The following is a 57,671-nucleotide window of genomic DNA, read 5'->3' on the forward strand; positions in this document are numbered from 1 at the left end:
AACCGCCATGGGCGCGCACTGCATCGACCTTGACCTGGGGCGTGGTGATGGGCACACAGATCACGGCCTTCACGCCGAGCTTCGCTGCCGATAGCGCCACACCCTGCGCATGATTGCCGGCCGAAGCGGTGATCACGCCACGCTCGAGCTGCCCGGGCGTCAGGTGCGCCATCTTGTTGTAGGCGCCGCGCAGCTTGAAGGAGAACACGGGCTGGTTGTCCTCGCGCTTGAGCAGGACGGTGTTGCGCAGGCGTGCCGAGAGGTTCGGCGCGCGCTCCAGCTCGGTCTCGCGGGCCACGTCATAGACGCGGGCGGTGAGGATAAGGCGAAGGTAATCGGTCGGCTGCGTGTTGCCTGGCTGGCTTCTGACCGGAGCAGCATTGGCGGTGTTGGCTTCGACTACGGTATGGCTCGATTCGACCTGCATGACGGCTCCTGTGCTGTCTCTTTGCTCTTGTTTGCCAGGAGGCGGAAACAAAAAACCCGCCTCGTGGGGCGGGTTGTTGTCGCTTTTGCCAGACGTACGCTAACCCACCATTCGATGAATGGTGCGAATAATCAGCGTAATCGGGCAGTGGCGGTAATTCATTCGTACAAGGATGGCGTAGGTGGCTGCGATTGTCAATCCGTCTCGCGATCTGCCGAAATGTATCAATAACTACGAATTACATTTCATATGAGACGTTTTGAGTTGGAAAATGCTCACGGCGCTGCAATCGAAGTGACATTCACCCTATAACCCCCCACAAATTACGCCTAACCGTGAAACATTCTATGAATTATCGCACATCCCTTTGATTTGAAAGGTGATTTTTGCCATGACAATTCCTCTGGCGGTGTTTCACGGTTTCGACCCTAGCTGCGATTATGACCGACCAGGGTCACTTCCCGCACCCCAAAAGCAAAGGGCAGGCGCCCTTCTGGCCCTGCCCTTTCCGATTTTCAGATGTGCGATCTTAATTTGTCTCGGCAACCGTATCCATCTCGGCGGCCCATTCGTCGATCACGGCCTTCATTCGCTCGGCCAAACGCTGCTGATCTGCCGCCGCGATGCCCTTCAGGCTGAGCTCCGCGCGACCGTCGCCAAAAAGCTTCAGTTCGCCGAGCGCGATACCATCCGGACGGCTGAATTGCACGCGTGACTGATAGTGCGTGCGGCGCGGTCCGATACGGCGTGCACCCGCCTCCGCCGACGCAGCCGCCTCGAGCTTGCGCACGCTCGCCTTGCCTTCGATGACCTGCCCGAGCCAATGCTCGGCAACGCTCGCGCCAGCACGATCGAAAATCAGCTTGATGTTGTAGGCGTGACCAAGACCGATGTCCTTGCGATGCTGCGCCATGCGCTGCAGCAGATACGGCGGCAGAGACGTGAGCGAAATCACCTTGCTGATGTGCTTCGGATCCTCGCCGACCGCAACGCCCAATTCGACCTGATCGACATAAACGCCATCGTCGAGCAACTTCTTCCAGGCCAGCGCGTCGTCGAAGACCGTCTGCTCCTCTCGCTCCTTGTTGGCGTGGTAGGCACGCAAATAGAGATTCTGGTTATCGAGACCGTCGCGGACGTCGGCATCGATATGTTTGTCGCCACGCGAGCGTGCCGCCCTGATACGACGCTCACCGTCGACGATCACGTACTTGCCAGGAAACTCGGGCAAACGCGTGACGAGAATCGGCGTGATCTGGCCTTGCTTGGCAAAACTTTCCGCAAGTTCGTCGATTGTCTCCGCACTGTAAAACGCGCGCGGATTGTACGGATTCGAGACGACGTCCTCGACCGGGATCTTCGTCACCGCGTGGACGTCGAGCGCAACGGGTTCCACCGGTGCTACCGGTGCCACTTCTGCAAGCGTGACCACCGATGCGTCGCGCTGCGCAATGCCGACAACGTCGCCATCGGCAAGACGCTCGCCCGCGGACACGCGCTCAACCGCCATGCCCGCCCTGACCTTGCTGGTGAAATTGAGCTTAGTTGCCATCGACGACCTCCTCTTCTTCCTGAACGAGCGCAATGATTTCGCTGTAGACCGCGGAGATTTCGTCCTTCGCGACCTTCGCGCCACGCACGCCCTTAACGTCGAAGACCGTTCGGCCAAGCGCCGCCGCCTGGCGATACAGTTCGCGTTGCTTGACGGTGGACGCGAGCACGCGGACATTGCTCTCGGCAAGAATCGCGCTCATCTGTGTGTGGAGGAGCGTCTTGGAATTCGATTTATTCAGCAAAATTGCGAATTTTCCCGCAGGATTGGCCACTCGCGTGCGCTCGACCAACTCCATCATCCCTTCACTACTCCAGATGTCGATCGGCGATGCGTCGGTCGGGATGATAGTTGCGTCGGCAACGGCGAGGACGCGGGCGGTAGTCAAATCGTTGATATTCGGCGGGCAGTCGACGATGACGACGTCGTAGTCGTTCGCGAGCGCGGCAATCTCCGGCCCAATCATCTTCTCGAGCTTATTGATGCTACCGACGCGGAATGGAAGCGGTGTTTCCGGCCCGGCCGCCGCGCACCAGCTCATGCATGATTGCTGGCCGTCTGCGTCTGCGACGTAGACCTTATAGCCTTCGGACTGAAACGCACCCGCCAGATTCATGCTGGTCGTGGTTTTGCCCACCCCGCCCTTTTGGTTCGCTACCGCTATGACCAGTCCCATTCGGTTCTCCATGCAATGTTCAACGCCGGCGCCCGCTTCACGCGCGATCTCCACGTGGAGACTCTCCAGCGAGTCAGTTGGCAGTCTAGCGGCAAGTTAAAGTAAATTCTAGCTTCAGCGCCGAAATCGTTGTCGGCTCACAACCAAACTGGCCATTTGGATAAGAGATTCGATGCATAGCGCCGTCATACAGAGACAACTACAGGAAATCTGTGATCGGACGGTGGCAGTCACGGAGGTAGGATCTCCACGTGGAGACTTCATCGGCGCTGTGCAGGGTGATTCGAACCCGTCTCGTTTCAAATATTCTGTCGGCGGTTTTCGATTCCACACTGGACGTCGAGATAGATTCAATTCAGAAATCGGGTGTTAGGGGGATTCATCCGAAAGAAGGCGCGAGTGAACTGGAGAATCGTGTCTCGACGACCTCCGATATTCGATCTCCACGTGGAGATTGTGCCGTCGGCTCAGGTCAGAACGATCTCGACTGCCCCGATTTAGCCGCGTTCAAACGGCGAATCATTGCGGGCGAACGGTCTCATCTCCACGTGGAGAGCCAACCGTACAGGAGCGGATTGCATGGCCTTGTCTGTGATGTGCCCGGGCGCCACTCGCTACAAGTTCCCGCAAGACAGGCATGAGCCTGAATTTCTTCGCCTTTAGTAACTTCAGTCTACGTGGCGCCAAGTGCGTGGGCCCAATCTCCACGTGGAGATCCGACGGTCATAGAAGCAGGTATGCAGCGCACCGTAAGCGCTGGCACTCGAGGCTTCAGCACAATCGATTACTCATCGATTTTTGGCAAAATACCTGGCGGACAAGCATTACTCGCGGCGGCAGCGCCAGTTCCTCTATCGGCGCTACATCAAGTCCTGTTTGAGCGTGGCGAAACCAATGGTGTCCTTGAAAGAGACATCAGATCCAGCGCGAGTAGGTCCGACTCACTATGGCGATCGGCCATAACCAACTGACTTAACGACGTCGCGTCGCCGACGCACGCAGCTTTGCAGTTCTCCACGTGGAGACTGCATAGCAACAAAGAGGTAAATGAATCGAGCCAGTCCGGTACTCACTGGCAGTGAAAAAAACGACACACCTGAGCGCAGTGCCAAGCTTCAATAGTTCGGCACTGCATCGATGTATGAGGAAAACTGGGGAAGCGAAATTTATCTACTATAAAAAGATAGATAAATTTCGCAAAATTGTCAGACGGGCCGCGTAATCACTCAGCGCGCGTCTTCAACGCAAGCTCGACATCGCCCATGGCCTGGAGATCGCCAGCTGCCGGCGCCTGTTGTCCGCTCAGCAGGAATTCAAGCAGATCGGCGGCAGTCGGTTGGCCCCAAGTGTCGAGAACCACCCAGCGGAAGAAATTCGTCGACGCCATCTTGCTCGGCACCTTGGCCGTCGAGACCTTGAGCTTGTCCATGCCGACCGTTTCGTTGTACCGCTTGATCAGCGCCGTCTGATCGTCGTACTCGAGCTCGTTGAAGTAGGCCCGCGCCTCGGCAATCTTCGCCGCGATATACCGGTCCTTCACCTGATCCTGGCTCTCACGCGCCTTACCCGTATCGGCGCTCGGGCTGCCTGCCGCATTGGCACCCGGCAGTTGATAACCCTGCATCAGCGCCTTGCGGAAATAGGCCGCCACATTCGCAAGCGGCGCCGCATTTTTCTGGGCGACGCGCGCGGCCGTATAGGCCACGGCCGTGCGAATCTTTTCCTCGCCGTACTGCTTCAAAAGACGTCGCGCCTCCGAGACCGGCACGCTGAATTTCGACATCTCGCCGATGAGCACGGTCTCGTTCGCACGCAACTCCTGGGACGGATCCGTCTCCGGCTTGCGAGTCACACGAAACTGCAGGGCAACCACCGAGCGGCCCACCTTGTGCTCGATGAGCTCGAAGTTATGGTCCGAGATCTCGTTGACTTCCTTGATGCAGGGAATCAGCACGCGGCTCTTGAACTGCTTGTAGAGCTTGTACGACTGCGCCGAGGTGTCCTGGCCGAGAATCAGGTCGCGCAGCGTCGCGAGTGGAAAACGCGCCGTCACGCCAACCGCTTCGTAGCGCACGACGTTTTCCCACAGGGCGAGCGAATGTGCTTTCCTGAATTGACGCGTGATCCGCATGTCGATCATCGCGTAGATTTCGGGATTCAGGAGTTCGCCGCGAATCTGCTCGGAGAAGGTATACCGCAGCACCGAGCGTTCGAGTTCGGCGCCGGCGAGCAAGCCCGACGCCTTCCAGATGCTGCGTTTGTCCTGCGTGAGATAGTCCCAGTTGACGACCGTGCTGATCAGCGAATTGATCGTCTCCTTGACGTACTCTGTATTGTTGCTGTTCAGATCGACGTCCTGCGAGAGGGCGGAGATCGTGATCTCGAACGAAGAGCGGCCGGCTTCCAGAGAATCCTGGCGGATCGCGTTCTTGATCAGCGAACTGAACATCTTGCGCTGCTGGAGGCTGATCGATCCGGATTTCGGCGCGATGTGAATCGCGGGGACCGCCTTGCGGAAGAGATCAGGCGGCTGGCCTTGCTGGAATACAAGTGCACCTTGCTTGTCGGCATCGCCGGCATCGGCCTTTTTTCTTGCCATATGACCCACGTTAAAAGGGAACCTGGTCGGTTGGTAACTGTATACCAACCAATCAGGTGACTCAAGGCTGCACCGCGCGCGTATGCGGGAGCACGACACCGCACGCAGGAAAAGTTGACAGGCCGTGCTTTTAGCCGCCGTGCCGGGCATCCAGGCGGCCATCGAAGCACGTTCCAGCGGGCCAGGCACGATCCCATATCCGGTAACCATTGCGGTTCGACACCCGGAATTAGCTCCCATAACACGTTACCTGAAGCTCACAAGTGAGTACTCACTCTCGATCAGGTTACCCACAGGTAGCTGTTTATGGGGGATTTCAGTGAACCGCTGCTTCGTGGACTATGGCCGAGCTGCATGGGAAAAATGTCCCATTTCCGGTGACCTATTGGCTATCCCATATATGGGCACCTGAAATCGCCCGCAATAGGCACATTCTGGAGCCGTGGCCGCGAGAAAACTCCCATAACCGGGTACTCTCGATTGATCCCATAGCGCGTTACCTGAGCATCGTGATCAAAGTTCCGGGCAAGCATTCACGCGGGTCTCCTATCCAATCGCGAATGGTTACCTCCAGAACCCCTTGCAGCAACGCCCCATAACCGGTTACCTCCAAGATTTCCCATAAATGGCGACCTTTTGGCAGCGCAAATGGCCTTCCGATCAGGCAGATGCGGTCTTCGCATCCCATACCGCGCTACCTTTCCGTGATCCCATAGAGGGTGACCTCAGTGGGTTTCGGCAATTTCTCCCATACGGAGCGACCTTTTCCCCATATCCACAGACCCGAATCCCCATGCGAGGCTACCGAACCCCCATATCCACAACCCCGAGCTCCCATAGCCGGTTCCCCGGGTCCCATAAGTCGCCACCAAATCGCCCGCAAACCCTTGCCAGATAAGGCTTTGCGCCGCCTAAAGGTTTACTAAAGGTTCTAAAGCGTAAAAGGTAAACACTGAAACAGGCGTCCGATGAAAGAGACGTCTCCCAAAACCGGGACCCTATAGAGATGTGAGTGATCACCAACTTACGCTGTCCCAAACCCGGTGACCTATGGGACAAAGCGCATGAAAACGCCTCCCAAAACACGGGACCTATCCTTGAAATCTTGAGAATTGACATTGAGTGTGTACTTTAACTTTATGATTTTTATAATAAATACACTCAATGGTGTCTGACTATGGGACAAGCCAACGCTAAAAGGTAACCGTCTATGGGATCCGACTGCCGCCTGAGGAACTCATTGCTTTGCTAGACGCCTGGCGTCCGAAAAACTGCGATCCGTCTGCCCTGTTCCTTGCTGCTCCGTGACTGTCTAACCTCGAGGGCATCCACCGATAGGTCCCCACCTCCCATATCTGGTTACCTACAGCAGGTCACCAGATATGGGAAACAGCCGCGTAAGTCACCTTCACGTTCCAGGCCAGTGCTGCAAGGTGCATTGCAACATTGCACACAGGTGACCTTTACGCGCCCGTTTTGCCGCCCTCACTCTGCCTGCGCCTGTGTCTGCGTCACCTGCTGCGTCGGGGACGCCGTAGGTGACCCAAGGCAGTCGTGACGATAGAGGCTGCTGAGCCGTTCCTGAGCCGCCTGAAGGTCGGACGGGTAATCGTTGTCCACGGCATGCTCCTGGTAGCCAACCAGCGAGAGGTCCTTCAGTTCCTGCATGAGTTCGCCATGCGTCACCTCGTGCGCGGGCCGCACGAACGGATAGCTGTGACAGGCGTGCGGCGTGAGCTGGGGTGCCGCGAACGCGCTCGCGCTTGCGACGCCAAGGAAAGGGATCAATGCGAACTTGAGCCAACGCTTCATGGTGACCTCCGACTGTCTATGGACGAATGCGTCGGCACGGGTGCCGACGAACCAGCGACACGCCGGCGATGCAGAACGACATCGCACCCATGGCATGCCAACGAGCGTCGAGCATAAGCAGCGGGCAGATCTGGAAAGCGCTCAACAGGATGAAACAACTTTCATCGATGCAACGGGCCCGGTGAACGCGATGGGCCCAACCGTTCGCGCCGTCGTCAGACGCATGCGATGGCGGTGCCCTTCAAACCCACGCCTCGCAATTCCGCACCTCTTCGCGTTGGTCCGAATTGACAAACTGACAGCCAGCCGTCATCGGCCGGTAAGAACATGACCCGCTCTTCATCGTGCTGATGCCGTTGCAGCGCATCGCCCCCCCTATCATGGCAAGGCGCGCGTATTGGTCCATGGTGGGTCCTCAATGGGTCGTCGCCGCGCGCATCGTTCATCGTCGGCGGGGTTAGCCATCGGGAGAGTCATGTCAGTCAGCGAAATCACGGCGCACCTGCATCAAACTTCGCCGCGGCGCGGGTGCGGCATGGAGCCTTGCGCCCTACCGCAGCCGGTGCGAGGCGCACAATGAACCTGCCAGGCTGGGTGGCGGGCCGCACAGGCGCGTTCGTTCCCGAGGCACCGCCGGTGCGGGCGCAGGCGGGCGATATTGGACACGACCGCTGGCAGACCACGACCTTCCGCTGGTTCGCCGCCTACGCGGCGATCTTTTCGGTGTCGTTCATGGTGCTGCTGGGCTTCATCCAGTATTCGGTGACCCACGCGATGATCCGCGAGACCGACAGCGGCCTGCGCTGGCAACTGCGTTACTTCGACTCGCGCAGCGACGCGTCGCTCGGCGCCGCCATCGACGCGCGGCTGCGTCGCGAAAACCGACGCCAGAACTTCTACGGCCTGTTCTCCGCCGATGGCCACTGGATCGCCGGCGACATCCATGCCATGCCGGCCGAACTCGCGCTCGACCCCTGGGGCCGCTCGCACGAGCACGTGCGCGGGCAAACCATGATGCTCGACATCGGCGCTGCGCAGCCGCCGCTGCGCGCGATGGGCGAAGTGCGCGCGGACGGTTCGCGCCTCGTCGTGGCGCGCACGCTGTCCGATGTGCGCCACGTGCACGGCGAGCTGTTGAAGGCGCTATATGGAGGCGGCCTGTTGTGCCTGTGCGGCAGTCTCTGCGCCGGGCTGCTGCTGAGCATGAGGCAGATCCGTCGCGTGGCGGAGATTCGCCGCGCGACCGGCCGCATCGCCGGCGGCGATCTCGGCGAGCGGCTACCCGTTGCGGGCCGCGACGAGCTCGATATGCTGGCCCATCTCGTCAACCGCATGCTCGACGAAGTCGAGCGGCTGATGGGCGAGGTCAAGAGCGCGTGCGATGGCATCGCGCACGACCTGCGCACGCCGCTCACGCGGCTGCGTCTGCGCCTTTCACATGCGGCCGACGCACTAGAGCGGCGCGGCGAGCCCGCGATGGCCGCCGTGCTCGTGAGCGCGCGCGAGGAAGCCGACACCGTACTCGAGCGCTTCTCTGCACTCCTGCGCATCTCCGAGATTGGCGCAATCAAACGGCGCAGCGCGTTCGCGCCGGTGGCGCTTGCCGATCTCGTCACCGAGCTGTGCGAACTCTACGCCCCGCTCGCCGAAGAAAAGGCGATCGAGCTAAGCATCGCGCTGGCCGACGTTGCACCTGTTGACGCCGACCGTGCGTTGCTCTTCGAAGCCTTCAGCAATCTGCTCGATAACGCGATCAAGTTCGCTCCCCACGGCGGCACGGTGCGCGTCGCGCTGCACGCGACCTATGCGGGCGCGCAATTCAGCGTCACCGACAATGGCCCCGGCATCGCGCCCGAAGAGCGCGATGCGGTGCTCGGCCGCTACTACCGCAGCGACGCAGCCCGCCATGTGCCGGGTACGGGCCTCGGACTCGGGATCGTCGCCGCGGTCTTGAGGCTGCACGACTACCGGCTCGCCATCGGCGCGGCGGTGCCCGACTTTGCGCCCGCCTTCGCACCCGAGTCCGCTCATGGCGCCGCGCCAGGCGCAGCCGGGCACGCGAGCACGGGCACGACCGTGACCATCGACTGCTGGCCTGCTCATTCCTGGCACAACACGCGTTATCAATGAGAGTCCTGCTGTGCTCCTCCTCCGACGCGGAGCGGAGCTATCTATACAAGGCGCTGAGCGAGAGCCTCAATAGCGTCGAGGTTGCCGACAACCTTCAGTACGCCGCCTACCTCGCCTCCCAGGAGCCGTTCGACACGGTGATCCTGTGCACCAGCGGTGCGAACGCGCACGATGGTTTCACCGATGTGCTCGGCTCGTTCACGCGTCTGCCCGACGCGCCGGCGATCGTCGTCGCGCTCACGCGCGCGACACCCGCCGACTGCGCGCAACTGTTGCGCGCGGGCGCCGACGCCTGCTTCGTGCAGCCCTGGTCGATTCTCGAGATCCAGGAGCGCATGCTCGCGCTGCGGCGCACCGCGCTTGCCCAGGCGGGGCCGTGTGCGGCGCGGCTCGATCCGCTCACGCGTGACCTGGTCGTCGATGAGCGGCGCATCTCGCTTACCACGCGCGAATATCTGCTGGTGGAATGCTTGCTGCGCCACGCGAATGCGCCGGTCGCGCGCGAGCAGTTGATCCGCTATGCGTGGCCCGAGAAAGGCGACGTCGAGCCTTCGAGCGTCAATCTCGTGGTGTCGCGGCTGCGCCGCAAGCTCATTACGCACGGCGCGCGCGCGCAGATCGAGACCATCAACCGCTACGGCTACCAGCTCGATTTGCGCGCCGATCCCGCGCGTGGCGCCGAATGACGGTGCCAGGCGCCGCCGCGCCAGGCCGCGGCCCGCAAGATAACTGAAAGCATGCGGTGCATGGCCAAAGCGTTGGCAGGCGTTTGCAAACCTAAATTTAATTTCATGAAAGCAGGCGCGGCACGGCGGCCTTACGACGGTAAACTTGCACTTCGAAAGAGGCCGCGCATGTGACGCGCGGCGGAGTGCGAGGAAATGAGCCAGGTGCGCGTATTGACGGTGGAAGACGATGCCGTCACAGCCAATGAAATTGTCAGTGAACTGACGCAACGCGGCTTTGCCGTCGATTGGGTCGACAACGGCCGCGACGGCATGGCGCGCGCGATGAGCGACGAATACGACGCCATCACGCTCGACCGCATGCTGCCGGGCGTCGACGGCCTGTCGATCCTCACGGCCATGCGCACGGTCGGCATCCAGACGCCGGTGCTGATGCTGAGCGCGCTCGGCGACGTCGACGAGCGCGTGCGCGGCCTGCGCGCGGGCGGCGACGACTACCTCACAAAGCCTTTCGACCCCGAGGAGCTCACCGCGCGCCTCGAGGTGCTGCTGCGCCGCCGCCAGGGCGCGAGCGTCGCGCGCGAGACCGCGCTGCGCGTGGGGCCGCTCGAGCTCGACCTCATCTCCCGCAAGGTGCGCCGCGACGGCGAAGAAGTCGCGCTCCTGCCCACCGAATACCGCGTGCTCGAATTCATGATGCGCCACGCGGGCAAGACCATCACGCGCACCATGCTGTTCGAGGCGGTCTGGGGCTACCACTTCGATCCGGGCACCAACCTGATCGACGTGCACATGGGCCGCCTGCGCAAGAAAATCGATCCGCCGGGCGTGCCGCCGCTGATCCAGACGGTGCGTGGCTCCGGCTACATTCTCGGATAATCCCGCGTGACGAGCCGTCCCTCCTCCTCCGCGCCCGCGATCCCGCGCCGGCGCTGGCACACCACGACGTTTCGCTGGTTGTGCGCCTACACCGCGCTGTTCGGCGTGTTCCTCACGCTGCTGGTCGGCTCCATCGCGTGGGTCGCGACCACTTCGATCGAGCACGACGCCGACACCATCATGGGCTGGCAGCTCATCTACTTCGACTCGATTCCCGATGCGCAACTGCCCGCCGCGATCTATCAGCGGCTCGAGCACGAGCGCATGCACGTGAACTACTACGGCCTCTTCACGAACGACGGCCGCTACGTGGCCGGCGACATCCTCGAGGCGCCGCCGAACCTCGCCTATAACCGCGCGGGCTCGACGCTCAAGCATGTCCTGAAGCCCAACGATCAACAGCAGTCGCCGATCGTGCGCATCGTGGGCGAGGTGCGCCCCAATGGCATGCACCTGGTCGTCGCGCGCGACATGACGAGCGTGCTGCGCATCCGCGAGATCGTGGTGCGCGCGCTGTCGCTCGGGGCGGTGCTCGCGCTGTGCGCCGCGCTCGCGGGCGGTTTGGTGCTCGGCATGCGGCAGATCCGGCGCGTGCGCGAGATCCGCCGCGTCACGCAGTGCATCGCGCGCGGCGACCTCGACCGGCGCCTGCCCGTGGGCGGCGACGACGAACTCGACATGCTCGCGCATCTCGTGAACCACATGCTCGACGAGGTCGAGCGCTTGATGGGCGAGGTCAAGGGCGCGTGCGATGGCATTGCGCACGACCTGCGCACGCCGCTCGTGCATCTGCATACGCTGCTTGCGCGCGTGGCCGAACGCGAGAGCCTGCGTGGCGACGAAGCGGGCGCGGACCTCGTCGAGCGCGCGCGCGTCGAGACAGGCCAGTTGCTCGAGCGTTTTCGCGCGATGCTGCGCATCTCCGAGATCGGCACGCTGCATCGTCGCGGCGGCTTTGCGACCGTCGACCTGCAGGCGCTCGTGCAGGAGCTGGCCGAACTCTACGAACCCCTTGCCGAAAGCCGCGAGATCGAATGGCGCGTGAGCATCGCGCCTGTCAGCGAGATTCACGGCGACCGTGCGCTGCTCTTCGAAGCCTTCAGCAACCTCATCGACAACGCCATCAAGTTCGCGCCCGAGCATGACGGGATCGTCAGCGTGACCTTGCGCGGCACGGCGCTCGGGCCGCTGCTCGAAGTGGCCGACAACGGCCCGGGCATCGCGCCGGGCGAGCGCGCCGCCGTACTGCAGCGCTTCTATCGGGGCGACGCCGTGCGCCATATAGCAGGCTCGGGGCTGGGCTTGAGCGTCGTGGCGGCGGTCATGCGCGTGCACGACTTCACGCTGCGCATGGACGACGCGAGTGACCTCGCGAAGGCCGCGAACGAAGCGAATCAAGCGGGCGGCCCAGGCGCACGCATGAGCGTCGAATGCTGGCCGCGCGCGCTCACCTGAGCGGGACAAACTGGGGCAAACCGAGCCAACCCACACACGAGCCTATGCGCATACTCCTTATCTCGCCATGCCATGCCGAAGGCGCATGGCTGCAAAAGGCCCTGCAGGAAAGCGCCCACAGCCTGCAACGCGCGCACGAGCTGCGCGACGGCGTCTATCTCGCGGGCGAAGAGCCTTTCGATGCGGTAATCGCCGTCGCGCTCGACGGCGCCTTGCTGCCCGAGCTGCTGGCCTTGCTGCCCGGCCTCGCCAAGGCGACGAACGGTGCGACCATCATCGCGGTGCTCGGCATCGAAGCCGGCGCGCACGAGCGCTCGGAGCTGCTGCGCGCGGGCGCCGATGCGTGTTTTCGCTATCCGTTCTCGTTCATCGAAATGCACGAGCGCATGCTCGCGCTGCTGCGCACCGGCACGACTGTCGCGCCGCCATCCGGGGAAGGCGCCGCCGTGGCGCCGCTGCTCGACGCGAGCACGCGCGAGATCGTGGAAGGCGCGCGGCGCGCGGAACTCACGCGCCGCGAATACCTGCTCATCGAATGCCTGCTGCGCCAGGCCAACATGCCCGTGCCGCGCGACCAGATGATCCGCTACGCGTGGCCCGAGAAAGACGATATCGATCCGTCGACCGTGAACCTCGTCGTCTCGCGGTTGCGCCGCAAGCTCGAGCGCGAGGCCATTGAAGTGCGCATCGAGACCATCAGCCGTTACGGCTATCAAATCACGCTTCCCAAGCCGGCTTGAATGTCACGTGAGTGTCACCTGAGCGCGCGTCACGCGCAGCGCTCAGGTAACGCGTCATGCGCTGCACGCCGAAGGTAACCGTTTGTGGGATTTCAGGTCACATGCGCGGCAACGTGCGTGTACCTGTCGCGCAAAAAACAGCAACGGCACGCGCATGGCGTGCCGTTCTCCTGTGACCTGCTTGCGGGCTGCGCGCGAGGCGCAGCAAGGCTTCAGTGTGCGTAGAGGGTGGAATTCAGGTACGCGAGCTGACCGTCCTGCTCCGCCTGCACGAGTTCGTGATAGACCTGCGCGCGCGTCTTCGGGGCGACCTGCACACCATCGGGCGCTACCCAACCGCCTTGCTCGAAAGCCGTGGCCGTGTTGTTCATGGCGACCGTCGTGGTGTTGGCCGGGTAGGTGTTTTGCGCTGGGGCCGTGGTTTGAGCGAAAGCGGACGTGGTGACAACGGCGCCGGCGAGAGCTGCAACGATCATGAGCGACTTCATGGAACTATCCTCCAGAGAACATATTTGGTTGGCCGGTTAGCGAATGCGATAAATCGCATCCCGGTATTGAGAGAATAGTTAGGTCAGCCTATCGAACCCGATGCAGGAATATGAAGAAATGTTTATCGAGGCGCGAGAATTCGTTGAATGAAGACCGTCATCCCGCGCCGCCGCGCCTAGCGGCAGGGGAATGTGCCGATCAGCGCCTTGTAGATGACCGCGCCGGTGGGTTCGAGAACGTATTGAAGGTGACCTTTCATCCAGGCCACGATCGCGTTGAGCTGTTCCTTGCGCGGGAGATTGGACGGGACGCAGTAGCGCGGCGGCTGCTTGTCGATCAGGGTCTGAACCAGCGCGCCATTGGTGTAGCCCGCGAGATACATGACGCAGGCGTCGTGATTTTCCGGCTGTTGACAGACGCTCAGAAACACATCGGCCTGGTCTATCGAACGGGCCGGAGCGGCTGGGGCCGTCTGCGCTGCTTGTGCGGGGCGAGTGGCCTGGGCGGGCTGAGTGCTCTGAGCGGCCGCATGGCCGGCGCCAAGCGCGGCAATGAGTGCCAGCCCGGCAAGAAGAGGTTTGTTCATTTGAGCGTGGGTGGAGAGATTCTGTAGGAGGAGTTCGGACGCCGCATCTGCACAGCGCGGTCGCGCCGGCCGTAAGCTTAGCGGCCGGGCGATCTCATAATTTGCTTTGCATCAAATGGGGTAAGGGCCGCCCACGCCCTTAGTCCTGTAACTGATTTGAATCCGAAAACTCCATCGTTCTGATTTGCCTGGGCGCTTCGTAGAATCGGTTGAACTTTCCGCCACGACCTTCGATACGAACCTATGAGCACACGCCGCGCATTTCTCAAACTTTCGCTGGGTGCGGCTGCCGTCGCGCTGCCCGCCCTGAGCGCGCCTCGCGCCTTTGCGGCGGACGCCGCGCGCACCCTGCGCATTGGTAACCAGAAGGGCGCGCTGAGCCTCCTGAAGGGCCGTGGCACGCTCGAGCAGCGGCTCGCGCCGCTGGGCGTCAAGGTCACCTGGACGGAGTTCAACGCGGGCCCCGTGCAGCTGGAGGCGCTCAACGTGGGCTCGATCGATTTCGGTGACGTGGGCGAGGCGCCGCCCATCTTCGCGCAGGCTGCGGGCGCACCGCTCGCCTACGTGGCGGCCACGCTGCCGCGGCCGCAGTCGGAGGCGGTGCTCGTGCCGCGCAACTCGCCGCTGCGCGAGGTCGCCGATCTGAAGGGCAAGCGCGTCGCGTTCAACCGGGGCAGCAACGTCCACTATTTCCTCGTGCAACTGCTGCGCAAGCACGGGCTCGATTACCGCGACGTCCATCCGGTGTTCCTCGCGCCGGCGGATGCGCGCGCGGCGTTCGAGAACGGCTCCATCGACGCCTGGGTCATCTGGGACCCGTTCTTCGCGGCCGCGCAGGCAAGCTTCGGCGCGCGCGTGCTCGCCGATGCGAGCGGCGTGGTGGTCAATCGCGGCTTTTACTTTTCGTCGCGCGATTACGCGAGCCAGAACCCCGACGTGATTCGCGTGGTGATCGAGGAGGTCGCCAAAACGGACGAGTGGGGCAAGAACAATCGCGCGGCGTATGCCGCCGAGCTTGCGAAGCTCTGGGGGCTGCCCGCGCCCGTGGTCGCGCAGGCGGTCGACCGCACGGCGTTCGGCACGGTGCCGATCACGAAGACCATCCTCGGCGAACAGCAGAAGATCGCCGATACCTTCCTCGATCTCGGCCTCGTGCCCAAGCGCGTGGACGTTCTGCAAGCGGCCGCGCCAGGGCTCGCCTGAACGCCGCCGATCGTCACCAGGGTCACCAGAGCCACCAGGCCAAGGCGCTTATAGCTGCGCCTCGCCAGACGCTCATTTGCGCGACTTCGCGAGCGTGACCGTCTCGAAGAGCTCGTAGTTCGGCGTGGGCGTCTGGTCGGCGCCCGGCGCGTGGTAGTAGTTCATCGTGATGGTCGTTTTGCCGCCGTGCTCGCCCGGCTCCACGTCGAACACGGCGATCCCATAACCGGTACCCGTATCGCGTTGCGCGGACCAGATCGCGTCTTCGAGCGCGTCGGCGCCCGCGCGCACATAAGTCCCCGGCGTCGTGCCAGGCACGGGCCGGTTCGGCTTCGTGAACACCTTTGCCTGCGGATTGCCGTTGCCGACATCCACGCCGTAGACGTCGAGCGGCGCGCTCGTGCCGCCGCCGCCGAGTATCAGGTGGATCGTGCCGTGGCTCGTATCGAACGTACTGGCGCCTGCCTGCGCGTTCGCCGCGGGCTTCGGCTGCAGCGTATCGACGGGCGTGCCCGTGGCCGCATCCACGCCCGCGTGATGATTGCAGCCGCGCACCGGATAGCTGCGCTCATAGTCGTGGTCGTGGCCGCACACCACGAGGTCCACGCCGTAGCGGTCGAAGAGCGGCAGCCACGCCTCGCGGATGCCCTTGTCCGAGCCATTGCCCGTCTTCGAGGAGCTCAGCGCGTCCTGATGCATCTGCACGACGATCCAGTCGATGTCGTCGTCCTGCGAGGCGTGGCGCAGCGTCTTTTCGAGCCAGCGCGTCTGCTCGCCGTTGCTGTAGCCGCGCACGTAGAACGACGAGCCCGCCGCGATGGGCGCGTTGCCCGTGCTGGCCGCGGGCACGAGCGGCGCGGGGCCGGCCACGAACGCGGCGGCGTCCTGGTACACGACGTCGTCGGCGTCGAGCGAGACGAACAGCACGTTGCTCACGCGGAAGCTGTACCAGCGGCCCGCGAAGCGCGTGCCGTTCTCGGGCAGCGTATAGCGCGTGAGATACGATTCGAGCCCTTGCGGGCCGTTGTAGAACTCGATTTCATGGTTGCCGGGGCAGGGCATCCATGGACGGTTCGACGACGAGCTCTGGTTGTTGTTCGCGAAGTCGCGCCACACGTCGGTCTGATGCGCGGGGTTCAGGTTCGCGTAGCAGAGGTCGCCGTTGAGCAAATGGAACAGCGGCTGGAAGCGCTCGACGGCCTCCACGGCGAAGCGGCTTTGCGGCGACGAAAGCACCCATCCGGTATTGGGCGTGGCGAGGTCGCCGTAGCTCGTGAAGCGAAACGGCTTGCGTCCGTGCGGCGCGGTGGTGAAGCTCGCGCTGAACGGGCTGCCCGCGTGGCTGTCGTTGTCGGCGGTGACTTCGTAGCGATAGGTCGTGTCGGCGTGCAGGCCGGAGAGGCGTGCGTGATACGTGAACACGACGACGCCCGTGAGGCCGTCCGTATAGGTGCGCTGAACCGCGTTCACGACTTCGCGGCGGCCACGGTCTGCACTGTAGGTCACGCGCGGATGCGTGGCGGCCGCAAGCGATGCCCACGAGACCACGACTTCGCTGCGCGGGTCTGCGCCCCAGGTGAGGTGGATCTGCTCGGGCGTGCCGTCGGGCGTGGCCGTGCCGGCCTTCGCCACGCCGGTGAGCGCAGCGGCTGCGCCTGCCGCGCCCGCGAAGCCGGAGGCGCCGGCGAGCTTGAGGAAGCCGCGGCGCGAGACGCCCGCGGTGGTGTCGTTGGTGGCGGGAGTGTTCTTCTTCGTCATGTCGAATCGCCTCGTGACTGCCAGGCATGCGCAAGCACGCACGGCGCGCCGCAAGCGTTGCAGGATGGGTGTAGGCGAAACGATGGCTTCCTTACATGACCCTGCGATGACATGGATGCCGCAAGCCTGGCCCCTGAAAATACACGCGAAGAAAAAACGGCGCCCGGCACGCGCGTAATGCGTGTGCCGGGCGCCGTGCGGGGCGATTCAGGCGATTCAGGCACGCCATCGTGGCGCGCAGGTTACCTTATGACGTTGCCGCTGCCTTTGTGTTTGTCGCTGCGGTGTCCGTTTGCGGTGCTGCCGTGGTTCCTGCGGCCTTTGCAGCCGCTGCCGTGTCGTCGCCGAGCTGCCGGGTGCTCCAGCCGCCACCGATCGCCTGGATGAGGCCCACGGTGGCGTCGAGGCGCCGCGTGTCCAACTCCAGCGAGGCGATCTGCGTGGAAAGCTCGGTGGTCTGCGCGGTCACCACGTCGAGATAGCTGACCACGCCGTCGCGATACTGCGACATCGAGAGCGTGAGCGTGCGCTGTGCCGCCGTGAGCGCCTCGTCTTCGCGCTGTGCCTCGTCGCCCAGATGATGCAGCAGCGCGAGGTTGTCCTCGACCTGCTGGAACGCGTTGAGCACGGTGGCCTTGTAGTCGGCGCCATTCTCGGCGAGCTTCGCGCGCGCGCCGCGCACGATCGCTTCGCGGCGGCCACCGTCGAAGATCGTCATCATCAGTTCGGGGCCGATCGACCACATCTCATTGGGCGCGGCAATCCACGGCGAGAACGTGTCGCTCTGGTAGCCGCCGTCCAGACCCAATGAGAGGTCCGGGAAGAACGCGGCCTTCGCCACGCCGATTTCCGAGTTGGCGGCGGCCACGCGGCGCTCGGCGGCGGCGATGTCGGGACGCCGCTGCAGCAGTGCGGAGGGCAGCCCCGCAGGCAGGTTCGGCAGATGCGGGCGGATCGTGTCGGGCGCGACATTGAATTCCGACGCGGGCACGCCGATGAGCGTGGCGATCGCGTGCTCGTAGAGCGCGCGGCGCGCGCTCACATCGTCATAGGAGGCCTGTGCGGCGGCGAGCTGGTTCTGCGCACGCGAAACGTCGAGCGACGAGGCGATGCCGCCGCGATGGCGGCTCTCGGTCAGTTCGAGCGCGCGCTTGTAGGTGGCGATCGTGTCGGTCAACAGTTTGGATTGCTGATCGAGCCCGAGCAGGTTGAACCAGGTCGTGGCGAGCTTTGCCTGCAGGCTCAGTTGCAGCGAGGCGAGATCGGCTTCGCTCGCTACGCTCGACGCCTCGTTCGCCTTCACCTCGTTGCGTACCTTGCCCCACAGGTCGAGGTCGTAGCCGATCCCCACGTCGAGCGTGTTCGAGTCGTAGACGTTGGGCTGGCCGCTGCCACGCAGCGGACGCAGCGCCGATTGCCGCTCGCGGTCGACCTGGGCGTCGAGGCCCACGGTGGGCAACAGCGCGGAGCGGGCTCGCGCGGTGAGCGCATCGGCTTCGTCGTGACGCGCGAGCGCGGCGGCGACGTTCGGATTGGCCTTGGCCACCTGGGGCTCGAGCTGGTCGAGCATAGGATCCTTGAACACCTTCCACCAGCCGTCGCGCGGCAACTGATCGGCCGGGCGCGCGAGCTGCCAGTCGCCGGCCTCCTTGAAGTGCGTGGGGATGGCCGCAGCCGGTGCGTGATACGTGGGTGCGAACGAGCAGGCGTTGAGCAGCATGGCGGCGGCGATTGCCGTGAGGCCTACGCGCACACGCCACCGCCCGCCCGCGCGCGAACGTTGAGCAAACCGCTTAGCCATGCGCACGCTCCGGATTCTGCGCGGGACTGGCCGAGGCCGTTTTCGTTGCCGCGTGCGTGGGCGTGCTTGCTGACGCGTTGGCCACTGCTGCGTGGGGCGCGTTCGTCGCGGCGGTGGCCGCGAGCCGGATCACGTCGCCGTTCGTGAGCGAATCGGGCGGATTGTCGATCACGGGCTCGCCCGCTTTCAGGCCTTCGGTGATTTCCACGCGCGTGCCGAGATCGGTGCCGATCGTCACGTCGTGCAACTGCACACGATGGTCGGGACCGGCCACCGCGACCTGCATGCCGTGCGAGCGGAAGATCAGCGCGCTCGCGGGCACGAAGAGCGCGTGTGCGTCGCCGGGCAGGTTGAGATGCACCTCCGTGTACTCGCCCGGGAACAGCAGCCCCGCTTTGTTGTCGACGGCGAGCTGCACGAGCATCGTGCCCGAGGCCTGCGAAATCGACTGGTCGGTGTCCACGAGCTTCGCGTCGAACGTCATGCCGGGCCGCTCGGGCACCGTGAGCGTGGCGTGCATGCCGGGCTTGATCGAGGCGGCGTCGCTTTGCGGCACGCTCACGTAGACGCGCAGCTGGCTCGCGTCGGAGACCGTGAAGAGCTCGGGGCCGCTGCCGCTGCCCGCATCGATGAGCGCGCCCACGTCGGTCTTGCGCGCCGTGACCACGCCGTCGAACGGCGCCGTGAGGCGCTTGAACGATTCGAGCGCTTCGAGGCGGCGCACGTTCGCCTCGTTGGCCTCCATGGTCGCCTGCTTGGCGATCAGGTCCGAGGTCTTTTCGTCGGCGTCCTGCTGCGAGACCGAGTCCTGCTTGAGCATCTCGGTCCAGCGCTTCGCGGTGGTGGCCGCGAGCTTCTCGTTGGCAATCGAGTTCTGCAGATCGGCGCGCGCCTGCTGCAATTGCTGGTCGAGATCGGGCGTGTCGATCACGGCGAGCAGCTGGCCCGCTTTCACATGCGTGCCGATATCGGCATACCACGCATGCAGATAGCCGGAGACGCGCGCGTAAATGGGCGCGTTGATATAGGCGGCGAGGTGCCCCGGCAGCACGAGCGGCTGCGAAGCGGGCGTGGGCTCGGGCATGACCGTGGCGACGGTGGGCACGGCCTGGGCGTCGGTCCAGGACGTCAGTTCCTGATGCGCATGCACGCGGCTGAAGAGACCGCCGGAGACGATGCCGGTGGCGACCAGCAGCGCCACGGCGGCGACGGCCTTCAGGTGGCGAAGCGCTTGCGGCGGGGCGATGTCGACTTCAGTAGACATGGGATTCTTCCTCAAGGGCAAGTTGATCCGGATGATGGGAATCGCTGGGCGTGGCCTGGCCGTCGGCGTCGTCTTGACCGCCACGGCCGTCGCGGCGATGCACGAGGCTGAACACCACGGGCACGAACAGGAGCGTGGCGCAGGTCGCGCAGATCAGGCCGCCGATCACGGCGCGGCCAAGCGGTGCGTTCTGCTCGCCGCCGTCGCCGAGACCGAGCGCCATCGGCGCCATGCCGATGATCATGGCGAGCGCGGTCATGAGCACCGGGCGAAAGCGCGTGAAGCCCGCTTCGAGCGCGGCGCGCATGGCGTCGCCGGTGACCGCGAGGCGCTCTCTCGCGAACGAGACCACCAGAATGGCGTTCGCGGTGGCCACACCCATGCAGAGAATCGCGCCGGTGAGCGCCGGCACCGAGAGCGGTGTGTGCGTGGTGAACAGCATCCATACGATGCCCGCGAGCGCGGCGGGTAGCGCGCACACGATCACGAACGCGTCGGCCCACGAGTGGAAGTTCACGACGATCAGCAGATAGATGAGCAGCACCGCACCCGCGAGACCGAGCAGCAGGCCCGTGAACGCGGTGTTCATGGTCTGCACCTGGCCGCGCATCGTGACCGTGGAGCCCTTGGGCACGTCCTTCGCGGTGGCGTGGATGGCCTTCTGGATCTGCGAGGACACCGAACCCAGGTCGGCGCCTTGCGTGGTCGCGTAGATGTCGAAGAGCGGCTCGATGTTGTAGTGCGAGATCACGGCGTCGCTCACGCCGCGCGTGATGGTGGCGATGCCGCCGAGAATCTGCGAGGCGCCGCTCTTGTCCGTGACCGGCAGGTTCTGCAGGTCGGAGAGCGTGGACATGCGGTACTGCGGTGTCTGCGCGACGATCGGATACGACACGCCGTTCTTCGGATTGAGCCAGAACGTGGGCGACACCTGGCTCGTGCCCGAGAGGGTGGCCACCACGGAATTGGTGACGTCCTGCTCGGTGATGCCGAGCTCGTCGGCGCGCGAGCGGTCCACGGCCACGGAAAACTGCGGATACGTCGAGGCTTGCTGGATGCGCGGATCGGCAATGCCCGGGATCTTGCTCACGCGGTGCAGCAGTTCGTTGGCGTACTGCTGGTTCGCGCGCATGTTCGGGCCGCTCACCTGCACGTCGATGGGCGCGGGCGCGCCGAAGTTCAGGATCTGGCTCACGATGTCCGCCGGCAGGAACGAGAACGTCGTGCCCGGGAACAGACGCGGCAGTTGCGTGCGCAGCGCCTTCACGTACTGCGCCGTGGGCGCGTGGTCCTTGGCGAGCGAAATCATGATGTCGCCGTCTTGAGGCCCGATCGTGCCGCTGTTGTTGTACGTGAGGTTGATGCCGCTATTGGGCAGGCCGATGTTGTCGATGATGCTCGTGAGCTGATCGGCGGGAATCGCCTCGCGCACGGTGTCTTCGATATGGTCGAACAGGTCGGCGGTATCCTCCACGCGCGTGCCGATGGGCGCGCGCACGTGAATCTCGATCTCGCCCGAATCGATATTCGGGAAGAAGTTGCGGCCAAGGAAGGGCACGAGCGCGAACGACGCCATCACGATGACGAGGAAGCCCACGATAAAGCGCTTGCGATGCATGAGCGCGAGGCCGAGCACGGCGCGATAGCCGGCACGCACGCGCTCGAAGCGCGCCTCGAAGCCGCGTTGAAAGCGCACGAGCGGGTTGCGCGAACGCACGACGTGATCGTGTGCGCCGTGCGGCGCCATCAGCGCGGCGAGTTCGCCCGACGCATGCCCCTGCGAGGCGTGCGGCTTGAGCAGATAGCCCGCCATCATCGGCACGAAGGTGCGCGAGAGAATGAACGAGGCGATCATCGCGAAGATCACGGCCTCGGCCATCGGCACGAACAGGAAGCGCGCAATGCCGTCGAGCAGCAGCATCGGCACGAACACGATGCAGATACAGAGCAGCGAAACCAGCGCCGGCATGACGATCTGCGCGGCGCCGTCGAGAATCGCGCTTCTCACGTCCTTGCCCTGCTCGAGGTGCCAGTTGATGTTCTCGATGGTGACGGTCGCGTCGTCGACGAGGATACCCACCGCGAGCGCAAGGCCGCCCAGCGTCATCACGTTCAAGGTTTCGCCGCACGCGGCCAGCCCCGCGATGGCGGCAAGCACGGCGAGCGGAATCGAAGCCGCGATGATGAGCGTCGAGCGCCAGCTGCCGAGGAACAGCAGGATCATGGCCGAGGTGAGCGCGGCGGCGATGATGCCTTCGCGCGCGACGCCGCTCACGGCCGCTTTCACGAACACGGATTGATCGGAGAGCGGCACGAGCTTCAGGCTAGGCGGCAGCGACTGCTCGATGAGCGGCAGCTTCGCCTTCACGCCCGAGACGATGTCGAGCGTGGAGGCCGAGCCGTTCTTCAGGATCGACATGAGCACGGCGCGATGGCCATCCACGCGCACGATGTTCGTTTGCGGGGGATTGCCGTCGCGCACGTGGGCGACGTCGCGCATATAGATCACGGCGCCGTTCACGGTCTTGATCGGCAGGTCGTTGATCGACGCGATCGAGCGCGGGCTGTTGTTCAGCGTGATGTTGTACTCGAAGCGGCCGATCTTCTGCGTGCCTGCCGGAATGATCTGGTTCTGCTGCGCGAGCGCGTCCGCGACGTCTTGCGGCGAGAGCTTTTTCGCCTGCAGCGCCTGCGGGTCGAGGTCGATCTGCACCTCGCGCACCTTGCCGCCGTACGGCGTGGGAATGGCCACGCCCGGCACCGAAAGCAGTTGCGGACGGATGAAGTTGGCCGCGTAGTCGTCAAGCTGTTGCTCGTTGAGCTTGTTGCTCGTGAGCGCGAGCTGCAGCACCGGCACCGTGGACGCGTTGTAGTTGAGGATCTGCGGCGGCGTGGTGCCGGGCGGCATCTGCTTGAGCACGGTCTGCGAGACCGAGGTCACCTGCGCCGTGGCCGTGCGGATATCCACGTCCGGCTGGAAAAAGATCTTCACGATGCCGTAGCCACGGAACGATTGCGACTCGATGTGGGCAACGTCGTTGACGGTCGTGCCCAGCGTGCGCTCGTAATAGGTGACGATACGGCCCGACATATCGTCGGGCGAAAGATTCGCGTAGTTCCAGACGACGCTGATAACGGGAATGCGGATATCCGGAAAGATATCGGTGGGCGTGCGTAACGCAGCGAGCGGGCCCGCGATCAGGATCAGGAGGGCCAGCACGATGAACGTGTACGGACGGTTCAAGGCCAGCCGGACGATTTTCAACATCAGAAGGGGCTCCGTTCAGAACATCGGCGCCGGTTCCCGCGGCGTACTGGTGCGCCGGTGTGGCGCGAAAATAAAGCCTGAAAAGTACGGGAGAACATTCGGGAAACCGACGCCGGTATTGTGGCCGGCGCGGTCTAACGTCCAGCAACCAGGCAGATGAAACAAGTTTTAGTCTGCAGCGGGATTTTTTAACAAAAAGGACTACGAAGTGACAAAGGGGAACCTTTGCTTGCAAACGTCTCGGATAGGTCAGCCGAGCAGATAGCCCGAGCCGCGTATCGTGCGGATCAGCGACGGCTGGCCCGGCGTATCGACGCGGTTGCGCAGGCGCCCCACGTGCACGTCCACGAGGTTGGTGCCGGGGTCGAACCGGCCGCCCCAGACGCCTTCGAAAATCATCGTGCGGGTGAGCACCTGGCCCGCGTGGCGCATCATGAATTCCAGCACGCGCAACTCGGTGGGCCGCAGCCGCAGGACCGTATCGCGGCAGGTGAGCTTGCGCTTGACGAGGTCGAGTTCGAGCGGCCCCACGCGCAGCACGGTTTCCGCGGCCACGGGGCGCGTGCGGCGCCGCACGAGCGCCTCGACGCGTGCCGACATTTCGTCGATGGAGAAGGGCCGCGTGAGATAGTCGTCGCAGCCGGCGCGCAGGCCCTGGATGCGCTCTTCCACGCCGGTGGTCGAGCTCATGACGATCACGGGCGTTTCGATGCCCACGCCGCGCATGGTGGTGACGATGGTGAGGCCGTCGAGATCGGGCAGGCGCCGCTCGAGCGCGACGACGTCATAGTCGCCGGCCATCACCATGGCGATGCCCTCGCGGCCGGAGCGGGCAACGTCCACGGTAAAGCCGGTCGAGGCGAGCGTGGGGACGACGCTTTGCTCCGTGGCGGCGTCGTCTTCGATGGTCAGTATTCTGGGCATGGCCTTCCAGGTGTCTTGACGGTGAAACAAAGATCTAGCGTGTCATGCGACATGCGCGTCATGCGACATGCGCGTCACGCGACGGCGCGCAGCGCGACCGGCGCGCTGTGCGCGCCATTGACCGCATGCGCGGAATGCGCGCGGAACTGCTCGACGGCGAAGTCGATGAAGCTGCGCACTTTCATCGTGAGGTAGTTGCGGCCGGAGTACACGATCGAGACGTGCTGCATGCCGCCGTTCACGTCGAAGGTGTTGAGCACGGGCAGCAAGGTGCCGCGCGCGATGTCGTCGGCCACGAGCGGGAGCGGCAGGAGCGCGATGCCCATGTCGGTGAGCGCCGCGGCGCGCACGGTGGCGTAGCCGCTCGCGGTGAGCGGGCCGTTCGCGTTCACGCGCTGCAGGCCTTCGGCGTTGGCGAATTCCCAGTTGCGCGGCGAGTCGGAGACGGCGAGCAAATCGTGCTGCGCGAGATCGGCGGGCGTGCGCGGCACGCCTTTGCGCGCGAGGTAGCCAGGCGCGGCCACGACGATCTCCTTCACCGAAGTGAGCTTGCGGCTCACGAGCGAAGCGTTCACCTGCTGGCGGTCGGTGGCGAAGGACACGTCGAAGCCGCCCTCGATCATGTCGATATGGCTGTCGTAGGCGGTGACGTCGAAGTCCACGCGCGGGTTGACGTCGCGGTACGCGCCCAGCAACGCGGTGAGCGCGCCGCTCGCGAAAACCGAAGGCGCCGCGATCCGCAGCACGCCGCTCGGGTCGCGCGTGGCGCGCACGAGTTCGGACTCCACTTCGTCGAGCTTCTCGATCACGGCCCGGCAGCCGTCCAGGTAAAGACGGCCGGCCTCGGTCAGCGAGAGGCTGCGCGTGGAGCGGTTCAACAGGCGCATGTTCAGATGCGCTTCGAGCATGCCGACGCTGCGCGTGACGGCGGCGGCGGACATGCCGAGCTGCTTGCCCGCGAGGCTGAAGCTGCTCAGGTCGACGACACGCGTGAAGACGCGCATGGCTTGTAGCTGGTTCATGTGACGAGTCCGTGCCGGTGAGGGCGAAAAGCTCAGGGCCGCGCGCAAGACGCCCTGAAGGGAAGGGACGAGCGGGCGCGGCGCACGCTTTTCGCGTGACGCGCTGGCCCGCTCCGCGCTTGCGCGCGAGCCTGAATTCACGAGTGGAGCGCTTGCTGGGCGCCCGGCGCCGGGTGCCGGCGCTTCAAGTGGCCGGGTTCGGTGGCCTAGTTGGGCAACGCGTGCACCGGCAGGTGGTGCGCCTCGCGTTTCGCGGCAGCTTCATGCGCGCTCAACGCTTCCTTGAGGCGATGGATGCTCTCGGTGGGAATCGCGAAGCCGGCCCAGCCGAGGCCGGTATGGCGCAGGAATACCACTGCGCCGTCGAACAGCGGATTGCGCTCGGTGTACCAGCACGGGTCGATTTCGAGCACGTATTGATGCGTGCGCAGGGGCTGCTCGGGCACGGCGGGGCGCATGGTTGCGCGCAGCTTGCCGAGCTCTTCGATGAGCGCGTCCACCTCGAGCGCGTCGAGCAGTGCGGCGTGCCCGTCGACGTTCACGCGCACCGCGTGCTCGCCATATTCGTTGATGAGTTCGACCGACATCGGCTTGTGCATGTTACGTTCCTCGCAATGCTGAAACTGGAGGGAATTATCGGTTCCGGACCGGCATCGGTGTTTTAAGTTGGCGCTCACTCAACATGAAAACTAATTTAGAAAATCGCGAGGCGCGTGTGCAATTGCGTGACAAGCTGCGAGGCGGGGCTTCTGTAACAGGCCATGCACACGCGTTGTTTCATGACATCGATGTCATGTGCCGCTCCCACGCGGCGCGTGAATCGCCCGTGGCTGACAAGTCGGTTTCATTGCTGGAATTGAATGACTCACCAGCCGATTATTGCTCGGGAGGTCGAGAATACAATCCAATCAGGAATGCGAATGAAAATATCGGAGCCAGGATGCTTTGCTCAAGGGCAGGGTGCCAAGAAAGATGCATACAGAATGAATTATATATGAGCGAAGAATTCTCAATTGTTGTTCCTGGAAGCGCCTGGGTAACCTCAACGGACGCAAATCGCCTGAGGCGCTGCGCGGGCCTGCGGCAAGGGCTCGCGCGGCGCGCAGTCCACCCCAAACGCGCCGACGCCCATGCCCCGCCTCGCACTCCACGACTGGTTGACGAATTTCATCCCGCATCCCGGCGCGCCCGAGTGGCGCGAGCGCATGCGTCGCGCCGTGGGCGCTTTGCTCGGCATCGCGTTCACGGGGATCGCCACGCATCTGCTGTTCGGCAGCGCGGGCGACATTCCGATGCTCGTCGCGCCCATGGGGGCCTCGGCCGTGCTGTTGTTCGGCGCATCCGAAAGCCCGCTCGCGCAGCCGTGGTCCATCTTGGGGGGTAATCTCGTTTCGGCGGTAGTCGGTGTGGCCTGCGCGCAGTGGATTTCGACGCCCGTGCTCTCCGCCGCCGTGGCGGTCGCGCTTGCAATCAGCGCGATGTTCCTGTGCCGCTGCGTGCATCCGCCTTCGGGCGCCGTCGCGTTGACCGCCGTGCTCGGCGGGCCGGCGGTGCATGCGCTCGGCTTTCGCTTCGTGGCGGTGCCCATCGTGTTCCAGTCGTTAGCCTTGCTGAGCGCGGCGCTGGTCTTCCATGCGCTCACGGGGCACCGGTATCCGCGCGCCGCCTGGCGATCGGCTGCGCAGGCGAGCGCAGCGGCTGGGACATCGGGTGCAGCGGTGCGGTCGGTGCAACGGTCGAACGTGGGTGCCGACCCGCAGCGCTTGTCGGCCGATGCGTTCGATGCGCTCACGTGCGAGGAATTCATGTCGAGCGCGGATCACGCCGTGCCGTTTACGATGGGCAGGCATGCCGCGTGGGAGACGCTGTGCCGTCATGGCGTCCATGCGTTGCCGGTGGTGGATGGCGCGCATCGCCTCGTGGGCACGGTGACGCATCACGAACTGGCGAACGGGCGGCGAGCGGGATTCGCGCGCGGGCTATGGCGCGGGTTGTGGCGCGGGTTGTGGCGCAAGACCGTGCAAGTGGAGGAGACGGTCGAAGCCGTCATGGCATCGGGTGTTCAGGCGGCGCACCGCGCCACGCCGCTCGCCCACCTCGCGTCGATCTTTGCCGATCACGCATGCTACGAAATACCGGTCCTCGACGACACGCGGCGGCTGATCGGTGTGGTGAAGCACTCGGACATGATCCGCTGGCTTCACCAGCATGCGGGTGCCGCATATGGGGATGCGGGCCGGTCGCTCGCCGGCGCGCGCTGAGTGCGCCCGGGCCGCGCTTCAAGGCCGTTTCAAGCGCTGTCGCGCTGCACGGCCGGATCGCGGAGGAACTCGAGCAGCAACGCGTTGACTTCGTCCGGCCGCTCCTGTTGAATCCAGTGGCCGGCTTCTGGTATGAGCACCTTCTTCGTAAGACGCGGCACGTTGCTCTCCAGACGCTCGTAGGCCTTCGCCGTCATATGAATGACGCCGTCGACTTCACCCGCGACAAACAGCGTGGGTTGAAGGATGCGCGCGCCGTCCAGAAATGGCGTGAGCGCCCAGTTGCGGTCGAGATTGCGATACCAGTCGACCGTGCCGCGAAACCCGCTCTTCGTGAACTGCGCGGCAAAAACGTCGAGATCGGCTGCCGCTAGCCACGCCGGCAGCGTGTCGGGATACGCAAGGCTGTCGACAAAGCGCGCGTTCTTGTCGAAGCCGATGAAACCCTTGTGCCGATGTTCAGGATGACGCCGGCTTTCACCCGCCGCCGTGTAGTAGATGCCGAGCAGCGAGCGGCGGATATCTTCTTCCAGCTCGCGTTCGACCCGGCCCGGCTGCTGGAAGTACTCCTGATAAAAATGCTTGTCGACGGCGCTCGTCTGCAGATGCACAGCCGGGCGAATGCGTCCGCGTGGCAAGTAGGGCACGCTGAGGAGCGCCAGCGCGCGGAACATGTCGGGCCGCAGCAACGCGGCGGTGGCCACGACGATCGAGCCCCAGTCGTGGCCGACGAGAATCGCCTGCGTTTCGCCGAGCGCGTTGACGAGTCCGACCAGGTCGCCCGTCAGGTTGGCGATGTCGTACGAAGCCGTTTCGAGCGGCGCTTCCGTGTCTGCGTAGCCGCGCTGGTCGGGGGCGACCACGCGGTAGCCGGCGGCGGCGATCGCTTCGATTTGATGGCGCCATGAGTACCAGGACTCCGGCCAGCCATGACAGAGCAGCACGAGCGGCCCCTCGCCATACTCGACGTAGTGCATGCGAATGCCGTTGGTGTATGCGTAGCGGTGCTCGAATGAGGTGTTCATGGGGTCCTCGGAGGGCGCGGGATCGACGTGAGCCGGTGATTTGCGAGTATAGGCGGATCGGGCACGCCGGGTCGTCCGTACGCGTCAGGGCGGTACCTCAGCCGAGTACGCGGCTCGAAGAAACGATGGCGCCGGGTGTCGACGGCCCGAGCTGGCCGGTGCGCAGCCAGCCGAGTGCGATTGGCCACAGGCCGGTTTCGAAGCGGCTGTGGAAGAACGCGAAATGGCCGATGCTTCCGGCACCGATCGCCGCGGGCGCAATCCGCAGATGGAGGGTGTCGCTGTGGGTGAAATAGCCGAGCAGCCGCTCGATGGCGGCAACCGTGCCGAATGCGTCGTCGGTCACGCTTGCCGCGAGGATCGGTGCATGCAGCGCCGAGAAGCGGCTCGCGAGCGCTTGCCGTTGTGCCACCCCGCGCGCGATGGGCGCATGCCGATACGTATCCTCGAAGCGTGCGCGGCTGCGGCTCCACGCAAGCGCGACGCCACGCGGCGTGTCCTCCATCCAGCCCAGCCGGCCGGCGGGAAAATAGCCGTAGAGCCTCGTGAGCGCGGGCATGACCACGTGCCATTTCCATAGCATCGCGGGCCTGCTGCGCCGCGCGTAGTCGCGCCAGTGCGCGTACTGCGCTCCCATTGTGAACACGCGGCGGATCAGGGTGTTCGACGGCGCGAGCCCGATCACGAAGCCGCCGATGCTGTGCCCGACCACGTCGATCGGCTGGCCCGCGAAGGCCTTATGCGCGTAGCGCAGCACCGCCTCGAAATCGCGCTCGCCCCAGTCGAGCCAACTGGCGTCGAGCGCCGCGAGTTTTGCGGGCCGCGATTCGCCGATGCCACGATAGTCGTAGACGATCACATCCCAGCCGTGCCGATGCAACCAGGCGGCAAAGCGGAAATAGTAGCGGCAGCGTACCGAGGTCGCCGCGTTGACGATAACAACAGGGCGTGGCGCGCCGTGAGCAGGCGGTTTGCGATGGCGCCAGACGAAGCCGCCAAGGGGATAGCCATCGTCGGCCGTTAGCGTGACCGGCTGGGGCTCCAATGGTTCGCATTCCTGGGCGGCAGCCGGTGGCTGTTCGGCGGTGTGCGTATGCATAGGTCTCGTGAGTGGATTGCGCCTTGCGCAGAGCGCCGCAAACCGTTCGCGCGATGGCTCTGCACTGCATTTCACTTGACCTTGGCGATGGGCTCAATCAATCTTCTTGCATCGCTCGCATGAGGAAGGCGCATGTCAGTCCCGCTCGTCAAACTTCCGTCGCTCGATTTCATTCGCGGCTTCGTCGCGGTCGGGCGCCGCATGAGCATCACGCTCGCCGCCGATGACCTGTGCCTCACGCAGTCCGCGGTCAGCCGCCAGATCAACGCCCTCGAAACGATGCTGGGCGTGCGTCTGCTCAATCGCGGCTATCGCTCGATCTCGTTCACGCCCGAAGGCGAGCGCCTCTTTCGCGCCGCCGAAGGCGCGGTCCAGCAATTGCAGGAAGTGGTGGACGCGCTCATGCAGCCCGGTGCGCGCCAGCCCGTGACGATTACGGCGAGCCTCGGCGTGGCGGGGCTGTGGCTGCTGCCGCGCCTGGGCGCCCTGCAGCAGCGGCACCCCGACATCGACCTGCGGGTGGCGGCGACGGACAAGGTGCTCGACCTGCGCGCCGAAGGCATCGACCTCGCGGTGCGCTACGCGAGCGCGAGCGGCGCGCCGCCTATGGCGCACCGGCTCTACGAGGAATTCGTCGTTCCCGTGGCGCATCCGTCGCTCAGCATCGCCGTGCTCGACGCCGCCACGCTCGCGCGTCACGTATTGCTCGAATTCGACGGCCCGCGCCGTCCGATGTTGCGCTGGCCCGATCATCTGCACGAGCTCGGCCTCGAGGAACAGCAGGCGCGCGGTGTTCTGCGCTTCAACCACTACGACCAGGTGATCCAGGCAGCGCTCGCGGGGCGCGGCATCGCACTCGGCCGCCTCGCGCTCGTCGGGCCGATGCTGGCTGACGGTCGGCTCGTCGCGGTTGGCGAGACGGGGCCGCGGCGCCCGACCGGCTACGCCTACTGGTTGTGCCAGGCCGATGAGGCGCCGCGTGCGGACGTGGCCGCGGTCGTCGAATGGATGCTGGACGAAGCGCGCTCGGACGCCGCCGGCACAACCTCATCCGTTACGGCCTGAGCCGCCCAGTCTGCCGCTGCGGGTCGCTCGCATGCGTGTGGCGCATGCGAAAGCCGCCAAAAACTCACTTGAGCGCTGCTGGCCGCACGCGCTTTACTGCGCACATGGCGGCTCAGTTTGCCAGGCGTGCGCGGCACGCCGGACGGGCCGCGCCCGACAAAGGAGTGCGGCGGTGACATCAACCGATGAGGCATGGCGGCGGCGCTGGCTGCTGGTGGTCGCGGGCGGCATCGTGATGGGGGCGGCACTGGGTGTGCGCAACGTGCAGGGACTCTTCCTGCTGCCGGTGACGCTCGACCGGGGCTGGTCGCGCGAAACGTTCGGTTTCGCGCTCGCGTTGCAGAACCTGCTGTGGGGCTTCGCCCAGCCGCTCACCGGCATGATTGCCGACCGCTATGGCTCGGCGCGCGTGATCTTCGCGGGCATGCTGCTCTATGCGCTCGGCCTCGCCATCATGGCGCACGCGGCTACGGTCGGCGTTTATACGCTCGGCGTAGGCGTGCTGGTGGGCATCGCGCTTTCGGGCACGGCGTTCGGCGCCGTGTATGGCGCACTCTCGCGCCTGTTTCCGGCAGAGCGGAGAAGTTGGGCGCTAGGGATGGCCGGGATGATCGGCGGATTCGGGCAGTTCTGCATGGTGCCGTTCGCGCAAGACATGATCGGCTCGATCGGCTGGGCGGCAGCCATTGGCGTGCTGGCCGCCGTGATGCTTGCGATCGCGCCGCTTGCCGCGTGGCTGCGCGACCGGCCGGCAGCGCACGGCAGCGAGGCCGGCGCAAGCGAAACCGTGCGCGCCGCCGTGAAGGAGGCGCTCTCGCATCGTGGCTTCTGGCTTCTCAATCTCGGCTTCTTTTCGTGCGGATTCCAGCTCGCCTTCATCGGCACGCACATGCCCGCATGGCTGCTCGATAGAGGCATGAGCGCGCGTCAGGCCAGCATGGCGCTCGCAATCATCGCGCTGGCCAATACGGTCGGCACCTTCCTGTGCGGCTATGCGGGCGGATTCTTGCGCCGCAAATATCTGCTTTCGGGCATCTACTTCGTGCGCGCCGGCGCGATGGCGCTGTTCGTGACGTTGCCGCTCACGCCCGCGAGTCTTTACGTTTTTGCGTTCGTCATGGGTCTCACCTGGCTTGGCACCGTGCCGCTCACGAACGGGCTGGTTTCGCAGGTGTTCGGCGTGCGTTACATCGCAACGCTGTTCGGCTTCGTGTTCTTCGGGCACCAGCTCGGCGGGTTTTTCGGTGTGTGGCTCGGTGCAGTGGTATACGACGCTACGCATTCCTACGCGATGCTCTGGCACGGCTCGATCGCGCTCGGCATGATTTCGGGGCTGCTGCACTTGCCGATCGACGACCGGCGTGTCGATCGCGTCGCCATGCAGGGCGTGCAGGCCGCGTGAGCGCGAATCGGCAGCGTGGCCGCGCGGGCGCACGGCACGTAAGCGCGGTGCGCACGATCGCCGCGACGGCAGCATGCGCAGCCCTGGCGGCGCTGGCGATGTTCGCGTTTTGGGGGTATCTCACGCCTTCCGCGTTGCTGGCCTTGCTTTCCGGCCTGACGTTTTGCGGGTGAACGGCGCCAGGCATCCGAAACCCTCGACGCCCAAACGGGTCAAACACGGACGTTGACGCCGGGTATGAGCATTGCGCCCGTGCGCGCGCACAAAGGATGCCATCCGAGAGGGCGAGAATGAACGGAAGAACCTACCCGAAAACCATCTTTATCATCCGGCACGCGGAAAAGCCCGGCAGTCCCGCTTCGGATTCGCAGCACGACGGTATCCATCTTTCGACGCGCGGATACGAACGCGCAGCGGCGCTGGCGCCGTATTTTCCCGCCACGTTTCTCAAGCCGCACGCGCTGTTCGCGGCAGCCGCGTCGAAGCACAGCGATCGTCCAGTCGAAACCATTACGCCGCTTGCTCAAGCCTTGAAGCTCGACATCAAGGCCGATATCGCGGATGCGGACTATGCCACGCTCGCCAACAAGATCCTTTCAGACGGTAAATATGAAGGAAAGGTGTTGCTGATCTGTTGGCATCACGGCCATATTCCCGCGCTCACGCAGAGTCTCGGTGGGCAGCCGCCGCAGGATCCTTGGCCCGAACAGGCTTTCGACCGCGTCTGGCAACTGGACTATCCTCCCGGCGGCACGCAGGCCTCGGATCTGCCCGTCCGCAAGCTTGCGCAGCGACTCCTGTTCGGCGATCAGCCGGACTGAGCAAACGTTCATATCCGCACGAGCCGCGTAGCGCCTTGGCATGACGATGGCGTGACATTCGTCTCATTGCGCGACCTTGAAACACAACGCAAACCCGCGCGGCACCGTGCCGATGCTGCATGCGATCATGTGAGCGCAAAGCCCGGCGAGATGCCGCGCAATGGACTACCCCCAGGAGCGAAACCGATGACGATCGAGTTGCGATGCCATGCCAACTGCAACGACGTATTTCTGGCGTGGCGGGTGACGAGCCCAGCAGACGGCGCGATAGCGGGTTGCCTGGGGTTCGCAATCGAGGTGAAGGACGCAAGCGGCAAGATCGAGGCCATTTCGAATCTCAAGGGTTTCGAGCAGGACAAGCCGACGACCGGCGAGACCAGGCCCAGCATCGAATGGCCGCTGCAAACCTACACCTGGACCGCGCATTCGATTCTGGTCGGCACGCGGGTCTCGTTCCGCGTCACGGCAATGACAGGCTCGCCCGGCGCGCTACAGCGCGGCGATTCGAGCGGCTGGTCGGATTGGGTGGTGCTCTCGCCGCAGGCGGATGCGGGTACGGCGGCCTTCTTCAATCGCGGCATGATTCTGTCGCAGTTCGTCGCGCGGTACGCGAAGGAACACAATCTCACCACGGTGCCCGAGCTCAAGCGCAACTTGACGAGCGTTGTCGGCGGGCCGCTCATGCAGTTCCTGACCGGCGAATTGGGCAAGGCCATTCGCGGGATCCTGCAGCGTGCACAACAGGACACGTCCATCGAGCTGTATTGCGCGCTCTTCGAGCTGGATCTCGACGACCTGATCGAAGGGTTGATTGCCGTCGGCGAGCGCGCGCACGTCATTCTTGCTAACGGCTCGGTCAAGCACGCCGGCGAGGACGAGAACCAGGCCGCGGCGGCCCGGCTCGCCGGCAAAGTCGACTTGCACCGGCGCATGACGGCGCCCGAGGCGCTGGCTCACAACAAGTTCGTCGTGGTCTGCGAGAACGGCAAGCCGACGGGCGTCTGGACGGGCAGCACGAACTGGACGCTCACGGGCCTGCATACGCAGGTCAACAACGGCATTGCCGTGCAGAACGTCGCGCTAGCCGCGTTCTATTTCGACCACTGGCACGAGCTGGCCGCGGCGGGAAACACCTTCCCGGCTTCGCTCGTGAGCGGCGACGCCACAGTGCACGGCCCGATCCCGCTCGCCGGTGCGGACAACGGTGCGGATAACGGCGCGACCACTGGCGCGAAGCAACGTGCGAACCTCGCGAGCCCACCGGCCGCGCGCGTCTGGTTTACGCCGATCAAATCGCAGAAGGGCGGCTCGGGCGGCCCCGACATTGCCAATCTGATCGACCTCGTGAATGCCGCCCAGCAAGGCATTCTCTTCGTGATGTTCATGCCGGGCCAGGAGCCGCTCGATTCGATCATCAAGATGCAGAAGAAGGGGATTTACGTTCGCGGCGTCGTCAGCACGCTGCCTCTGGGCAAGCAGAACGACCGCTCAGCGACATTCCAGCTGCTCACCTCTTCGGATTTCAAGCAGTACTCCTACGATATCGTTCAACCGCAGGGCGTGAGCCCCGTGGGCGATTTTCTCGCGACGTTCACGCGGCAGGAATTTCTGAGCGGCATGGGGTATGCCATCACGCATTCGAAAGTGATCGTGATCGATCCGTTTGGCGCGCGGCCCGTGGTGGTGACGGGCTCGCACAATCTCTCCGCCACGGCGAGCCGCAAGAACGACGAGAACCTGCTGATCCTCGAGAACTGTCCAGAGCTTGCCCGCGCCTATGCGGTGAACTGCATGAGCGTCTACGCGCATTATCGCTGGCCCGCGTATCAGCACGACATGGCCACGCGGGCCACGGCGGGCAGGCAGGGGAGCAAGCAAGCGGCCACGGCAGCCGACTGGCTCGATACCACGGGCGCGTGGCAGGCGCGGCGCGAGCAGGCGTCCACGCAGGCCGACCTCAAGTTCTGGCTGGAGGGCACCGCGTCAGCGTAATGAAGTAGGGCGGCCAGGAACGACTGCACTGAACCCGCGTCATGCGGGCGCGAACTGCACGACCGCCATCGTCCCGCAGCCGTCCTCGCCGTTCTCGAGCCTCACTTCCGCCCGATGCGCGCGCGCGATCTCGCGCACGATCGCGAGCCCGAGGCCGCTTCCAGGCTGCGTCGATGCCCTGAAAAACGGCTCGAAAACCTTGTCGCGCAGTTCCTGGGCGATGCCCGCGCCCTCATCGGCGACGCTCAACGTGACGCCCTCCGCCGCTGCGGCGAGCGTCACCATGACCGCACCGCCCTCGGGCGAGTAGCGGATGGCGTTATCGACGAGATTGAACACGAGCACCGAGAGCAACTGTTCGTTGCCCATGACTTCGGCGTGTTCGGCGAGCGTGGCCACGAGCTCCACGCGCCGGCGCTGCGCAAGCAGTGCGAGCTGCTCGATCACGCCCGTCGCCACCGCGCGCATGTCCACGCTCACGCCTTCGAATTGCGTGTAGTCCGCCGCTTCGGCTTGCGCGAGCGTCAGCAATTGATTGGTGAGCCCCACGAGCGAGCGGTTGCTCTGATGCATCGCCTTGAGCGTCTCGTGAAGCAGCGCGGGATCTTGCTGGCGGCGCGCATATTGGAGCTGCGTGCCGAGCAGCGTGAGCGGCGTGCGCAACTGATGCGCGGCGTCGGCGACAAAGCGCCGTTGCATCGCGGTTTGCCGCTCGATGATGTCGAGGCACTCGTTGAACGCGCTCACGATCGGGCGCAGCTCGCTGCGCAGCGGCTCGACGTCGATGCGCACCGAAGACGTGCGCACGCGTTGCGGGAGCCCGCGCGCGAGCCGCGTGAGCGGCCGCAATTCGAGCGTGAGCGCGATGCACACGAGCACGACGGCCACCGTGACGATGGCCGCGAAATAGAACATCTGGGGCCGCCAGAGCGCGGCGACCATGGCGTCGCGCTCGTGCAGCGTGCGGCCCACCGAGACGATCACGCGGCGCGTCGCGCCCGCGTCGTACATTTCGCGGATCAGCGAGACCGCGCGGATGGGCATGCCGCTCACCTGGGCGTCGTACCACTGGGGGGAGATCTCGGGAATGTGCTGCGGAAAATCGGAGGTGCCCGCGATGATGGGGCCGCCGATCTCCTGGACGCGAAAGAACACCTGGTCGCGGTGGGGCGTGCGCAGAATCTCGATGGCGCTCGGCGAAACCGATGCGCTCAGGTCGTTGCCTTCCCAGCCGATGTCGCCCGCCATCACGCGCGCCGCCGAGAGCAATGCATCGTCCTGGAGCAGGTTCGCCGTGCGCCATGCGTTGCCCCGCGTGATGAACCCTGCCGCCGCGATGAATACCGTCATCGGCAGCACGAGCCAGAGGAGAAGCCGGACGCGCAGGCTGTTGGTCGGCCAGCGCCTCGGCTTTTCGGTCGGGCTATTCTTCGGCTTCGGCATCTTCGAGCAGGTAGCCCAGCCCTCTGAGCGTGATGATGGTTGCCGTGCTCTTCTCGAGTTTCTTGCGCAGCCGCGAGACGTAAATCTCGATGGCGTCTTCGCTGGTGGGCGCGTCGGCATCGCTCACGGATTCCGCGAGCGCCGCCTTCGATACGGTCTTCTTCGCGCGCAGGATCAGCGTCTCCAGCACGGTGTGCTCGCGCGGCGTGAGCGTGAGTGGCTCCTCGTCCACGTAAAAGCGCAGCGTGTCCATGTCGTAGAGCAGGTTGCCGCAGCGCACGCGGTTCGTGCGCGAGGGCGCCTGGCGGCGCGCCAGCACCTTCACGCGCGCCACCAGCTCACGCGCGTCGAAGGGCTTGACGATGTAATCGTCGGCGCCGGCGCCCAGGCAGACGACCTTTTCGTCGATGGCGCCCGTGGCCGTGAGGATCAGCACGGGCGTGGCGTCGCCGCGCGAGCGCATGCGGCGCAGCAGCGCCTTGCCCGACATGCGCGGCAGATTCAGGTCGAGCAGCACAACGTCGTAGGGCGAGGCGCGCAGCGCGTCTTCGGCCGCTTCGCCGTCGCCTACGTGGTCGAGCATGAAACCGTCATCGGTCAACGTGCGGACGAGCCAATGCGCGAGTTGTTCGTTGTCTTCGACGAGCAGCAGTCTCATGCCTTTTCCAGTCCGGTCAGCCGGCCTTGCGATTGCACTATCAGGCGGTCTTGTACTGTTCGCGTGCGACACGCGTGCGGTACAGGAACAGTGTCGCCACCAGGCCGCACGCGGCGGCGATGCTCAGCCATGCGCCCGGCGCGGCTTTGTCGCCGGTGACGTGAATGAGCCACGTGGAGATCGCCGGCGTGAAGCCCCCCACGAGCGTGGCGAGGCTATAGGCCATCGAAAAGCCCGTGGTGCGCACGTGCACCGGCATCAGCTCGGTCAGCGCGACGACCATCGCACCGTTGTACCACGCATAGAGCGTCGAAAGCCACAGTTCCACGACCAGCAGCGTCGCGAACGAGGGGGCGCCCACGAGCCAGCGCATGGCCGGATACGCGCTGAGGATGGCGAGCACGGTGCAGGCGATCAGCACGGGCGCGCGGCCGACGCGGTCCGACACGGCGCCGGCGATCGGCAGCCAGATGAAGTTCGAGACGCCCACGCAGACGGTCACGAGCAGCGCGTCGAGCGACGAGAGGTTCAGTTCGACCTTGCCGAAGGTGGGGGTGTAGGCGGTGATCAGGTAGAACGAGGTCGTCGTCATGATCACGAGGCCCATGCCCGCGAGCACGATGCCGTAGTTGCTCGCGATGGCGCGCGTGATTTCGCCGAGGCTCGGGTGATGGCGGCGCGCCGTGAACTCTTCGGTTTCGCGCAGCGTGCGGCGGATATAGAACAGGAAGGGCACGATCATGCAGCCGATCACGAACGGCACGCGCCAGCCCCAGTCCTTCATTTCGGGGGCGGGCAGGAGGCTGTGCAGCACCACGCCAAGCGCCGCGGCGAACACCACGGCCACCTGCTGGCTGCCCGACTGCCACGAGCAGTAGAAGCCCCGGTTGCCCTTGGTGGCGATTTCAGCGAGATAGACGGACACGCCGCCGAGCTCCGCGCCGGCCGAGAAGCCTTGCAGCAGACGGCCGATCAGGATGATGACCGGGGCGGCCAGGCCGATGGTGGCGTAGCCGGGCACGAAGGCCACGCACATCGTGCCCACTGCCATCAGCCAGAGCGAGAGAATCAGGCCCTTGCGGCGGCCATGACGGTCCATGTATGCGCCGAGCACGATGGCGCCGAGCGGTCGCATCAGGAAGCCCGCGCCGAACACGGAGAGCGCGAGCATCAGCGAGGCGAATTCGTTGCCGGCGGGAAAGAACGTGCTGGCGATGGCGGCGGCGTAATAGCCGTACACCATGAAGTCGTACATTTCCAGAAAGTTGCCGCTGACCGCGCGAAACACGGTGCGGGCTTTCGATTCTCCCGGTGCGGCCGAGATGGCTGAAGTCATGTTGGACATCCTTGCATGTTGGACGAGCGCACCCCGGCGGCCGTGTGGGCTGCCATGCTGCTCGCCGTGGCTTGATCCGTGGGTGAAAACGCTGTTGAAAACGCGGTTGGAAACGCAGTTGAAAATTAAGCGGCTGTTAGTGATCGGGGCGCGCTTCGCTACTGCAAGCCCTTCACGAATTCGTTTGTGTAGGTCTTCGAAAGATCGACATGCCGGGCCGTGAGTCCCGAGCCTGCCGTCATCAATACCTTCAGCACGGTTTGCGGCGCGCCGTCGGGCATCAGACCGTCCTGCGAGAACCCGCTCTGTGCCGACGCCAGCGCGCGCACGTAACCCGCGCGGTCGTTGCCGACGACCTCGGGCGGCAGCACGGCGGCGATCTGCCCGGCCGAATGCGTGCCGATGAAGCGCAGCGCGCGCGTGAGCGCCTGCACCATCTGCCCGGTCTCGCGCCGGTGCTCGAGCATCCAGCTGCGCCGCAGATAGAGGCACGCGCCAGCATACGGGCCGCCCAGCCAGTGCTGCGTCTGCTCGACCGTGCGCATGTCGACCACCACCCTGGCGGCGCCGCTCGTCAACAGACGCGTGGCCGTGGGCTCCTCGACCATGCCCGCGTCGATCGTGCCTTGCTCGAAGGCCTCGACAAAGCGCGTGTCGGACGCGAGCGGCACGACCGTGTAGTCGCCGGGCGCGACGCCCGCGCGGGCGAGCAGGAAGCGCGTGATCATCCACGTGGAGGCGCCAAATCCCGTCACGCCGAGGCGCTTGCCGCGCGCCGCGTTCATCGCGGCTGCGCCGGCCAGCTCGCGGCCGCCTTGCGGGCGCGTCGAGGCGAGCTCGGCAAGTCCCGTCGCGCGCTGCAAAACCACCACCGAGAGCACGTCCTGACCGCGGCTTTGCAAGTCGAGCGTGTGGTCGTAGAAGCCCACCGCGCCTTCGATCGCGCCGGCGATCAGCTCCGTCGAGGTATCGATGCCCGTGGGCCCCGAGACCACCTGCACGTCGAGCCCTTCGTCCTTGAAGTAGCCCAGTTGCGAGGCGAGCACGGCCGGCAAATAGACGATCTTCGACATGCCTCCCATCATCAGCCGGATCGGCTCGGCGCGCGCCACCGGGGCGGCCCCAAGCGCGATGCAGAGCAGTAGAGCGCGGCCGAGATGCTGGGCGCCGGAAAGCATGACTGCGTGACTCCTCGTGACCGGCGGGTTGCCGGAATGGGGGGAAGTATAAGAAAGCGTGGCCTTCTGATTGCTTTCCGGCCTGAAGGGATTTTCTCGGTATTTACCCCCGTACGACCGTTCGGATGGTGCTGAGAAGGAGGCGCGCCGGGCACGGACGCCCGCTGCAGGGCGCACGATGCCCGGCGCAGCACCCCTTACAATAGTGCCAGTCCCCATCCGCACCCATTACGAGATCATGACACGAGACCCCCGCCTCACCCTCAACGCGCGCCAGCAGGAGTTGCTCGAATGGGTGCAGCGCGACGGCTTCGTGACCGTGGACGATCTTGCCGCGCACTTCGGCGTCACGCCGCAGACCATCCGCCGCGACGTCAACTGGCTCGCCGACATGAACCTCCTGCGCCGCTACCATGGCGGCGCGAGCCTCCCCACGAGCGCGGAAAACGTCTCCTACAGCGCGCGGCAGCAGATGTTCCACGAGGAGAAGCGGCGCATCGGGGCGCTCGCCGCCTCGCACATCCCCGATCAGGCCTCGCTCTTCATCAACCTCGGCACCACGACCGAGGAGGTCGCGCGCGCGCTCAATCACCATCGCGGCCTGCGTGTCATCACGAACAACCTGAACGTGGCGAGCATGATGAGCGGCTACCCCGAGTGCGAGGTGCTGATTACGGGCGGCATCGTGCGGCCCTGGGACAAGGGCATCGTGGGCGAGCTCACGATCGACTTCATCCGCCAGTTCAAGGTGGACTACGCGATCGTCGGGACCTCGGCGATCGAGCTCGACGGCACACTGCGCGACTTCGACACGCGCGAGGTGCGCGTGGCCGAAGCGATCATCCAGCACGCGCGCACCGTTTATCTGGTGACGGATCATTCGAAATTCGGCCGGCCTGCGCTCGTGCGCCAGGGGCACCTGAGCCAGATCCACGCCCTCTTCACCGACAAGCCGCTGCCCGCCGAAATGAGTGAGACGGTGGCGCAGGCGGGAACGGCCGTGTACGTCGCGGATTAGGCACGCCTCAGCCTTTCGCTCACATTCCGGCCCTTGGCGCCGGCCCCTGGCTGGCGTTCCCGGCTGCTCGCCGAATTGGCGGGCCGATACTGCTCGAGCATCAAGCGAAGCGATCCGCGCACCAAAACGAAAACGATACGAACATCATTCGAAGATTTTTGCGTTCGTTTTTGTCCCATACGGGCAGCCCGCCGACCCCCTCTCCACCTGAGTTCCTGCTCTAAACTTCGGGAAAACCCCCTTTACTTCGGGCGTTTTCGCTCCCGAATGGCCCTCTTTTCGGACTTGCTCGCTACGGCGCCAAAACGAACTTTACTTTTTCGATTTTGTTCGTTAGATTTCGCATTCGAACATTTCGGGTTCACGCTTGGGCTCGTTTTGGGGCCACTACCCAAATTACCAGCACTATCAGGAAACGCAGGTGACTCAACAGAATCGCTACGATCTGCTCGTCGTGGGCGGCGGGATCAACGGCGCGGGCATCGCGCGCGACGCGGCCGGGCGCGGGCTTTCCGTGCTCCTTTGCGAGCAGGACGACCTCGCCTCGCATACGTCGTCGGCCAGCACGAAGCTGATTCACGGCGGGCTGCGCTATCTCGAGTACCGCGAGTTCGGCCTCGTGCGCAAGGCGCTGCAGGAGCGCGAGACGCTGTTGCGCTCGGCGCCGCACATCATGTGGCCGCTGCGTTTCGTGATGCCGCACATGCCCAACCTGCGCCCCGCGTGGCTGATCCGCATCGGTCTCTTTCTCTACGATCACCTCGCGAAGCGCGAACTGTTGCCGGGCTCGCGCGGCATCGATATGCGCCGCCACGCGGCGGGCGCGCCGCTCATCGACACCATCCGGCGCGGCTTCGTCTATTCGGACGGCTGGGTGGACGACGCGCGCCTCGTCGTGCTCAACGCGCTCGACGCGCAGGAGCGCGGCGCGCAGATTCTCACGCGCACCAGGCTCGTTTCCGCGCAGCGCAAGAACGGCGAGTGGCTGGCCATCCTGCGCCGGCCCGACGGCAGCACCTTCGACGTGCGCGCACGCGCGGTGGCCAATGCGGCGGGCCCGTGGGTGGGCGAAGTGCTGCACGGCGCGCTCGGGCGCGGCGCGCAGCATAGCGTGCGCCTCGTGAAGGGTAGCCATATCGTGACGAAGCGGCTCTTCGACCACGATCACGCGTACATCTTCCAGAACCCGGACAAGCGCATCATTTTCGCGATTCCCTACGAGCACGACTTCACGCTGATCGGCACGACCGATGTCGAGTACCGCAACGATCCCGCGAAGGTGTCGATCGACGGCGACGAGACGCGCTATCTGTGCGAGTCCATCAACCGCTATTTCAAGCGCAAGATCTCGCCCGCCGACGTGCACTGGACTTACTCGGGCGTGCGTCCGCTGCTCGAGGAAGAGGGCGCGAAGAACGCATCGGCCGTCACGCGCGACTATCGTCTGGAAATGGACGACGCCGAAGGCGCGCCGCTGCTTTCCGTGTTCGGCGGCAAGATCACCACGTTCCGCAAGCTCGCGGAAGAGGCTGGCGACATGCTGTGCCGCGTGCTGGGAAGCGATGCGCCCAGCTGGACCGAGGGCGAAGCGCTACCGGGCGGCGACATCGCGAACGCGCGCTTCGCGCCCTTCGCCGAAGCCTTCGCCCGACGCTTCGCCTGGCTGCCCGCGCCGCTCGCGCTGCGCTACGCGCGCGCTTACGGCACGCGTGCCGAGCGCCTGATCGGCCGCGCTACGTCGCTCGAAGAACTGGGTGAGCAAATTGCGCCGGGCATCTACGAAGCCGAGCTGCGCTATCTGCGCGATACCGAATGGGCGACCTGCGCCGAAGACGTGCTGTGGCGCCGCTCGAAGCTCGGCCTGCATGTGGCGCCGGGCACGCTGGACGCGGTCACGGCCGCGCTCGAATCGTGGTTTGCCGCTAGCCGCGCGCGGGCTGCGGTGCCGCACTGAGCATCGCGCGCATCGGGTCACGCGCATTAAGTCACGAACATTCAGCACCCCCCACGCGCCGTGCCTTGCGGCGCGCATCACAACGACTTACGGACGGAGATGAGAGACATGCAGGACCAACAGTACATTCTTGCGCTCGACCAGGGCACGACGAGCTCGCGTGCGATGCTGTTCGACCGTCAGGGCCAGATCGTCTCGATCGCCCAGAAGGAGTTCGAACAGATCTATCCGCGCCCGGGCTGGGTCGAGCACGATCCGCAGGAAATCTGGTCGACGCAGGCGGGCGTGGCGGCCGAAGCCGTCACGCGCGCGGGCCTGAACGGCACCAACATCGCCGCCATCGGCATCACGAACCAGCGCGAGACCACCATCGTCTGGGATCGCGAGACGGGACACCCCATCTATAACGCCATCGTCTGGCAGGACCGCCGCACGGCCGACTTCTGCGACCAGCTCAAGGACCAGGGCCTCGAAGCCATGGTGCGCGCGAAGACCGGCCTGCCGATCGATTCGTACTTCTCCGGCACCAAGATCCGCTGGATTCTCGACAACGTGGAAGGCGCGCGCGAGAAGGCGCGGCAAGGCAAGCTCGCGTTCGGCACGGTCGACAGCTGGCTCGTCTGGAACTTCACGAAGCACGAGCTGCACGTGACCGACGTCACGAACGCCTCGCGCACGATGCTCTTCAACATCCACACCCGCAAGTGGGACGACGAGCTGCTCGAAGCGCTCGACATTCCGCGCAGCATGCTGCCCGAAGTCCGTTCGTCATCCGAAATATATGGTCCGACAAAGACCACGGTGTTTGCCTCGAAGATCCCGCTCGCCGGTATCGCGGGCGACCAGCAGGCGGCGCTGTTTGGCCAGATGTGCACGGCCTCGGGCATGGTGAAGAACACCTACGGCACGGGTTGCTTCCTGATGATGAACACGGGCACCAAGCCAATCGAGTCGAAGAACAATCTCGTGACGACCATCGCCTGGCAGATTGGCGACGAGGTGAACTACGCGCTCGAAGGCAGCATCTTCATCGCGGGCGCGGTGGTGCAATGGCTGCGCGACGGCATGGGCGTCATCAAGAGCGCGGCGGAAGTCGAAGCGCTCGCCGCGAGCGTGCCGCACACGGACGGCGTCTATCTCGTGCCCGCCTTCGCCGGCCTTGGCGCGCCGCACTGGAACGCACATGCGCGCGGCTCGCTGTTCGGCGTGACGCGCGGCACGACCTCGGCGCACGTGGCGCGCGCGGCGCTCGATTCGATCGCGTATCAATCGCTCGACGTGCTCGCCGCCATGGAGGCCGATTCGGGCATCAGCGTGGGCGAACTGCGCGTCGATGGCGGCGCGAGCGCGAACAACCTGCTTATGCAGTTCCAGGCGGACCTGCTCGGCGTGGATGCGGTGCGTCCGCAGATTACCGAAACCACGGCGCTGGGCGCCGCCTATCTCGCGGGCCTCGCCACCGGCTACTGGAACAGCGTGAACGAGTTGCAGAGCCAGTGGCACGTGGACAAGCGCTTCACGCCCGCCATGCCGGCCTCGCAGGTCGACGTCTGCCGCGCGGGCTGGCAGCGCGCGGTGCGCGCCGCCAAGGCGTGGGCCGACGACACGCAGTAAATGCAGTACGACGACCAGCAAAAGCATCTCAACCTAAAAACACAATAATCCGCGGGCGGGCCGCGCAGCCGCATTGCATCGGCTGCGCGCGCCCGGTCCGGGTCGAAAGAGAGACAAATCGAATGTCACCCTATATTGCTGAATTCATCGGCACGGCCATTCTCGTGCTGCTCGGCAACGGCGCGGTCGCCAACGTGCTGCTCGCGAAGACCAAAGGCAAGGGCGCCGACCTCATCGTCATCGTGATGGGCTGGGCGATGGCCGTGTTCGTGGCCGTCTACGTGACCGCATCGTATAGCGGCGCGCATCTGAACCCGATCGTGACGATCAGCCTCGCGCTCGCGGGCAAGTTCGCCTGGTCGAAGGTGGGCGGCTATATTGCCGCGCAGATGCTCGGCGGCATGGCCGGCGCGTTCCTCGTGTGGCTCGCCTATCGCCAGCACTTCGCGAACGAAGCGGACTCCGACGTCAAGCTCGCCGTGTTCTGCACCGCGCCCGCGATCCGCAGCGTGCGGCACAACGTGATCACCGAAGCCATCTGCACCTTCGTGCTGATTCTGGGCGTGCTGTATCTCGCTTCGCCGCAGGTGGGGCTCGGCGCGCTCGACGCGCTGCCCGTTGGCCTGCTCGTGCTCGGCATCGGCATTTCGCTGGGCGGTCCCACGGGCTACGCCATGAGCCCGGCGCGCGATCTCTCGCCGCGCATCATGCATGCGCTGCTGCCGATCCCGGGCAAGCGTGACAGCGACTGGCGCTACGCGTGGATTCCGGTGCTTGGGCCGCTTGTCGGTGGTGTGGCGGCATCGTCGCTGTATCTGTATCTGCACGCGATGCACTGAGTGTCGTAACCCGGACGCGGGGCTGGTATCGAACCGGGTCCGCGTCTGTCTAAAGCCCGTTCGCGAGCCCGGTGGCTTCGCGTTCGGGTGCAGCAGGGAAGCTTGCCAATCGCTGCGCGACACGGGCCACTACCGGTTGCCAATCGCCAGGCCGGGGTTGCCGAAACAAGGTCACGCTGTCGTACCATCGCTGTGATTCCCGTGTCCCCCACGCCCATTGCGAAACGCGATCGAGCATCGCCAACACGGGCTTGCCGAGCGCGCCGCCCAGATGCAGCGGGGCGCTGTCGATCGTCACAATCGCATCGAGTGCGCAGACATGCGCGGCGACGTCTTCGAAGCCGTCCTGATAGTACGGCGTCAAATCGCAGTGCGGCACGTTCGCGGGCAGAGCCGTATGCCCCGGAGAAAGGGGATGGAAGACCACATCGTCCAACGCGAACAGCGGCGCCAATTCCTCAAGCGCCATTGATCGCTGTGCGTCGCGCCGGTGGTTGGGGTCGCCGCGCCAAACCAGACCGATCTGAAGCGCGTCATGCAGCGGCGTTGCCTCGCGCACGCGGGATCGCCATTGCGCGGCACGCGACGCGTCTGGCTCGAGATAGGGCGTGCCGCGCACCTGCTCCGGCTTCAAGCGGAGCATGAAAGGCACGCTCATCATTGGCAGGCAGTAGTCGGGAGTCCCATGCTCCGCATAGTTTTTCGCTTCGATCTCGATGCAAGGCGCGTAATAGCGTGCGAAGAGCGTGCGCAGTGCGCGCCTGCACGCCAGGACCAGACGGCCGCCTTCGGCTTGCACGCGCGCCGCGAGTGCGGGAATCAGGCGGACCATCTGAATGTCGTCGCCATGTCCCTGCTCGCTATAGACCAGCAGCGTGCGGCCTTTGAGCGGCTGGCCAGTCCAGAGCGGAGCCACTCGCGTCATGATGGACACGACACTGTTTGACGCGCGGTCCGTTCGCGCGAGGCGCCCTTCGTATCGCGCCCAGCCGCGTGGCCAGTCGCCCTGGCGCAACTCCAGTTCGGCGAGATCGACGGCCGATGTGGGTGCGTTGCCGTCGAGTGCGAGTGCGCGTTCATACAATCGCCGGGCCGCGCCGTAACGCGCCTGTTCAGCGACAAACTGCGCCAGCGCAGCGAATACGTCGCTGTTTCCCGGGTGATGGGCATCGGCGATGCGCATGGTTGCCTCCGCCGCGGCGGGGTCATGGCGATGCCATTGCGCACAGGCCAGCTGCCACGACATTTCGAGGTCGCCAGGAAGACGGGCGAGCTGCGCGTGGCACACCTGTTCGACCGCTTGCCAATCGCCCGCATACCGGCGCTCCAAAACCAGTTGCAGCGGCAAGGCCGGATCGATCATCGGATCGATCTGCCAGGCGCGCAGCAAGGCCGTCTGGCGCAATTTGAGTGTTGCGTCGTCGGCGTGGCCGGATAACGCGCACGCGATCAGCCAGTGTATGCGGGCGTCGTTCGGGTGATGAGTCGCCAGCGCGGTCATGAGGTGCAACGCCATCGCGCGGCCGTCGATCTTGTCCGTTATCCACGATGCCCATTGCATGGCCTCGTCCGGCTCGAGCGCCTGGGCAGCAAGCGTGACGAGTTTCAGAGCGGCGTCATCGCGCCCGGATACGCTGGCGAACAATGCGCATCGCAGGAATCGCGTGCCAGGCTTGGCGACGTTCGATGCGCATCGCGCCTGTTGCTCCGGCGTGGCTTTCAGGCCGAGGCCCGCTATCAGGTCTGCCTCGAGGCAGGCGCTTTGACCTGTGGAATCGAATGCAATCGCGAGGCGTTGCGCTGCGTTAAAGCCATCGGATTGCAATGATTTGAAGACGGGTAGAAAGGTATCGCTCGCGGGTGAGATGGCTTGATTCATTCTCGCGCTCCTGGGAGAAATTCGATGAGCGACGAATTGGGATTTCCGTCTGGCACGCAATGCTCGCGCTGCGTTCGTGGCGAGCGCTATAGGACCGATCCGAAATTGGCGTGTAAAACGAACGCGGCCCGAGCATATCGGGCCGCGGTGCAAATAAACAGCTAACGCCGAATCAACCTCCAGGCAACTTCGACGCGCCTTCGCGCATCACTTCGGAATCACGCAGAGCATCGCCGCAAACACCGCATAGAGCCAGCCCACGTGCGTGAGCTGGCGGCTCTTCACTTGCGGGGCGCGGAACGCCCACTGCAGGAACACGATGGCGAGCATCGTCGTGACCGCGGCGAGAATCGACGGCGCACCGAGGTGCCACGACGTGAAGAACAGGCCGAACGCGGTGGGAATGGTCGCCTGGATCATCATCGCGCCGCTGATGTTCGCGAGCGCGAGCCGTTCCTTGCCCTGACGCACCCAGATGATCGCGTTCATGATCTCCGGCAGCTCGGTGGCGATCGGGCTGAAGAGCAGCGCGGTCAATTGCGGGCTCAGCCCGAGCCACGGACCCACCGCGCTGATCTGCTGCACGAACAGGTGCGAGGCAAAGAAGATCACGACGAGCGCGCCCACGGTCTGGAGCAGGACCCAGAACAGCGACGGATCTGCATCGCGCGGACGCAGCTTGAGCGGTTCGAGCCCCACGTCTTCCACGCTATCGCTGTCGTCGCTGAGCTCCTTCCAGCAATAAATCGCGTAGGCCGCGAGAAACGCGATGCCGAGCAGAGGCTTGAAGCTGAACACCACGAGCCCGAGCCCGATCTTCACGACGAAGATTGCGAGGAACCAGAGCTGGTCGCGGCGCAGGCGGCGCGTGTCGGCGTCCACGGTGCCGGCGCGCGCGCGGCCCGTGCGTGCGGCCGTTGCCAGCAACGCGACGCCCACCACGGCATAGGCGACCGTGCTGAGCGCGAGCGGGCCGCCGATGGCCGCGCCAATGCCAATTTCCTTGTGGGCCGCATCGGCGCCGAAGGCGACCGCCACGAGCGTGACGACGCTCTCGGGCAGCGCGGTGCCAAACGCGGCGAGGATCGTGCCGGTGGCCGTTTGCGTGACCTTGAGCTTCTGGCCGAGCCATTCGACGGCGTTGACGAAAGTCTCGCACGACAGATAGATGATGCCGGCGGCGGCAATGAGCAGGGCGAACGTCCAGATCATGACGCACGCTCCGTAGGGCGCGCACAGGTGCAGGTGCGGGAAAGGCGGGGCATGGGTGGCGGCATTCCTCGGGCTGGACGATCGGACCAATGACGCCATCCCCCCGCCCAGCCCGGGTGTGAGGGATAACGTCATAGGTCTCGTCAGGCCGAAGAACGGCTGCCGGCGCCATGGCACGTTGTGCCAATCATGTTGACGCCGGCGCGGCACGCATTGCGCGTGACGCAGACTACTCCCCTAAGACCCGCGCATTATAGCCGACCAAGGCGGCCGCGCGGAAGGAAAGGGGCGAAGCCCGATCAGAAGTGGTGGCGGATGCCGACCATCGCCATGGCCTGCTTGTTGGTGGTCGCGTCATTGCCGAAGTCGGCGAACGAGGCGTTGGCATCGACGAGCGCGCCCGTATCGGCGTCGATCGTGTGGCCCGAGGCCTTCTGGTAGCCCGCGAGCACGTAGATGTCGGTGCGCTTGGAGAGGAAGTAGTCGCCGCCGAGGCTGAACTGGTTATAGCTCGCGTCCACGCCGTTGCCGTGGCCCTTCGTGTAGTTGTAGCCGACACCGACCAACGCCATCGGCGTCACCTGGTAGTTGATGTACGCCTGGCCGGTGTTGAACTTCGTGTCGCTGTTCGGGCCGGACGCGCTCTGGTAGTTCGCGTAGTCCACGTTGCTGTACGAGAGGCCAAAGGTCATCGGGCCGTAGTTGTAGTTGCCCACCGCGCGGATGATCTGCAGCGAGTTGGCCGAAACGAAGCCGCCCGTGATCGCCGGCGAATCCACGTTGACATCGGTGTTCGGGTTCAGGCCGTCGAACGAAGCCACCGTGCCGCTGTTGCTATTGGCCTTGAAGTAGCCCGCGCCGAAGCCGAACGGACCATGGTTGTACGCCGCCGCGACGGCCCACGTCTGGCCCGCGCCCATGCTGCCCGCCTGGCCGCCGAACGCGTACATCGCGCTCACCTGCAGGCCCGCCCAGTTCGGGCTCGTGTACTTGACCGAGTTGTTGGTGCGGTAGCTGTTGTCGTAGTTATCCATGTCGCCCGGCGTCGCGAATGCGGAGCCGAAGTTCACGTCGTCGGTCATCGGCTGGAGCAGGTCGATGAGCGGATCGTACTGGCGGCCCAGCGTGAAGCTGCCGGCCGTGTTGGAGTTCAGACCCACCATCGCGGTACGGCCGAACATGCGCTGGCCCTGGCCCTGCTTGCCGTTGTCGATGTTAAAGCCGCTTTCGAGCTTGAAGATTGCGGAGAGGCCGTTGCCCAGATCCTCGGTGCCCTTCAAGCCCCACAGGTTCGGCGACACGTTGCCGGACATCATCTGGAACGTGTTGCCCGAACCATTCTTGCCTGCCTGGTTGCCGAAGAAGGCGATCGAGGTGTCGAGCGAGCCGTAGAGCGTCACGCTGCTTTGCGCATGAGCGGCGGAGGCGATGGTCGCCAGCGTGGCAGCGAGAGCGAGAGCAGTTTTTTTCATTGACGAATATTCATTAAAAAGTTGCGTGAGAGAGCGTGTACTTCATGAAAAACGAATCGCAGCGCGGCAGGTACGCCAGGCAAATTCAGGGGCGATTATGCGTAACACGCTCTGTGGGCGAATTTGAAAATCGGAAAGACTGAGTTTCAGAAAAAGCATTCGTGCGCGCGTCCCGTCTGGACGGCGCTGCAAGGGCGCAGTGCGCAAAGGTGTTGTTTTTTTGCGGCTATTTGTGGCGTCCCGATGTGTGCATGAGCACACATCGCGGATGCGCACCGCGCTGGACGATGCGCATGGCTGGCCGCGCATGTGGCCTTAGTTGACGTACTGCAGGTGCAATGTGCGGCTAGAGTCGATCAGGACAATTGATCGAATTCGCTTTCATCCGGACCCTTGGCGGTCATCTGCCGGATCTTAAACATTTCTTCATTTCCCTGCGGATATTCGCGAGGGTTCGCGCCTCTATCCTTGCCGCATGAATTGCATTGCAGCCCTGCGATGCATCGGGAACCGGCGTGCAACAGCGCCGGAACAGTCAACGGAAACGGCCGCCTGGCCGGACAGGAGTTTGAAGTGAAGAAGAGTTGGAATTGCGCGTGTGCCGCGCTCATGTTGTCGGTTTCGGCGTTCGCGCATGCACAAGGTACGGCTACACCCAATGGCGCGGCGCCCGCAGCGGCGGCACCCGTGGCGGCGGCTCCCGCGGCCCCCGCATGGAACGGTGACGGCACGGCACACATCACGCGCGCACAGGTGCGTCACGAACTCGTCGAAGCGCAGCAGGACGGCCAATTGAAGCTGCTCAACAGCACGGTCTACGCCCACCACTGACGCGACCGGGCACAGCTGTCAAGGCGCACCGGGCCGCGCGTCTTGACGGGAACTCGCCTTGCGGCCCGTCATCCGAGTTTCGATTCCATGAAATCACGCATTGTTGTTTATGTCGTGCGCGCAGCGGTGTGCGTCGCGGCGGCAGCCGCCATGTCGGGCTGCGCAAGTCTGCATCCGCAGCCCAACGGCCCCGGCGACTGCGTCGGACCGCCGGGATATTGCGTGCCGTTCTTCGGTTCGTAAGGCGAGGCGGATGCCGCGCGGCGCGTCAATGGCTATTGCCGGCGGCATTCGAAGCCGGCTGCGCGGCCGTATGGCATTCGTCGAACAGCCAGCGCCGGAACAGCGGCACAGCGGGCGCTTCGGGCCTGGCCGGCGGACGCACGAGAAAGTAGCCGCGCGCCGTAACGACCGGCGTATCGATCAGCCGCACGAGTTGGCCGCTCGCAACCAGCGAGTCAGTCAGCGGGGTCCAGCCGAGCGCAACGCCCTGGCCCATCAGCGCGGCATGAATCACGAGCGCGTAGCTATTGAAGGTTATCCCCTGTTCATCCGCAGGCGCCCGCAAATGGTGCGCCGCGAACCATCCTGTCCATGACAGCCAGCGCACCGGCTCCGTCGGCTGAACGTGCAGAAGCGGCAACGCCGCGAGGTCGGCGGGCGTCCTCACGTGGCCGTGCTGCGCGTAAAACGCGGGCGAGCAGACGGGGGTGACCTCCTCCGGAAACAGTCGCGTGGAGGTGCAGGGCGTCCAGTCATCGTCGCCAAACGCGATCGCCACGTCCGCGTGATCGCGGCGCGGATCGAACGTCTGCTGCGAGGTGACGACCTTCACGTTGACGTCTGGCATCCGTTGCTTCAGTCCCCCCAGGCGCGGCATCAGCCAGAAGGTCGCGAAGCCCGCATCGGTGAGAATGGTTAGTCCTCCTGATGCACGGCGCGCGCGGATTTCGGCGGTGGCATCGCGGATGGTCGCCAGGCTCAGGCGCACCGCCTCATAGAGGCGCTGGCCGTCGGGCGTCAGCGTCACGCCGCGGTGGCCGCGCTCGAACAGCGGCGCGCCGAGGTCCGCCTCGAGCTGCACGATGCGCTGGCTGACCGCCGGTTGCGTCGCGCCGAGCTCGCGAGCCGCAGCGGTGAAGCTCGCAAGTCTCGCGGCCGCCTCGAATACCGATAGCGCCTGCATCGGCGGCAAACGATCCTGGTCTGACATAAGCGTCCCTTATGGGGCCATAAGCTGAGGGCGTCTTCACGCGCGTTTAATGGGGCGACATATTGTGGCCACGTCGCGCTTCCCTTCGGGCATTGCGCCGTTGAGTCCGGCAGCTCGTCGTGCCGCTGCATCCCTGCAGCAATGCCGCGTGGCTGGCCATTACCCTCGATTTTAACTGCCCTCGATCATGAGCTCTAAGCCCAGAAATATTCTCATCCTGATGGCGGACCAGATGACGCCTTCGGCGCTGCGCATACACGGCAATGCGGTGTCCAGGACGCCGCGCATCGACGCCCTGGCGCGCGACGGCGTGGTATTCGATTCCGCGTATTGCGCGAGCCCGTTGTGCGGGCCGTCGCGCTTCGCCTTCATGGCCGGCAAGCTGCCGTCGAGGATCGGCGCCTACGATAACGCGGCGGAATTGCCGGCGCAAACCCTGACGTTCGCCCATTACCTGCGTGCGGCCGGCTACCGGACGGTGTTGTCGGGCAAGATGCATTTTTGCGGTCCCGACCAGTTGCACGGCTTCGAGGAGCGTCTGACCACGGACATTTATCCCGCCGACTTCGGCTGGGTGCCGGACTGGGATCGTCCCGAAGTCCGTCCGAGCTGGTATCACAACATGAGTTCGGTGCTCGATGCCGGTCCTTGCGTGCGTACCAATCAGCTCGACTTCGACGACGAGGTCACATTCACCGTGCGGCAGAAGCTGTACGACATCGCACGCGAGCGACAGGCGGGCAGCGATACGCGGCCGTTCTGCGTGGTCGCGTCGTTGACGCATCCGCACGATCCCTACGCGATCCCGGCGCAATACTGGAACCTCTACCGCGATGAGGAAATCGATCTGCCACGCACGATGCCGGGCCACGAGGCGCGCGATCCGCATTCGAAGCGGCTGCGGCACGTCTGCGAGAACGATCGCACGCCGCCGGGCGAACAGCAGGTCCGCAACGCGCGCCGGGCGTACTATGGCGCGCTGTCCTATGTCGACGCGCAGTTCGGCGCGATGCTCGATGCACTGGAGGAGAGCGGGCTCGCCGACGATACGATCGTGATCGTCACGTCCGATCATGGCGACATGCTGGGCGAACGCGGTCTCTGGTACAAGATGACGTTCTTCGAGAACGCGACGCGCGTGCCGCTGATCGTGCATGCGCCGAAGCGCTTCGCACCGCGCCGCGTCGCGAGTTCGGTCTCCACGATCGACCTGTTGCCGACGCTCGTGGATCTGGCGGGCGGGACCCACAAGACCGACTGGCCCGACCCCGTGGATGGCCGCAGCCTGGTGCCGCATCTGGTTGGCGACGGCGGCCACGACGAGGTGTTCGGCGAATACCTGGCGGAGGGCGCGATTGCGCCCATCGTGATGATCCGGCGCGGCGCGTACAAGTTCATCCATACGAGCGTGGACCCGGACCAGCTCTTCGATTTGAGCGCCGATCCGCTGGAGCTCGTCAATCTGGCCGACAACCCGGATAACGCGCGGACGGTCGCGGCATTTCGCGCGGAGATCGCGGCGCGCTGGGATCTCGATGCCCTGCATCGCGAGGTGCTGGCGAGCCAGCGCCGACGGCGCTTTCACTACGCGGCGACGACCCAGGGGCGTGTCCAGTCGTGGGACTGGCAACCCTTCGTCGATGCGGGCAATCGGTACATGCGCAATCACATCGAACTGGACACGCTGGAAGCGATGGCGCGCTTTCCGCGCGTCGTGCACGAATGATCCTTGCGCCACACAGTCATCGAGACCCGGGCGGAAATCAGAAACAGGAGAGAGACATGAAGCGAAACGAGGCAAACCAGGCCAACAGGCGGCGGCGCGTTCTGTCGATCGCGCTATGCGCGACGGCGCTCGCCCCCGCGCTGGCGACGCAGGCTGCGCAGCCGCAGCGTTGCGAGAACGTCCGGATGGCCGCTCCCGGCTGGGCCGACATCGACGCCACCAATGCCATTACCGGCATCGTGCTGAAGGCGCTCGGCTACAACCAGACCGTCTCGAACCTGTCCGTGCCCATCACCTACGAGGGCTTGAAGAAAGGGCAGATCGACGTGTTCCTCGGCAACTGGATGCCGGCGCAGGCGCCGCTCGTGAAGCCTTTCGTCGAGAGCCACTCGATAGACGTATTGCACGCGAACCTGACGAACGCGAAATTCACGCTCGCGGTACCCGACTATGTCGCCGCTGCGGGCGTGCACTCGTTCGCCGACCTCGCGAAGAATGCGGGAAAATTCGACGACACCATCTATGGAATCGAGCCTGGCGCACCCGCGAACCAGAACATCAAGAACATGCTCGACAAGAAGGCGTTCGGGCTCGGTGACTGGAGGCTCGTCGAATCGAGCGAGACCGGGATGTTGACCCAGGTGGAGCGGGCAGTGCGCGACAAGAAGTGGATTGTCTTTCTCGCGTGGGAGCCGCACGAGATGAATACGCGATTCCACATTACGTATCTGGCGGGCGGCGACGCGTATTTCGGGCCTGACTATGGCGGCGCCACGGTCAATACCGTGACGCGCACCGGCTTCGCGCAGCAGTGTACCAATCTTGGCAGGCTGTTCAGTCAAATGACTTTCAACGTCGACCTCGAAAACCAGATCATGACGAGCGTGCTGCGAGACAAGGAAGATGTCAAAACGGCCTCCCTGAACGCGCTGAAGGCGCACACCAACCTGCTGGGACCTTGGCTCGATGGCGTGACGACAGTGGGCGGCGCGAATGGATTGCAGGCCGTCAACGCGGCGATCGGAGGCCACTAGCGGCGTGCACCAACGGCGCGCTTGACACGTCTCCCGGCTATGTCACCAACGCAGGAGGGCAGGCGCGTCTAAGGAGCCAGTACGGCCTTGATGCTGCCGTGCCCCGCGCTCATGTCGATCGTCAGCGAGCCGCCCGATCCGCTACACAGATGATGCACGAGACGAAGCCCAAAACCCGCATCGCGCGCGGGATCGAAGCCGGCCGGAAATCCCGGTCCCTCGTCTTCGACAACGACCTCCGCTTGACACGTTTGCCATGCCAGCGTCACGTTGACGTTGCCGCTACTGTATTTGACCGCGTTGGTCACCAGTTCCGCCACGATGGAGCCGAGCGACACGAGCGTATCGCTGTCGAGTACGAACGCTTCGCCTGGCGCCAGACGCAGCACGCGGGCCGAGCCCGGGCCCAGAAGTGCGTGGTGCAAATCCTGGAGCAGGCTCGAGAGGTATTCCCTCGCGGGTTGATAGTCGCATTGGCCATTGTCGTAAAGATGCTCATGAATACGCGCGACACTGTTGATGCGGCGTGCCGCAACATCCAGTGCATGTCTTGTTTCGGCATTGCTGGACTGACGCGACTGAAGCTGCAAGGTACAGGCGATCAGATGGAGGCTGTTTCGCATGCGATGATGAAGCTCGCGTATTTGCAGCGCCTGTACCGATGAAATCTCCTGTGAGGAGTCTTTCCGTGAATCCGGGGGGCTAGCGGAAACTGGTTTCATGGCGAAAGGAAAGAAGGAAGCACGCGGGCAGGAGGCGGCCGGCATGACGCGGTGCCAGTCGGTGGCCTCGTCACTGGATGCGGACACTGTATCGCCGGGCCCGTGCACTGAACAGATACGGTTGTACTGCATTGCCTGGTATGTTTGACTCTGTTGCCAGGCTCGCTGCTTCGTTACATTGGGTTCGTCCCTGCCGTATCGGCAAGGGGCTTTCCCCCATCGACTGGAGAGCGATCATGGACAACGACCGGATCAAGGGCGCGGCAAAAGAGATCAAAGGTTCGATCAAGGAAGCAGCCGGCAAGGTAACGGGCAGGCGCGAAACCGAAGCGGAAGGCAAAGTCGAGAAAGCGACCGGAACGGTTCAGCGCAAGGTTGGCGAGGCCAAGGACAAGCTACGCGAGAAACTTGACAAGGACAACTGATATGTTTTTGGGCTGCGCGAATGCGGCGACGTGTTCGCGCATGCCGCGTTGCGGGCTGGAGCCCGAAAGGGCTTTCTGCTTACCGTGGGGCCGGGCCGCGTTGATTGCGGCGTTGTCGTGGCGAAGGCGCCACGTGGCCATCGCGGTCGATGCCGCGGTCGCGGGCCCAGATAATGGCCGCAGAACGCCGGTTCACGCCAATCTTGCTGTAGATGGCGGCAACATAGTTGCGCACGGTATTGCGTGAGAGTTGCAGCGTTTCGGCAATCTTCGCATCGTCGCTGCCCTGGCACATCAGCACCAGCACTTCGAGCTCGCGCGGACTGAGGTCGTCGAGCGCCGCGCCCGTTTGCCCTGCGCGAGTGGGGTGGCGGATTTCCGCGAGCTTTTCGATCACGGTGCGGCTGAACCACGACGTATCGTGCATCACCGTTTCGATGGCGGCGATCAGTTCGCTTTCGGAGCGTTTGCGTTCGGTGATGTCCTGGAGCACGCACAACACGCAGCGCCGCTCGTGAATAGTGACCGTCTCCGCGGAGACCAGACAGTCGAGCATGTCGCCGTTCTTTGCGCGCAGCTTCATTTCGACATTGCGCACACTGCTGGTGGATTCAACCGTGTCGCGGAACTGGCTGAAAGCCTCGTCGTCCTCCCACAATTCCAGCGACGACGGATCGCGGGCAATGACCTCATCGACCTGGTAGCCGGTTGCAGCGACAAACGCGTCGTTGACGTCGAGAAATAGCATGTCGTCGAGCGAGCTGACCGTCATCGGCACCGGCGCGAGGCGAAAGGCCTTGGAAAAGCGCTCTTCGGTTTGCCGCAGCGCCGCTTCGGCTTTTCGCCTCGGCTCGAGATCCATGAAGGTGAAGAGCATGCAGTCCTGGTCGCCCACCTCGATCGGCTGGCCGGCCACAATCACGAACTTGCTGCCGCCATCCGCAATACGCAGCACGCTTTCCATTTGCGGAACAGTGCGGCCTTCGTTCAGATATTCGATCGCCTGGTCGCGCTTGTCGGAGCCACCGAGTACATCGAACTCGTAGGCCGAGCGACCGATGACTTCATCGCGCGCGAACCCGGTCATCTCGAGAAAGCCCTGATTGACCTTCACGTAGCGGAGGTCGGACAGCCTGCAGATGACTGCGGGCGCCGGATTCGCACTGAAGGTTCTCTCGAAGCGCTCTTCCGCCGTGTATCGCCCGGTCACGTCCTGAATCACGAGCACCAGCGACTGCGGCTCGTCGGCTGCGTCGGTCAGCAAGAGGCTGCGCACCTGGTGGATCGCGTGAAAGCTGTCGTCGCCCGGCTTCGTCACCTCGACGATCACGTCCCGAAACACATCGCCGGCCTGCACGCGTGCCAGCGGATATTGCCCTGGCAGCAGCGGATGATTGTTGCGGTATTTCAGCGTGAAGCGCTTCTGAAAACCGGCGGGGCTGCCACCGAAGTCCTCAACCGCATTGATGCCGTGAATCGACAGGGCCGTTTCGTTGGCCCAGACGATCGAGCCATCGGGATCGGCGAGCAGGATGCCCTCGGTGAGTCCGGCGACGATCTGCTGCAATTGCCTTCTGTCGACTTGCGGCTTGCTGGAAGCGGAATCCATTGCGTATCCCGGTGATCTTGTCGGCCAGGCCGTTATCATCGATCCCCGGTTTCAGGCGCGACAGGGGTACTAAAAGATGCGGCCTTTTCCATCCTGCATGAAAAGCCTCGCGCCGAACAGAGCGAATTGCACGATCTCACCTGATTGCTTTGTACTGTACTGGAGCGCAGCCGGCCTTCACATGGCCGCGCGATTCGCTGTGCTACCCTTGCGCTGCCCTTTGCCCGCTTGTGCCCGCTTATGCGCGCGGTCCCGCATACCACTAGCCGCACCGCACAATAATTGCACGCGGGCAGGCTGCTTTGTGTTTCGACATCCCGTATCGACATCCATAACAAGGAAGAGAACCAGATGAGAAAGCACGAGAAATTGCGCGCGGGTTCGCGCAGTCATTTGCGCGCCGCTGCCTGTGCGCTTGCCATCGGCATGTCGTTTGCCGGCGGCATCCGGTCGGCCCAGGCGGCGCCCGTCGAGATCCAGTTCTGGCACGCGATGGAGTCCGAGCTCGGCGAACGCGTCAACGATATCGCGAAGCAGTTCAACGCCTCGCAGAGCGAATACAAGATCGTGCC

Annotated in this window: 47 protein-coding genes and 1 riboswitch (1 of these 48 running past the window's edge); of the genes, 21 read left to right on the forward strand and 26 right to left on the reverse strand. The window is 64.5% G+C overall.

Annotated features, from left to right (window positions below):
• From BO1_RS53145 to BO1_RS53155, 5 genes are all read right to left on the reverse strand, one after another.
• On the reverse strand, positions 1-427 hold a 427-nt coding region (locus tag BO1_RS53145; RefSeq protein WP_043287000.1), incomplete at its 3' end, for a pyridoxal-phosphate dependent enzyme.
• 529 nt (positions 428-956) lie between these two features.
• Entirely contained in the window at positions 957-1,979 is a 1,023-nt protein-coding gene (locus BO1_RS28880; RefSeq protein ID WP_052409630.1) for a ParB/RepB/Spo0J family partition protein, read from the reverse strand.
• Positions 1,969-2,709, reverse strand: coding sequence for a ParA family partition ATPase (gene parA, locus BO1_RS28885; protein ID WP_245643927.1), 741 nt, complete (start codon positions 2,707-2,709; stop codon positions 1,969-1,971). Before parA ends, BO1_RS28880 begins: the two co-directional genes overlap by 11 nt.
• A 1,168-nt stretch (positions 2,710-3,877) precedes the next feature.
• Positions 3,878-5,254, reverse strand: a complete 1,377-nt coding sequence (locus BO1_RS53150; protein ID WP_043287003.1) for a replication initiation protein — start codon at positions 5,252-5,254, stop codon at positions 3,878-3,880.
• Positions 5,255-6,739: 1,485 nt separating this feature from the next.
• Entirely contained in the window at positions 6,740-7,066 is a 327-nt protein-coding gene (locus tag BO1_RS53155) for a DUF4148 domain-containing protein (protein WP_043287006.1), read from the reverse strand.
• Between the two features lie 576 nt (positions 7,067-7,642).
• Here BO1_RS53155 and BO1_RS53160 point away from each other — a divergent pair.
• From BO1_RS53160 to BO1_RS28925, 5 genes are all read left to right on the forward strand, one after another.
• A complete protein-coding gene (locus BO1_RS53160; RefSeq protein WP_063744726.1) occupies positions 7,643-9,196 on the forward strand; it encodes a sensor histidine kinase in 1,554 nt (517 codons plus the stop codon).
• Positions 9,193-9,882 carry a response regulator transcription factor gene (locus BO1_RS28910; RefSeq protein ID WP_028220533.1) on the forward strand — a complete coding sequence of 230 codons (690 nt, stop codon included), beginning with the start codon at positions 9,193-9,195 and terminating at the stop codon, positions 9,880-9,882. Before BO1_RS53160 ends, BO1_RS28910 begins: the two co-directional genes overlap by 4 nt.
• 204 nt (positions 9,883-10,086) lie before the next feature.
• Positions 10,087-10,761, forward strand: coding sequence for a response regulator transcription factor (locus BO1_RS28915; RefSeq protein ID WP_028220534.1), 675 nt, complete (start codon positions 10,087-10,089; stop codon positions 10,759-10,761).
• A 6-nt stretch (positions 10,762-10,767) separates the two neighbouring features.
• On the forward strand, positions 10,768-12,216 hold the full coding sequence (locus BO1_RS28920; RefSeq protein ID WP_084688251.1) for a sensor histidine kinase: 1,449 nt from the start codon (positions 10,768-10,770) through the stop codon (positions 12,214-12,216).
• Between the two features lie 44 nt (positions 12,217-12,260).
• Entirely contained in the window at positions 12,261-12,956 is a 696-nt protein-coding gene (locus BO1_RS28925; protein ID WP_028220536.1) for a response regulator transcription factor, read from the forward strand.
• A 212-nt stretch (positions 12,957-13,168) separates the two neighbouring features.
• On the opposite strand, the gene BO1_RS28930 is transcribed toward BO1_RS28925, so the two are convergent.
• Together BO1_RS28930 and BO1_RS59500 are read right to left on the reverse strand one after the other, a co-directional pair.
• Positions 13,169-13,444, reverse strand: coding sequence for a DUF4148 domain-containing protein (locus BO1_RS28930; RefSeq protein ID WP_028220537.1), 276 nt, complete (start codon positions 13,442-13,444; stop codon positions 13,169-13,171).
• A gap of 176 nt (positions 13,445-13,620) precedes the next feature.
• Positions 13,621-14,031 carry a Rap1a/Tai family immunity protein gene (locus tag BO1_RS59500; protein WP_156992435.1) on the reverse strand — a complete coding sequence of 137 codons (411 nt, stop codon included), beginning with the start codon at positions 14,029-14,031 and terminating at the stop codon, positions 13,621-13,623.
• 243 nt (positions 14,032-14,274) lie between these two features.
• On the opposite strand from BO1_RS59500, the gene BO1_RS28940 reads away from it, so the two are divergent.
• Positions 14,275-15,234 carry a sulfonate ABC transporter substrate-binding protein gene (locus BO1_RS28940; protein WP_028220539.1) on the forward strand — a complete coding sequence of 320 codons (960 nt, stop codon included), beginning with the start codon at positions 14,275-14,277 and terminating at the stop codon, positions 15,232-15,234.
• A 72-nt stretch (positions 15,235-15,306) separates the two neighbouring features.
• Here the strand turns inward: BO1_RS28940 and BO1_RS28945 are convergent, their stop codons facing one another.
• From BO1_RS28945 to BO1_RS28975, 7 genes are all read right to left on the reverse strand, one after another.
• Positions 15,307-16,992, reverse strand: coding sequence for a purple acid phosphatase family protein (locus BO1_RS28945; RefSeq protein WP_028220540.1), 1,686 nt, complete (start codon positions 16,990-16,992; stop codon positions 15,307-15,309).
• Between the two features lie 247 nt (positions 16,993-17,239).
• Positions 17,240-18,712 (reverse strand): efflux transporter outer membrane subunit, encoded by a 1,473-nt coding sequence (locus BO1_RS53165; protein ID WP_043287057.1) that lies wholly within the window; start codon positions 18,710-18,712, stop codon positions 17,240-17,242.
• 73 nt (positions 18,713-18,785) lie between these two features.
• Positions 18,786-20,057, reverse strand: a complete 1,272-nt coding sequence (locus tag BO1_RS53170) for an efflux RND transporter periplasmic adaptor subunit (protein WP_043287010.1) — start codon at positions 20,055-20,057, stop codon at positions 18,786-18,788.
• Positions 20,047-23,325, reverse strand: a complete 3,279-nt coding sequence (locus BO1_RS53175) for an efflux RND transporter permease subunit (RefSeq protein ID WP_043287013.1) — start codon at positions 23,323-23,325, stop codon at positions 20,047-20,049. The genes BO1_RS53170 and BO1_RS53175 overlap by 11 nt, the downstream gene beginning before the upstream one ends.
• 249 nt (positions 23,326-23,574) lie before the next feature.
• A complete protein-coding gene (locus BO1_RS28965) occupies positions 23,575-24,249 on the reverse strand; it encodes a response regulator transcription factor (protein ID WP_028220541.1) in 675 nt (224 codons plus the stop codon).
• 74 nt (positions 24,250-24,323) lie between these two features.
• The gene (locus BO1_RS53180; protein ID WP_043287016.1) at positions 24,324-25,271 is read right to left on the reverse strand and encodes a LysR family transcriptional regulator; all 948 of its coding nucleotides are present in this window, start codon (positions 25,269-25,271) and stop codon (positions 24,324-24,326) included.
• A gap of 206 nt (positions 25,272-25,477) precedes the next feature.
• Positions 25,478-25,870, reverse strand: a complete 393-nt coding sequence (locus BO1_RS28975) for a hypothetical protein (RefSeq protein WP_028220542.1) — start codon at positions 25,868-25,870, stop codon at positions 25,478-25,480.
• A 531-nt stretch (positions 25,871-26,401) separates the two neighbouring features.
• Here BO1_RS28975 and BO1_RS53185 point away from each other — a divergent pair.
• Positions 26,402-27,532: an HPP family protein gene (locus tag BO1_RS53185; protein ID WP_043287020.1), complete on the forward strand. Its 1,131-nt coding sequence runs from the start codon at positions 26,402-26,404 to the stop codon at positions 27,530-27,532.
• A 29-nt stretch (positions 27,533-27,561) separates the two neighbouring features.
• Here BO1_RS53185 and BO1_RS28985 read toward each other — a convergent pair whose 3' ends face one another.
• Both BO1_RS28985 and BO1_RS53190 read right to left on the reverse strand, forming a co-directional pair.
• Positions 27,562-28,557, reverse strand: a complete 996-nt coding sequence (locus BO1_RS28985; RefSeq protein WP_028220543.1) for an alpha/beta fold hydrolase — start codon at positions 28,555-28,557, stop codon at positions 27,562-27,564.
• A 97-nt stretch (positions 28,558-28,654) separates the two neighbouring features.
• On the reverse strand, positions 28,655-29,656 hold the full coding sequence (locus tag BO1_RS53190) for an alpha/beta hydrolase family protein (protein ID WP_043287024.1): 1,002 nt from the start codon (positions 29,654-29,656) through the stop codon (positions 28,655-28,657).
• Positions 29,657-29,788: 132 nt separating this feature from the next.
• On the opposite strand from BO1_RS53190, the gene BO1_RS28995 reads away from it, so the two are divergent.
• The 4 genes from BO1_RS28995 (at position 29,789) to BO1_RS53195 (ending at position 34,936) form a co-directional block, all read left to right on the forward strand.
• Positions 29,789-30,721, forward strand: a complete 933-nt coding sequence (locus tag BO1_RS28995) for a LysR substrate-binding domain-containing protein (protein ID WP_028220544.1) — start codon at positions 29,789-29,791, stop codon at positions 30,719-30,721.
• 172 nt (positions 30,722-30,893) lie between these two features.
• Complete coding sequence (locus tag BO1_RS29000) at positions 30,894-32,123, forward strand: MFS transporter (protein WP_028220545.1); 1,230 nt, start codon at positions 30,894-30,896, stop codon at positions 32,121-32,123.
• 290 nt (positions 32,124-32,413) lie between these two features.
• Entirely contained in the window at positions 32,414-32,944 is a 531-nt protein-coding gene (locus BO1_RS29010) for a histidine phosphatase family protein (protein WP_245643928.1), read from the forward strand.
• A 186-nt stretch (positions 32,945-33,130) separates the two neighbouring features.
• Positions 33,131-34,936: a phospholipase D-like domain-containing protein gene (locus BO1_RS53195; RefSeq protein WP_052409632.1), complete on the forward strand. Its 1,806-nt coding sequence runs from the start codon at positions 33,131-33,133 to the stop codon at positions 34,934-34,936.
• 39 nt (positions 34,937-34,975) lie between these two features.
• On the opposite strand, the gene BO1_RS29020 is transcribed toward BO1_RS53195, so the two are convergent.
• From BO1_RS29020 to BO1_RS29035, 4 genes are all read right to left on the reverse strand, one after another.
• Positions 34,976-36,379: a sensor histidine kinase gene (locus tag BO1_RS29020; RefSeq protein WP_043287028.1), complete on the reverse strand. Its 1,404-nt coding sequence runs from the start codon at positions 36,377-36,379 to the stop codon at positions 34,976-34,978.
• Positions 36,360-37,037 carry a response regulator transcription factor gene (locus tag BO1_RS29025; protein WP_028220548.1) on the reverse strand — a complete coding sequence of 226 codons (678 nt, stop codon included), beginning with the start codon at positions 37,035-37,037 and terminating at the stop codon, positions 36,360-36,362. The genes BO1_RS29020 and BO1_RS29025 overlap by 20 nt, the downstream gene beginning before the upstream one ends.
• Before the next feature lie 40 nt (positions 37,038-37,077).
• On the reverse strand, positions 37,078-38,382 hold the full coding sequence (gene tcuC / locus BO1_RS29030) for an MFS transporter (protein ID WP_167338403.1): 1,305 nt from the start codon (positions 38,380-38,382) through the stop codon (positions 37,078-37,080).
• 149 nt (positions 38,383-38,531) lie between these two features.
• The gene (locus BO1_RS29035) at positions 38,532-39,551 is read right to left on the reverse strand and encodes an ABC transporter substrate-binding protein (RefSeq protein ID WP_028220550.1); all 1,020 of its coding nucleotides are present in this window, start codon (positions 39,549-39,551) and stop codon (positions 38,532-38,534) included.
• 238 nt (positions 39,552-39,789) lie between these two features.
• Here BO1_RS29035 and BO1_RS29040 point away from each other — a divergent pair, with 238 nt between their 5' ends.
• The 4 genes from BO1_RS29040 to BO1_RS29055 all read left to right on the forward strand — a co-directional run bounded on the left by BO1_RS29040 (position 39,790) and on the right by BO1_RS29055 (position 44,976).
• On the forward strand, positions 39,790-40,569 hold the full coding sequence (locus BO1_RS29040) for a DeoR/GlpR family DNA-binding transcription regulator (RefSeq protein WP_028220551.1): 780 nt from the start codon (positions 39,790-39,792) through the stop codon (positions 40,567-40,569).
• A gap of 421 nt (positions 40,570-40,990) precedes the next feature.
• A complete protein-coding gene (gene glpD, locus BO1_RS29045) occupies positions 40,991-42,523 on the forward strand; it encodes a glycerol-3-phosphate dehydrogenase (RefSeq protein WP_028220552.1) in 1,533 nt (510 codons plus the stop codon).
• 108 nt (positions 42,524-42,631) lie between these two features.
• Positions 42,632-44,137, forward strand: a complete 1,506-nt coding sequence (glpK, locus tag BO1_RS29050; RefSeq protein WP_028220553.1) for a glycerol kinase GlpK — start codon at positions 42,632-42,634, stop codon at positions 44,135-44,137.
• A 122-nt stretch (positions 44,138-44,259) separates the two neighbouring features.
• Complete coding sequence (locus BO1_RS29055; protein ID WP_028220554.1) at positions 44,260-44,976, forward strand: MIP/aquaporin family protein; 717 nt, start codon at positions 44,260-44,262, stop codon at positions 44,974-44,976.
• Positions 44,977-45,025: 49 nt separating this feature from the next.
• Here the strand turns inward: BO1_RS29055 and BO1_RS61365 are convergent, their stop codons facing one another.
• From BO1_RS61365 to BO1_RS29070, 3 genes are all read right to left on the reverse strand, one after another.
• Positions 45,026-46,855 (reverse strand): hypothetical protein, encoded by a 1,830-nt coding sequence (locus tag BO1_RS61365; RefSeq protein WP_043287032.1) that lies wholly within the window; start codon positions 46,853-46,855, stop codon positions 45,026-45,028.
• A gap of 207 nt (positions 46,856-47,062) precedes the next feature.
• Positions 47,063-48,067 carry a sodium:calcium antiporter gene (locus tag BO1_RS29065; protein WP_028220556.1) on the reverse strand — a complete coding sequence of 335 codons (1,005 nt, stop codon included), beginning with the start codon at positions 48,065-48,067 and terminating at the stop codon, positions 47,063-47,065.
• Between the two features lie 60 nt (positions 48,068-48,127).
• A riboswitch (yybP-ykoY riboswitch) is annotated at positions 48,128-48,324 on the reverse strand.
• Between the two features lie 42 nt (positions 48,325-48,366).
• Positions 48,367-49,539, reverse strand: a complete 1,173-nt coding sequence (locus BO1_RS29070; RefSeq protein WP_028220557.1) for a porin — start codon at positions 49,537-49,539, stop codon at positions 48,367-48,369.
• Positions 49,540-50,112: 573 nt separating this feature from the next.
• Between BO1_RS29070 and BO1_RS29075 the strand changes: the two genes are divergently transcribed.
• Together BO1_RS29075 and BO1_RS60325 are read left to right on the forward strand one after the other, a co-directional pair.
• Positions 50,113-50,370 carry a DUF4148 domain-containing protein gene (locus tag BO1_RS29075; protein WP_028220558.1) on the forward strand — a complete coding sequence of 86 codons (258 nt, stop codon included), beginning with the start codon at positions 50,113-50,115 and terminating at the stop codon, positions 50,368-50,370.
• An 87-nt stretch (positions 50,371-50,457) separates the two neighbouring features.
• Positions 50,458-50,613 (forward strand): hypothetical protein, encoded by a 156-nt coding sequence (locus BO1_RS60325; protein WP_167338405.1) that lies wholly within the window; start codon positions 50,458-50,460, stop codon positions 50,611-50,613.
• Between the two features lie 25 nt (positions 50,614-50,638).
• Here BO1_RS60325 and BO1_RS29085 read toward each other — a convergent pair whose 3' ends face one another.
• Positions 50,639-51,583, reverse strand: coding sequence for a choline sulfate utilization transcriptional regulator (locus tag BO1_RS29085; protein WP_043287035.1), 945 nt, complete (start codon positions 51,581-51,583; stop codon positions 50,639-50,641).
• Between the two features lie 187 nt (positions 51,584-51,770).
• Between BO1_RS29085 and betC the strand changes: the two genes are divergently transcribed.
• Both betC and choX read left to right on the forward strand, forming a co-directional pair.
• A complete protein-coding gene (gene betC / locus BO1_RS29090) occupies positions 51,771-53,309 on the forward strand; it encodes a choline-sulfatase (protein WP_028220560.1) in 1,539 nt (512 codons plus the stop codon).
• A gap of 56 nt (positions 53,310-53,365) precedes the next feature.
• Positions 53,366-54,343, forward strand: a complete 978-nt coding sequence (gene choX / locus BO1_RS29095; RefSeq protein WP_043287037.1) for a choline ABC transporter substrate-binding protein — start codon at positions 53,366-53,368, stop codon at positions 54,341-54,343.
• A 68-nt stretch (positions 54,344-54,411) separates the two neighbouring features.
• Here the strand turns inward: choX and BO1_RS58020 are convergent, their stop codons facing one another.
• Positions 54,412-55,197 carry a sensor histidine kinase gene (locus tag BO1_RS58020; RefSeq protein ID WP_084688252.1) on the reverse strand — a complete coding sequence of 262 codons (786 nt, stop codon included), beginning with the start codon at positions 55,195-55,197 and terminating at the stop codon, positions 54,412-54,414.
• A 104-nt stretch (positions 55,198-55,301) separates the two neighbouring features.
• Here BO1_RS58020 and BO1_RS29105 point away from each other — a divergent pair, with 104 nt between their 5' ends.
• Positions 55,302-55,490 (forward strand): CsbD family protein, encoded by a 189-nt coding sequence (locus BO1_RS29105; protein WP_043287047.1) that lies wholly within the window; start codon positions 55,302-55,304, stop codon positions 55,488-55,490.
• A 79-nt stretch (positions 55,491-55,569) separates the two neighbouring features.
• On the opposite strand, the gene BO1_RS29110 is transcribed toward BO1_RS29105, so the two are convergent.
• Positions 55,570-57,099 carry a helix-turn-helix transcriptional regulator gene (locus BO1_RS29110; RefSeq protein WP_028220564.1) on the reverse strand — a complete coding sequence of 510 codons (1,530 nt, stop codon included), beginning with the start codon at positions 57,097-57,099 and terminating at the stop codon, positions 55,570-55,572.
• 351 nt (positions 57,100-57,450) lie between these two features.
• On the opposite strand from BO1_RS29110, the gene ugpB reads away from it, so the two are divergent.
• Positions 57,451-57,671, forward strand: the 5' end (the start) of a protein-coding gene (gene ugpB, locus BO1_RS29115; protein ID WP_043287050.1) for a sn-glycerol-3-phosphate ABC transporter substrate-binding protein UgpB. 1,141 nt of this gene lie beyond the right edge of the window; the window shows 221 of its 1,362 coding nt (coding positions 1-221); it begins with the start codon at positions 57,451-57,453; its stop codon lies off the right edge, out of view.

This window comes from Paraburkholderia oxyphila NBRC 105797 (genome assembly GCF_000685075.1).
GTDB classification, from domain to species: Bacteria; Pseudomonadota; Gammaproteobacteria; order Burkholderiales; family Burkholderiaceae; genus Paraburkholderia; species Paraburkholderia oxyphila.

Bases quoted from the DNA above. Each gene is read 5' to 3' on its own strand.
- BO1_RS28995 (WP_028220544.1), top strand. From the start codon at position 29,789: ATGTCAGTCCCGCTCGTCAAACTTCCGTCGCTCGATTTCATTCGCGGC.
- BO1_RS53155 (WP_043287006.1), bottom strand. From the start codon at position 7,066: ATGAAGCGTTGGCTCAAGTTCGCATTGATCCCTTTCCTTGGCGTCGCA.
- BO1_RS29055 (WP_028220554.1), top strand. From the start codon at position 44,260: ATGTCACCCTATATTGCTGAATTCATCGGCACGGCCATTCTCGTGCTG.
- BO1_RS29110 (WP_028220564.1), bottom strand. From the start codon at position 57,099: ATGGATTCCGCTTCCAGCAAGCCGCAAGTCGACAGAAGGCAATTGCAG.
- BO1_RS29020 (WP_043287028.1), bottom strand. From the start codon at position 36,379: ATGCCGAAGCCGAAGAATAGCCCGACCGAAAAGCCGAGGCGCTGGCCG.
- BO1_RS53190 (WP_043287024.1), bottom strand. From the start codon at position 29,656: ATGCATACGCACACCGCCGAACAGCCACCGGCTGCCGCCCAGGAATGC.
- BO1_RS29065 (WP_028220556.1), bottom strand. From the start codon at position 48,067: ATGATCTGGACGTTCGCCCTGCTCATTGCCGCCGCCGGCATCATCTAT.
- BO1_RS28930 (WP_028220537.1), bottom strand. From the start codon at position 13,444: ATGAAGTCGCTCATGATCGTTGCAGCTCTCGCCGGCGCCGTTGTCACC.
- BO1_RS53195 (WP_052409632.1), top strand. From the start codon at position 33,131: ATGACGATCGAGTTGCGATGCCATGCCAACTGCAACGACGTATTTCTG.
- BO1_RS61365 (WP_043287032.1), bottom strand. From the start codon at position 46,855: ATGAATCAAGCCATCTCACCCGCGAGCGATACCTTTCTACCCGTCTTC.
- BO1_RS53175 (WP_043287013.1), bottom strand. From the start codon at position 23,325: ATGTTGAAAATCGTCCGGCTGGCCTTGAACCGTCCGTACACGTTCATC.
- BO1_RS53160 (WP_063744726.1), top strand. From the start codon at position 7,643: ATGAACCTGCCAGGCTGGGTGGCGGGCCGCACAGGCGCGTTCGTTCCC.
- BO1_RS28925 (WP_028220536.1), top strand. From the start codon at position 12,261: ATGCGCATACTCCTTATCTCGCCATGCCATGCCGAAGGCGCATGGCTG.
- tcuC (WP_167338403.1), bottom strand. From the start codon at position 38,382: ATGTCCAACATGACTTCAGCCATCTCGGCCGCACCGGGAGAATCGAAA.
- BO1_RS28965 (WP_028220541.1), bottom strand. From the start codon at position 24,249: ATGCCCAGAATACTGACCATCGAAGACGACGCCGCCACGGAGCAAAGC.
- BO1_RS29070 (WP_028220557.1), bottom strand. From the start codon at position 49,539: ATGAAAAAAACTGCTCTCGCTCTCGCTGCCACGCTGGCGACCATCGCC.
- BO1_RS29035 (WP_028220550.1), bottom strand. From the start codon at position 39,551: ATGCTTTCCGGCGCCCAGCATCTCGGCCGCGCTCTACTGCTCTGCATC.
- BO1_RS28940 (WP_028220539.1), top strand. From the start codon at position 14,275: ATGAGCACACGCCGCGCATTTCTCAAACTTTCGCTGGGTGCGGCTGCC.
- BO1_RS29040 (WP_028220551.1), top strand. From the start codon at position 39,790: ATGACACGAGACCCCCGCCTCACCCTCAACGCGCGCCAGCAGGAGTTG.
- choX (WP_043287037.1), top strand. From the start codon at position 53,366: ATGAAGCGAAACGAGGCAAACCAGGCCAACAGGCGGCGGCGCGTTCTG.
- BO1_RS53170 (WP_043287010.1), bottom strand. From the start codon at position 20,057: ATGTCTACTGAAGTCGACATCGCCCCGCCGCAAGCGCTTCGCCACCTG.
- BO1_RS28880 (WP_052409630.1), bottom strand. From the start codon at position 1,979: ATGGCAACTAAGCTCAATTTCACCAGCAAGGTCAGGGCGGGCATGGCG.
- BO1_RS28945 (WP_028220540.1), bottom strand. From the start codon at position 16,992: ATGACGAAGAAGAACACTCCCGCCACCAACGACACCACCGCGGGCGTC.
- BO1_RS58020 (WP_084688252.1), bottom strand. From the start codon at position 55,197: ATGCAGTACAACCGTATCTGTTCAGTGCACGGGCCCGGCGATACAGTG.
- BO1_RS53150 (WP_043287003.1), bottom strand. From the start codon at position 5,254: ATGGCAAGAAAAAAGGCCGATGCCGGCGATGCCGACAAGCAAGGTGCA.
- BO1_RS59500 (WP_156992435.1), bottom strand. From the start codon at position 14,031: ATGAACAAACCTCTTCTTGCCGGGCTGGCACTCATTGCCGCGCTTGGC.
- BO1_RS53165 (WP_043287057.1), bottom strand. From the start codon at position 18,712: ATGCTGCTCAACGCCTGCTCGTTCGCACCCACGTATCACGCACCGGCT.
- BO1_RS28985 (WP_028220543.1), bottom strand. From the start codon at position 28,557: ATGAACACCTCATTCGAGCACCGCTACGCATACACCAACGGCATTCGC.
- BO1_RS53185 (WP_043287020.1), top strand. From the start codon at position 26,402: ATGCCCCGCCTCGCACTCCACGACTGGTTGACGAATTTCATCCCGCAT.
- BO1_RS28910 (WP_028220533.1), top strand. From the start codon at position 9,193: ATGAGAGTCCTGCTGTGCTCCTCCTCCGACGCGGAGCGGAGCTATCTA.
- BO1_RS29105 (WP_043287047.1), top strand. From the start codon at position 55,302: ATGGACAACGACCGGATCAAGGGCGCGGCAAAAGAGATCAAAGGTTCG.
- BO1_RS60325 (WP_167338405.1), top strand. From the start codon at position 50,458: ATGAAATCACGCATTGTTGTTTATGTCGTGCGCGCAGCGGTGTGCGTC.
- BO1_RS29010 (WP_245643928.1), top strand. From the start codon at position 32,414: ATGAACGGAAGAACCTACCCGAAAACCATCTTTATCATCCGGCACGCG.
- BO1_RS53180 (WP_043287016.1), bottom strand. From the start codon at position 25,271: ATGAACCAGCTACAAGCCATGCGCGTCTTCACGCGTGTCGTCGACCTG.
- betC (WP_028220560.1), top strand. From the start codon at position 51,771: ATGAGCTCTAAGCCCAGAAATATTCTCATCCTGATGGCGGACCAGATG.
- glpK (WP_028220553.1), top strand. From the start codon at position 42,632: ATGCAGGACCAACAGTACATTCTTGCGCTCGACCAGGGCACGACGAGC.
- BO1_RS29025 (WP_028220548.1), bottom strand. From the start codon at position 37,037: ATGAGACTGCTGCTCGTCGAAGACAACGAACAACTCGCGCATTGGCTC.
- BO1_RS29085 (WP_043287035.1), bottom strand. From the start codon at position 51,583: ATGTCAGACCAGGATCGTTTGCCGCCGATGCAGGCGCTATCGGTATTC.
- BO1_RS28975 (WP_028220542.1), bottom strand. From the start codon at position 25,870: ATGCACAAGCCGATGTCGGTCGAACTCATCAACGAATATGGCGAGCAC.